The sequence below is a fragment of the Nonomuraea sp. NPDC003727 genome, from assembly GCF_053586935.1.
Genome location: NZ_JBSFNE010000002.1, coordinates 648,136 through 703,466 on the forward strand (window position 1 = coordinate 648,136; position 55,331 = coordinate 703,466).

Consider the following 55,331-nt stretch of genomic DNA (forward strand, 5'->3'; position numbering starts at 1 on the left):
CATATCGGTAGGGCACCGGCGGCCTGCCTGGCTGGACGATCAGCAGGGTACCGGGGTCATTGGTGTAGAAGGCCGCTTCCACGGCGCCCGCGACGTCCTCCGCCGTGAGCAGCGGGAAGCCCGCGCCGACGAACATGTCACGCTGCCCGGCGACGAGCGGGGTGTCGGTGAAGCCGGGACACACCGCGCTGATCCTGATCCCCGTCCTGGCCAGCGGTTCGGCCAGCGCCCTGACCAGGCCGACGACGGCGTGCTTGGTCATCGTGTAGACGGGGTCGCCGTCGTAGCCGACCAGGCCGGCCAGCGAGGCGGTGACGACGATCGCGCCGCCGCCCGAGCCCGCCAGCACGGGCACGGCGGCGTTGACGCCGAAGACGACACCGTCGACGTTGACGCCCATGGCGCGGCGGTAGCGCTCCAGGTCGAAGGCGGCCAGGTCGACGCCGCCGGCGATGCCCGCGTTGAGGTGGACGAGGTCGAGCCTGCCGTACCTCTCGACGGCCAGGTCCACCGCGCGCCGCGAGGTCTCGGGGTCGCTGACGTCGCCGGCCAGCCACGCCCCGCCGACCTCCTTGGCGACGCGTTCGACGCCCGCCTCGTCGAGGTCGACGAGGAGGCATCGCGCCCCTCCCGCCGCCATCCTGCGCGCCACCGCGGCGCCGATGCCGCTGGCGGCTCCGGTGATGAGGACAACGCTGCTCATCGGATCTCCTTCGCTGTCGCTGGTGCGCCCTGCCCGGGCCGGATCACGAGATGCCGTGGTCGAGCGTGCGGTGGTCGAGCGTGCGGTGGGCGCGGGCGAGCAGGAGGGGCACGGCGTCGCCGATGCGGTCGAACCCCTCCCCCACGGTCTTACCCTGCCGGAACCTGGCGTGGATACCCTGCACGATGACCGCGAGCTTGAAGTTGCCGAACGCCACGTAGAAGTCCAGGTCGGCGAGGTCCCTGCCGGACACCTTGGCGTAATGGGCGGCGAACTCGGCGGCGCTGAGGAAGCCGGGGGCGAGCGTGACGTCGCCCGCCACCGGGATCGAGGCGCGCTCGTCGTCCCCGTGGTCGTGCCAGTAGGTGAGCGTGAGACCCAGGTCGGCCAGCGGGTCGCCGAGCGTCGACATCTCCCAGTCGACGACCGCGCGGATCTCCGGTGGGGCGAGCCGTACCAGCGTGTTGTCGAGGCGGTAGTCGCCGTGCACGAGCGTGGCGGCCGAGGTGGCGGGCATGCGCTCGCGCAGGCGGGCCACGAGGCGCTCGTAGACGGGGTCCTCGCGGTCCGCGGAACGGGCCCACTGCTGGCACCAGCGATCGAGCTGCCTGGCCAGGTAGCCGTCGGGGCGGCCGAAGTCGCCGAGGCCCACGGCCGTGTAGTCGACCGCGTGGATCTCGGCCAGCACCTCGGCCAGCCGCTGCGACAGCCGCCTGGTCTCCTCCACCCCCGGGGCTCCCAGCTCGTCCCTGTCGCGGACGGCCGCGCCGTCGACGTGGCCCATGAGGTAGAACGGCGCCCCGATCACGTCCTCGTCGGGGCAGAAGGCGAGCGGCGGGGGGACCGGTACCGGCGTGCCGTCCAGGGCGGAGATGACCCGCCACTCGCGGCGCATGTCGTGCGCGGTCGGCAGGACGTGGCCGAGCGGAGGGCGGCGCAGCACCACCCGCTGTTCGGTCGCCTCGATCAGATAGGTCAGGTTGGACCTGCCGCCGGAGATCAGCGACACCGAGACGGGCGCGCCCGCCGCCGGCACGTGCTCGCCCATCCACGCGGCCAGACGCGGCCAGTCAATGCCAGGTACCGTCATGGAACCACATTAGAACCTGGTTCTGTTCACGCCACCAACATGAGAACTCCCTAAATTTGCCAGCAGTGGCGGCCCACCACTCCCCCTTATCCCTTAACGTTTGCTGTGAACCGCCATGCATGGTCTGCTCAGGAAGTACCCCCGACACCCGACCATGCCGCACGGCGGGCGGGGACCGCACACCCCAGTAGGAGCCCATGCGCATCACTCTTGTTCACCCCCGTGACCTGGGGCGCCCGGAAGTGGACCGATGGAGGGCCTTGCAGGAGGCCGACCCGTCCTTCGACAATCCCTTCCTCTCGCCGGAGTTCACGATCGCGGTAGGCGAGTCGCGCGACCAGACACGCGTCGCCGTCCTCGAGGACGGAACCGACGTGGTCGGATTCTTCCCCTTCGAGCGGCATCCGCTCGGCATCGGCAGGCCGGTGGCCGCCGGCCTGACCGACGCCCAGGGCATGGTCATGCACACCAAGGCGGAGATCGACGCGCAGAAGCTGATCAAGAGCTGCGGGCTGGGCGTCTTCGAGTTCGACCATCTGGTGGCCGGGCAGCCGATGCTGGCCGAACGACACGAGCTGCACCCCTCGCCGGTCATCGACCTGAGCGACGGCTGGGCGCCGTACACCGACTACCTCATGGCCAACTCCGGCAAGACGTACAAGAGCACGCTGGCCAAGTCGCGCAAGCTCCAGCGCGACGTCGGGCCGCTGCGCCACGACTACGCCGTCACCGATCCGGCGCCCCTCCACACGCTGCTGGCCTGGAAGACCGACCAGTACCGCCGCACGGGCCGCACCGACAGGTTCGCCACCCGCTGGATCGTCGAGCTGGTCGAGCGGCTGCTCGCCACGCAGACCGAGGCGTTCGCCGGCGTGCTCGACATGGTCTACGTCGACGGCGTCCCGATGGCGGGCCATTTCGGCCTGCGCACCAGGCACACGCTCGTGGGCTGGTTCCCCGCCTACGACACCGCCTACGCCAAGTCGTCGCCCGGTCTGATCCACCACCTGGCCATGGCCGAGGCGGCGGCGGCCGCCGGGATCAGGCTCATCGACATGGGCCGGGGCCCCAAGGAGTACAAGGAGAAGCTCAAGACCGGCGACCTCCATGTCGCCGAGGGCAGGGTCGCGCGCGCCAGCGCGGGGGCCGGCGTCCACTGGATGATCAGGGTTCCGGTGCGCAAGGCGCGCGGCGCGGTCATGGCCAACCCGCTCCTGCTCAAGACCGCCGACCGCGCGCTGAAGACCTACGGCCGCCTGCGCACGGCCCTGCAGGCGTGAGCGCCGTCCGGGCGCTCGAGGAGCGCACCGGCCGACACTGTCTCGCGCTGCCGTCCAACCGGCTGGGCCTCTACCTCGCGCTGCGCCACTTCTGCGCGCCGGGGCAGCGGCTGCTGATGTCGCCGATCTCCGCCGACGAGATCCTCTTTCTCGTCCTCGCGGCGGGGCTGGTGCCGGTGATCGCGCCGCTGTCGCGCCGTACCGGCAACATCGACCCGGCCCGCGCGGACCTGTCCGGCGTCGACGCCGTGCTCACCACCAACCTGTACGGCCTGCCCGACGATCTGCCCGCCTTCGACGGCAAGCTCCTCATCGAGGACGTCGCCCACGCGATGGAGACCACGGTCGGCGGCCGGCCGCTCGGGACGTTCGGCGCGGCGGGGGTCTACAGCCTCTCCAAGCACGCGGGCGCGGGCTCGGGCGGCGTGCTGGCCGTCGCGGACGCCGCCGACGCCAAGGCGCTGGCGCAGGCGCGCGACCTGCTGCTGCAGCCCGGATCCTGGCGTGCCGAGCTGCTGAGCGTGGCCAGCTCGATGGCCCGCCAGGCGGCCCTCACCTTCGACCTGGTCCGTCCCGCGCTGAGGCTGATGCGCGCCCTCGGCATGGAGGAGGAGCGCGAAGGCTATCGCATCGCGCTGCGCGCCCCCGAGCTGCGGGCGGCCATGGCGGGCGGCCCCGCGCTGCCGCCCTTCGACCCGTGGGTGCGCGCCGACCTCCACTCCTACCGCACCAGGCGCGGCGGGCCGGCCCGGTGGTACCAGGGCCGCAAGGTGGCCAAGGTGGCGCGCGTGCGGCCACGGCGGCTGGCCGGGGTGCGGCGGCTGGCCGAGCTGCCGAGCGTGGCCGAGGGCGTCCTCGACCACCTGGACCAGCCCCTGTTCAGGGTGCCGCTGCTGGTGGAGGAGCGGGATCGGGCCATCGCCGCGCTCGAACGCCGCGGCGTGGCCACCGGCTACCTCTACGCGCCGCCCTACGACGACTACGCTCCCGGGTTCACGACCCCCTCGCCCGCACCCGCCGACGCCCGCTGGTGGGCCGAGCACGTGCTGCCCGTCGATCCGGTCTACGCCGACCGCGCCCTGCCCGTGCTGAGGGAGCTCACTCCAGCCCGCGGATGAGGTCGGCCAGGATCTGGCAGCCGCGCCGCACGTCGGCGAGCGAGGCGGAGCCGTACCCGATGACCAGGCCGTGCACCCGTGGCGCCCCGTGGTGGTGGCGGGCGGTGGTGTCGAGCAGGACGCCCGCCGCGGCCGCCGCCGTCACGACACCGGCCACCGCCGAGGGTCGCAGCTCGGCCAGGACGTGCAGGCCCGCCGTGTCGCCGTGCAGGCGGCAGACCGGGCCGAGGAGCTCCACCACGGCCGCGCGGCGGCGGGCGTACTCCAGGCGCATCCTGCGCAGGTGCCGGTCGAGGTCGCCGCGCTCCAGCAGGGTGGCGACGGCCTGCTGGACCGGGCCGCTGGTGCGATCGGACAGGTCGTTCCTGATGGCGGCGATCCGCCGCAGCAGCTCCGGTTCGCCGACCAGCCAGCCCACCCCCACGTCGGGGGCCAGCGACTTCGACAGCGTGCCGAGCAGCACCACGCGGGCCGGGTCGAGGCCGTACAGGGCGGGCAGCGGGGCCACGTCGTAGCGGAACTCCGCGTCGTAGTCGTCCTCCACGACCGTCGCCCCGGTGCGCCGCGCCCAGGCCAGCAGCCGTTCCCTGCGCGGGATCGGCAGGCGCCCGCCCATCGGGTACTGGTGGGCGGGAGTGGTGTAGAGGACGCGCAGATCGCCGGGCAGGTCGTCGACGATCACGCCGTCCTCGTCCACGGGGCACGGCACGATCGTCGCGCCCCTGGCGGCGAAGACGGCGCGGGCCACCCGGTAGCCGGGCTCCTCGACGCCCGCCCGCGCCCCGTGGCCGAGCAGGGCCATGGCGACCAGGTCGAGGCCGTTGCCGGTGCCCCTGGTGACCAGGACGTTCTCCGGGCCCACCGCGATCGCCCGCGTCCTGCGCAGGTGCTCGGCCAGCAGCTCCCGCAGGAACGGCAGGCCGTAGGGGTCGGGGTCGGCGCCCGGTGGCAGGTCGGCGGCCCTGCGCCAGGCCCGCTTCCACGCCGCCGCGTCGTAGTCCTTGACCCACGGCTCGCCGGGGGTGAGGTCGATCAGCGGGGCGGCCCGCCGTACCGGGGGGACCACGGCGGGGGCGGGCGCGGGTGCGGGGCGGGGCGTCTCCTGCGACAGGTCGGCCACGTAGGTGCCCGAGCCGTGGCGGCCGTCGAGCCAGCCCTCGGCGTAGAGCTGCTGGTAGGCCTCCGTGACCACGGTACGGCTGACGCCGAGCTGCGCGGCCAGCCCCCGCGAGGACGGCAGGCGGATCCCCGCGGTGAGGGCGCCCGCGCGCATGGCGTCGCGCAGCCAGTCGCCGAGCTGCACGGACAGCGGCACCGCCGAATCCCTGGTCAGGACGACGGGCAGGTCGACGAGGGTGCGCACGGAAGTGGTCTCCAAGAAGCGGTTATTAGTGGACATTAACGACAGGTCCACTATCTCAATAGCGTGACGGCATGCTCTCCACCACACCCCGCACGACGCTCGGACGCGAGAAGCACCGCGGCAGCACCGACAGGAACGACCTCTACGAGGTGCTCGACTCCGGCCTCATCTGCCATCTGGGCGTGGTGGTGAACGGTCACCCCATGGTCGTGCCCACCGGCTACGGCCGCATCGGCGACACCCTCTACCTGCACGGCTCCACCGGCGCCCGCTCGCTGCGGGCGGGGTCGGGCGAGCAGGTCTGCGTCACCGTCACCCACCTCGACGGCCTGGTGCTGGCCCGCTCGGTCTTCAACCACTCCGTCAACTACCGATCGGCGATCATCTACGGCGCGGCCAGGCTGGTCACCGACGAGGAGGAGCGCATGGCGGCCCTGCGGGCGCTGACCGAGCAGCTCGCCCCCGGCCAGTGGGACTACGCCAGGCAGCCGACCCGCAAGGAACTGGCTGCCACGGCGGTGCTCGCGCTGTCGCTGGAGGAGGCGTCGGTCAAGGTGCGCGGCGGCGCGCCCGTCGACGAGGACGAGGACTACGCGCTGCCGGTCTGGGCCGGGGTGCTCCCGCTGGTCACCTCGTGGGGGGCGCCCGTGCCGGACCCGGTGCTGCCCGAGGGGATCGACACACCGGGCCATATCAAGGAGCGTTGACCGCCAACCAGAACGGCGGATCGTACGTCTCATCAGGTGGGCCAGACTCCTGATGGGAGAGCGCCATGGTTTGGAGCGCCCCCGGCTACACCGAGATACGACAACTCGGGGCGGGCGGAAGCGGCAGGGTCGTGCTCGCCGTGCACGACGACACGGGCGTCAGCGTCGCCGTCAAGTACCTGTCGGAGCGGGTGCGCCACGAGCCCGGGGCGCTGGCCGCCTTCAGGGCCGAGGCCGAGGTGCTGACCACGCTGGTGGATCCGCACATCGCCAGGATGTGGGAGTACATCCAGGAGCCCGACGGCGCCGCCATCGTCATGGAGCTGGTCAACGGCGTGTCGCTGCGGGCGCTGCTGCGCGAGCACGGCACGACCGGGCCCGAGGCGGCGCTGGTGGTGCTCAAGGGTTCCCTTCTCGGCCTGGAGCGGGCGCACGCGGCCCACCTGGTCCACCGTGACTACAAGCCGGAGAACGTCATCGTCAGGGACGACGGCGTCAGCAAGCTGGTCGACTTCGGCATCGCCGTACGGCACGGCACCGCCACGCGGGCGACAGGCACCCCGCCGTACATGGCCCCCGAGCTGTGGTCGGGCCGGCCCGCCTCTCCCGCGACCGACGTCTACGCGGCCACCGTGGTGTTCTACGAATGCCTGACCGGGCACCGGCCGTACCGCTCGACGGAGTCGCACGTCCTCGGCTACCAGCACCTGCACGCGCCCGTCCCCCTCCACGACGCGCCAGAGGGCGTGCGGGAGCTGATGGCGCGCGGCCTGGCCAAGGACCCCGCCGACCGCCCGCCGAGCGCGGCCGCGTTCGTGGGCGAGGTGGAGCGGGCGGCGCTGGCCGCCTACGGCGAGGAATGGGAGGAGGACGGCAGGCGCCGGCTGGCCGCCCTGGTGGGGCTGCTGGCGCTGCTGCTGCCGCAGCCGGCGACCCCGCCACCAGCCACGAGCTCGTCCTTCTTCCGGACCGTCTTCAGGAACACCGCACGTACGGCCCGGCGGCACGGCAAGCGGCTGCTGATCGGCACCACGGCGGTCGCGGTGGCCGCGGGCGTGACCGGCTACGTGCTGGCCGGCAGGGACCGGCCGCCCGCCGCGACGATCGACGTGGTGGCGTCCGAACCCTCGACCGCGGCCGTGCCGCCGAGCCCGGCGACGCTGGCGACCGGCACGCCGGAGGCCGGCGGCGAGCCGACCGGCGAGCCGGACGTCGGCGCCGGATCGAACACCGGCCAGGAGACGCAGGCCCCGCCCTCTCCCACCGGTTCACCGGCGGGGCCGCCCTCCGCCTCACCGTCGCCGAAGCCGCCCACAACGAGTCCCACGCCGCGGCCGTCCACCCCGACCCCGACCCCGACACCCACGCCGACCCGCACCCCGACGCCCACGCCGTCCCCCACTCCCACTCCCACACCCACACCCACACCGACGCCCGGCACCCCGACGCCGCGGCCGGTGACGAACGTGTCGGCGCTGAACGTCGGCGCCCTGTCGGTCGACGCGGCCGGGCGGGCCGCCGCCACCGTCTCCCTGCGCACCACGGGCACCGGGCCCGTCACGCTCACCACCCGCCTGGCCGTCGACGGCCAGGTCGTGCGCACCGCACGCAACCGGGTCAGCGGCGCGACCACCTACACCCACCCCGTCGGCCACGACCTGGGCGAGCGGCGCTGCGGCAGGATCGTCACGCTCACGGTCACCACCTCACCAGCCGCGCCAGGCGGCGCGAAGACCGTCAGCGCGCCGCTGCCCGCGTGCCCGACGACCGTCACCGGGCTGCGGGTCTCCCTCGCCGTGGCGCAGGCGCCCGAACGGGCCGCGCGCGCCAGGATCACCGTCGAGACCAGCGGCACGGGCGAGGTGCCCGTCACCGCCACGATGGCGCTCAACGGCGACCAGGTCGCCGCCAAGACGCTCTCGCTGTCGGGGGACACCTCCTACACCGGCGCGTTCGACCACACCTTCGGCGAACGGCCCTGCGGCGGGACGGTCACGGTGACCGTACGGGCGGGCGACAGGCAGGACAGCGCCAGCGCCGGCGTCCCGTGCCCCGCGGCGGTGCGGCAGGTCTCGATCGCCAGGGCCGCGCTGAACGCGCGCGGCCGCGCCACCGCGATCGTCACCGTCGCCGCCGCGAACACCCAGCCGGTACGGCTGAGCGTCGCCTTCGGCGTCGCCGGCCAGGTCCGGCACACCGAGTCGGTCGAGCTGTCCGGCCAGACCGCCTACACCGCGACGGTCGGCTTCACCGTCCCCGACCTGCCCTGCGGATCGTCCTGGACGGTGACGGCGGGCACCAGCCCGGCCGCCGCGAACGGCACCGCCTCCGCCGGCGGCAAGACGCCCACGTGCGAACCGCCGGCCGAGACGCCCACTCCACAGCCGGGCGAGAGTGATGATCACTCCTCATGAGAATCGTGGCCACTGGACCGCCGATACGGCGCTGAGCTGCGAAAAGAAATGGCCGGAAGTCCGATAGCCACGTTTCTCCTGAGTAAGCTACGATCCGTTCTGATGTGGGTGGGGGCCCAGAGGATTCAGAGGTGATCTGATGGACCGGTGGGGGGTCCCCGGCTACACCGAGGTGCGCGAGCTCGGCTCCGGCGCCTCGGGACGGGTGATGCTGGCCAGGCGTGACCACGACGGTGTCGAGGTCGCGATCAAGTACCTGTCCGACCGGCTGCGTGACGACGTCGGGTTCGTGGCCAGGTTCCGGCACGAGGCCCGGATGCTCGGCAGCATGCGCAGCCCGTACAACGTCCGCCTGCTCGGCTACGTCGAGGACGGCCAGGGCGCGGCGATCATCATGGAGCTCGTCGACGGCGTCTCGCTGCGGGCACTGCTCGACTCCGAGGGGCCGACGGGGCCTGAGGCGGCCCTGGCCGTGCTCAAGGGGGCGCTGAAGGGTCTGGCCGCGGCGCACGCGATCGGCGTCGTGCACCGCGACTTCAAGCCCGAGAACGTGATGGTGCAGGGCGACGGCAGCAGCAAGCTGGTCGACTTCGGCATCGCCGTCCGGCAGGGCGAGGGCGCCAACTCCGCGGGGACCCCCGCCTACATGGCCCCCGAGCAGTGGTCGGGCGGGCCCGCCACCGCCGCGAGCGACGTCTACGCGGCCACGATCGTCTTCTTCGAGTGCCTGACCGGCATGCGGCCCTTCCGCGCCGCCACGGTCGCCGCGCTGGCCCGGCAGCACCACGCCACCCCGCCACCGGTCGACGAGGTGCCCGAGGCGCTCCAGCCGCTGGTGGAGCGCGGGCTGTCCAAGCACCCGGTCGAGCGTCCGGCCTCGGCCGACGACTTCCTCGACGAGCTGGAGGTCGTGGCCGCCCGCGCCTACGGCCCCGACTGGGAGGAGCGGGGCAGGCGCCGCCTGGCCAGGCTCGCGGGCCTGCTGCTGGTGCTCTTCCCCGGCACCCGCGAGGAGACGCTGGAGACCAGCACGACGCTGGCCGAGAGCGAGTTCGCCGAGCCGCGCGGGATCGTCTCGAGGCTGGGCGTGAAGACGCTGGTGTGCGTCGGCCTCGTCGTCGTGATCGGCACGGTCACCACCATGCTGCTCACCTCGGGCGACGACGACCCGGCGCTGAGGGCGCAGACCTCGCCCGCGACGCCGGCGATGTCGCTGATCGAGGCGCCGTCGCCGACGGAGTCCGCCACGGAGGAGCCCACGACCGAGGAACCGTCCGCCGAGGAGACGGTCGCGCCGGCCACCACCTCGACGCCGACGCCGACACCCTCGCCGACCGTCGCCGCACCCAAGAAGACCACCGCGACGCCGAAGCCGTCGAAGCAGCCGGTGCGCCGGTCCACGCCGCCGCCCCCGCCGCCCACCGCGAGCAAGAAGCCGACGCCCACTCCTGAGCCGGACGTGACACTGCGCGGCAGGTCCGACAACGACCCCGCGCCGTCGCGGACGCCCTCGCAGTCGGCGACCACGTCCGCGCCGCCGCCTCCGCAGAACACCCCGTCGGAGACGCCCAGGGAGACGACCTCCTCCGAGCCGTCCCCGTCCAACTCCGACGACGGCGGGGAGACGCCCAGGGTCACCGAGACCCCGTCGGCGACGGCGGTCCCGGGGCTGCTGGCGATCGGCCTGATGACGTCCGGCGCGGTACCGGTCACACTTGCGGTGAAGCGCCGTGTCGCTGGACGGCACAGGAAGCAGAGGTAGCGGGGGCGAGGCACCGGGGGAACTGATGAGCATGATCGCCGGCTTCCTGCTCACGGACCGGAAACGGATCACCGAGCTCGGTACGTGGATCGAGGCGACGGGCCCCGGCGGCAGCCGCGGCGGGGCCCTGCGGTTCGACTCCCGGCTCGTGTCCGTGCCCGGCGCCCGCGAGCGCCTGGTCGAGGCCGTGCTGGCCGACCGCGGGCTGGCCGCAGGCGGGATGACGGGGCTCGTCCCGGTCGCCGACCTGGTCACCGCCGGGCCCGAGGTGTGGCTGCTGACCGGCCACGGGATCTCGCCCGTCCTGTCGGACCTGCTGACCACGCCCGCGATGGACGCGGCCGGCGCCGCCGCCGTCCTCGTCGAGACGGCGCAGACCCTCGCCGCGCTCCACGCGGCGGGACTGGCCCACGGCTCGCTCCATCCCGGCACCGTGGTGATCGCGGAGGACGGGGCGGCGCTGCTGTCCGAGCGCGGGCTCTCCGACGCCGTCCGGGGCCTGCCGCCCGCCCCCGACCGGGACGTCGCGGCCTGGGCCGCGCTGGCCCGCGGCCTGGCCGCCACGTGGGCCGCGGCCTCCCCCGGCGCGGCGGACCTGCTGGAGAGGGTCGCGACCACCGCCACCACGCACGGGCTGGCCGCGGCCAGAGACACCCTGCTCGCCGGACGGGACGCCCTGCCCGGCGGGCTGATCAGCCGCGACGTGCTCGCCGAGACCGCACGCCGCTGGGCGACCCCGGCGACACCGGGCACGTCCCCGGTCAGGGACGAAGGCGAGATCGTCACCATGCTGCGGGTCCCCGGGCCGACTCACGAGCCGGCCCGTTTCGGCCCCGGTGTCACCTCCTCCGGCACCCACGGCCAGACCACCGCGGAGAAGATCTGGCGGGACGGCAACCGCCCCGGCCCTCCCACGTACGGCGAGCGGGCGCGCAAGGCCGCCCGGGCACGCCGCCGCAGGACAGTGGTGTCAGCGGCGGTGCTCGCGCTGGTCATCGCGGGCGCCGTGCTGGCGTGGTTCTCCGTGCGCTCCCCCGCCGACCTGGTCGTGCAGTCCGCGACGGTGAGCGCGCCCAAGACGCTGGGCTGCCGCAAGACCGCCACCATCACAGGAAACCTGGTCACCAACGGCTCGGGCGGCAGCGTCAGGTTCCAGTGGCTGCGCAGCGACAGGAAGGAGCCGATCGAGCAGACCGAGACCGTCCCGTCGGGCAAGACGACCCACACGGTGTTGCTGAAGTGGACGGTCAAGGGAGAGGCGACGGCCAAGCTGACGGCCCGGCTGCGGGTCCTGTCTCCCGTGCCCCAGGGACAGAAGATCGAGGATAAGGCGACATTCACCTACAAGTGCTGATCTACCCACTGCCAAGCGGTTGTCATTAGTCTGGCGGCCATGACCACGCAGACCCCCGCAGGCTGGTATCCCGACCCCTACGGCTCGCCGCAGCTGCGGTGGTGGGACGGCACCCAGTGGACCGACGCCACACACCCGACCGAGCCCGGCGCGCGTCCTCAGGCGCACGGCGGCGGCCCTACCCAGACGGCCGGGCCGGGTCCCATCGTGGGAAGCACGCCGTACCACGGGGCGGACGGGCCGGGTGCCGGGCAGCCCGACAGCGGCCCCGGACCGGCGTACCAGGCGCCCTCCGGGGGGCCCGAGGCGGGGCAGGGAGCGTGGGATTCGCCCGGCGGTGGTCCTGCTGCCGGCGGGGACCAGGGTTCCGGTCCGTGGGCGCCGCCTCAGGGGCCGGGCGCGGGTCCCGCGGCGCAGCCGTACCAGGGGCCGGGAGCGGGCCCTGACGCGGGGCCTGAGCACGGGCAGGGCTTCGGCCCGCAGTACCAGCCGCCAGGACCGGGCCCGCAGTTCCAGCCGCCGGGATCCGGCCCTCAGTACCAGGCGCCCGGCCCCGGTCCGGGCCCGCAGTACCAGCCGCCGGGATCGGGCCCGCAGTTCCAGGCGCCGGCACCGGGCGCGCAGTACCAGGCGTCCGGATCAGGTCCGGGCCCGCAGTTCCAGGGGCCGGGACCGGGCGCGCAGTACCAGCAGCCGCCGGGTCCCGGTGCGCAGTACCAGGGGCCGGGGCCGGGTGGGCAGTACCAGGGGCCGGGGCAGCAGTACGGGCAGCAGCCCTACGGCGGCGCCACGATGCGGCTGCCCGCGCCCGACTTCGGGCCGCCGCCGAAGTCGGGCGGCGCGATGCCGTGGATCCTCGGCGGCATCGGCGCGGTGCTGGTGATCGCGCTGATCGCGACGGCCGCGATCTTCATCGCCAACCGGGGCGGCCAGACGACGACCATGCCGAGCCCCACCCCCACGAGCGAGCCGCCGACCGCCGAGACACCCACCGAGTCCCCCACTGAGTCCCCTACTGAGTCGCCTACCGAGTCACCCACGGACTCGCCCACCCAGGGGGCCGGCGCCGACCTGCCCACCCCGGCCGACGGGCGCATCACCGACCCCACGACCGGGCTGTCCTACCCGGCGCCGGGCGAGCCGTGGAGCGTGCCCTCGTCCGCCGAGATCAACCCCAACCCGAACGCCCAGCAGTGGTCGGCCGGGATGAGCGCCGTCTCGCAGGAGAAGTACGACGGCGAGAGCGACTGGACGGGCAGCCTCTACTCCGGCGAGCTCGACGAGAGCTACCCCTACCAGGGTGAGGCCGACCTGCGCTCGGCCATGGGCACTGTCTTCATCGACTTCGCCCGCTTCTACCCGATCAAGCACGAGCGGAAGATCCTCCAGGACAAGGCGATCACCGTCGGCGGCCACGCGGGCCGCGTTCTGGAGTTCGAGATGGACTTCAGCGCCGAGTCGGCCAAGAAGAGCTACCAGTGGAAGAAGGAGCGCGCGGCCATCGTCCTCGTCGACAGGGGCGAGGGCAAGCGCCCCGCGCTGCTCTACGTCTCGGTGCCGGACAATCTGGATACCGGTCTCGTCACTCAGACGCTGAACTCTCTCAAGCTCTCCTGACCTGGGCACTACGCTGGAGTCAATGAGCAAGCGGGCGGGTAGCTCCGAGCCGCTGGGCGAGGAGATTGATCGTATGAGTGAGTTGCTGGTCTGGATCGACTGTGAGATGACGGGGCTCGACCTCGGGCGCGATGCGCTCATCGAGGTGGCCTGTGTCGTCACCGACAGCGAGCTCCGGCAGCTGGATGAAGGCGTCGACGTGGTCATCAAGCCGCCGTCCGAAGCGTTGGAGCAGATGTCGGAAGTGGTCCGCGAGATGCACACCGCCTCGGGTCTGCTGCCGGAGCTGGCCGAGGGGGTCACGCTCGCGGAGGCCGAGTCGCTCGTGCTCGACTACATCCGCGGCCACATCCCCGAGCCGAAGAAGGCGCCGTTGTGCGGCAACTCCATCGGCACGGACCGCACGTTCATCTCCCGTGACATGCCGGCCGTGGACGCCTACCTGCACTACCGGATGATCGACGTGTCCTCGATCAAGGAGCTGGTCCGCCGCTGGTACCCGCGTGTCTACTTCGCGGCGCCCGAGAAGCAGGGCGGGCACCGGGCGCTGGCCGACATCACCGAGAGCGTCAGGGAGCTCCGCTACTACCGCGCGGCGGTGTTCGTGGGCCAGCCCGGACCCGACTCGGCGACCGCGAGGACCCTCGCGGACAGTGTGTCACTCGGCTGAGTGGCGCAAAGGGTCCCGAAGACCGCTACACTTTTCCATGTGCTGCCGCGGCAGTGCGCATGGTGGGTGTAGCTCAGTTGGCAGAGCGCCAGGTTGTGGTCCTGGATGTCGGGGGTTCAAGTCCCCTCACTCACCCCACATCAGAAAGGCCGGTCCCGTACGGGATCGGCCTTCTGCTTTTCTCCGATGACTTTGGCCCCAAATCAGGACAATGCGAGTTATGCTCGCTGTCAACCGCTGACGCCGGGAGCACGGGGGCCAATCGGCGATCTGACCGACTTCGCTGTTCCGGAGGCCGGATGAGAGTCGACCACGTCGCACGCTTGAGCAAGCGTGAGGCTGAGGTGATGGACCTGATCGCGACCGGTCAGTCCAACGGGGAGATCGCGCAACGACTGTTTCTCAGTGAGAAGACGGTCAAGAACCACGTCAACAGGATCTACGCCAAGCTCGGCGCCGACTGCCGGGTCACCGCCATAGGTTTATGGCTCAACAGGGACACGTAGGGGCTCCGCCTGTTGCGGGACCGGCGTTTCCCGCTGCAGGGAAGCGCCGGTGATCACGCGGCTCGCCGTACGGTGACGAACATCACAGCAAGCCGCCGAGCCGGATGTCGCCGTGCCGTTCCACACCGCATTCGCAAGGCGTGCCGCCCGTTCCCGGCCTCGCGATGTCGTGCAGGGGCCCGCCGAAGGGCGGGGGTTACTCCGCGGCGATCCGCGCCAGGATCTCGTCCTGATAGGCGAACGCCGCGAAATGCCCGCCGGGCACGAATCGCGCGGTCCCGCCGGGCAGCCGGTCGGCCAGCCGGCGCGCCAGCGTGACCGGCACCTTCGGGTCCTCCAGCCCGTGCCACAGGTGCACGGGCCCCCGCACGCCGGCCGGGTCGAACCCCCACGGCCGCAGGTAGTCCAGCAGGTCGCCGGCCATGGCCGCCCCACCCTGCCCGCAGCTCTCCTTGACGTCCGCGACGAAGGCCGCCTTGGCGGCGTCTCCCCCGTCGGCGAGCAGCCGGCGGAAGACGCGCAGGTCCGCCGGGATCAGCGACCGCTCGACCCGCCCGACGAGCCGGTCGGCGTCGCCGCGGGCGCCTGCCGACATCGTCGTGGCCGCCAGCGAGCACAGCCGGCGCAGCAGCCGCGGAGCCCGCCGTGCCAGCCGCCAGTAGAAGGCGTCGGCCCGGCTGTCGGGGGCCCAGCGGCCCACGCCGTCCACGGGGGTCATCCCGCCCAGGATCGTCGTGCTGGTGACGAGGTCGGGTCGCTTGGCCGCCAGCGCCAGGACGGGCCCCGCCCCCATCGACACGCCGATCGTCGCGACCCGGTCGAGCCCCAGGTGGCCGGCGAGCGCCGCGGCGTCGTCGGCCCACCCGGGGAAGCCCGCCCCCGGAGCGGCCGTGGACCTGCCGTACCCGGGCCGGTCCACGGAGACGACCCGCAGGCCGTGGCGGCGCAGCACGGTGTCGGACAGCGCCCACCCGGCCACCCACCTGGACGAGCCGTATCCGTGGACGAGCAGGCACGACCGCCCCGCCGGGTCGCCGAAGACGGCGTAGCCGATCCGCCTGCCGTCCGCGAGGGTGAGGCTCTCCTCCGCGGTCGTGCCCATCGCCGCCCTCAGCTCCTCGGTCATGAAGCCGCCGCCTCGCCGGTGGCGGGCCAGGTCCCCACGACGTCGATCGCCCATGCGGCCCAGGAGATCATCGCCTCCAGCCGCCGCACGCCCGCCTCGAGGCCGAGCAGCGACGCCCGGTCGGCGGGCCGGCTGAGGTCGAGCCCCTTCATCAGGACCCGCATGCCCCGCAGCCGCGCCCGGTGATACTCCATCTCCTCCCGGAGGAAGGCCTGGGCCTCCTCCGGTTCGACCAGCCACAGCGCGAAGGACCTGAGCACCGTCTCGTTGCGCTGGCTGTGGTCGGCCGACGTGCTCGTCAGCCACTCCCGCAGCAGCCGCTCACCCTCCTCGGTGATCTCGTACGGCCGGCGACCGCGCGCCCCTTCGCCTTGCTCCCTGATGAGCCCCTCGGACGCCAGCCGCTTGAGCTCGGGATAGACCTGGGTGGGTTTGGCGTGCCAGACGAACTTCAGGACGCCGTCGAACTCCTGCCCGATGTCGTAACCGCTGCGCGGCGCCCCCGCGATCAGGGTGAGCAGCGCCATGCGAAGCGACATGCCGATCTCCCTCCTTCACCAGACGAAGGTTACAGTAGCACACTAAAAAATTTTAGTGTCACAAGCCAGGTGAAAGGAGGACACGACGGGCGGTCGGCCGGAGGAGGGTGTCAGAGCGGGCGGGAGAGCGCGTGGCCGATGGCGGCCAGGCCGTGTTCGAGATCCTCGTCGGGGATGTTGAGCGCGGGCCTGAGCCGTACCGACCGCTCGCCGCACGGCAGCACCACGACGCCCTCCTCCTCGCGCAACCGGGTGATCAGCGCGCTCCTGCGCGCGCCGTCCGGCAGGTCGAAGGCGCACATGAAGCCGCGCCCGCGCACGTTCGACACCAGCGCCGGATGCTCGGCCTGGAGCTTGCCCAGCCCTTCGACCAGCCGGGCGCCGGCCTCGGCGGTGCGCGGGATGAGCCCGTCACGCTCGATGATCTCCAGCATGGCGCGCGAGCGGACCATGTCGACGAGCCCGCCGCCCCAGGTGGAGTTGATGCGCCCGCTGACGGTGAAGACGTTGTCGGGGACGAGGTCCACCCGCCGGCCCGCCATGATGCCGCCGACCTGCACCTTCTTGGCGAAGGCGACGATGTCGGGGGCCAGGCCGAGCTGCTGGTAGGCCCAGGGGGTGCCGGTGGTGCCGCCGCCGGTCTGCACCTCGTCGAGGACGAACAGGGCGTCGTGCTCGTGGCAGAGGTCCTGCATCGCCTGGAGGAACTCGGCGCGCATGTGGTTGTCGCCGCCCTCGCCCTGGATGGGCTCGGCGATGAAGCAGGCGATGTCGTGGGGATGGCGTTCGAAGGCGGCGACGGCCTGGGCGAGCGCCCTGGCCTCGAGGTCCTCGACGTCGCCCAGGTGGGTGGCCGGCACCTCGATGCGTGGCCAGTCGAACAGGGGGAAGCGCTCCGTCTTGAGCGGCTCGGTGTTGGTGAGGGACAGGGTGTAGCCGGAGCGGCCGTGGAAGGCCCTGGTCAGGTGCATGACGCGGCTGCCGAGCTCGCGGGGGCGCCCCTCCGCCTCGTTGCGGCGGCTCTTCCAGTCGAAGGCGGTCTTGAGCGCGTTCTCGACGGCGAGGGCGCCGCCTTCGACGAAGAACAGCCGCGGCAGGTCGGGGTCGCCGAGGACGCGGGTGAAGGTCTCGACGAAGTCGGCCAGGTGCTCGCTGTACATGTCGGGGTTGGCCGGCTTGTTGAGCGCGATCCTGCCGAGGAGTTCCTGGTCGAGCGGCGGGTTCACGCCGAGCGGCGCGGAGGCGAAGAAGGTGTAGAAGTCCAGGTAGCGGCGGCCGGTGCGGGCGTCGACGAGCCAGGATCCCTGGCTTCTGTCGAGATCCAGAACCAGCCGGTAGCCGTCGACGAGTAGGTGGCGGGCGAGCCGGTCATGGACGTCCATGTGCCCTCCTCTGTGAGCTGGATCACGACATACATTCCCCATATTTATGTGCCTATGTAAAGACTTTCCGCCCACGAGGCTTGATCACACAAGGTTCTCCGGATCCGCGGCCGAACCGGACGGCGGCCTCACGCGAGGCTCTTCACCTTGACCGACAGGATGATGATCGCGATCCCGTAGATGATCGCGAAGGCGCCGATCAGCCAGGTCAACGCCACCGCGCCGGAGGCCGGCCAGATCAGCAGCAGCACGCCGAACACCACCGACAGCAGACCGCCGATGATCAGCATCCACTCGTTGTCGATGAGCTTGCGCAGCCGGATCCCCGCGATCACCTCCGCGATGCCCGTGAAGATGGCCCAGAACGCGATGATGTACAGCAGGGCGAGCGTCGTGACCCCCGGCCAGACGAAGGTGACGATTCCGGCCAGGATCCCGAGCACGCCGGACAGAATGAGCCATGCCCGGGACTCGACGTTGTGCCGGAAGGCGGAGATCAGCGAGAAGATGCCGTTGACGAGCGCGTAGGCACCGAAGAAGATCACAAGCACGAGGACCGTCATCCCCGGCCAGATGATCGCCAGGATGCCGAAGATCACCGCACAGATGCCCCGAATGAGGATGAGCCACCAGGTGCTTGCCAATTGCTCCATACCTGGTCTGCTATCCCAAAGCCTGGCGAATACAGACCAGGCCGGAGTCAAATATCGGTGATCCGGACACCGACCGTGCCGGTGCGGCCCCTGCGCAGCAGGCTGCCGAGGATCACCAGCCTGCCCTGCAGGCCGTACTTGGCCCGCAGCAATCCCCTGACGCGCTCGGTCTGCCCGGCGGAGAGGATCTCGGCGCGGCCCCGCACCGGCTCGCCGCGCAGCCGGCCGCGCACGTCGCAGGGGGTGACGGTCACCGCCGGGTTGGCCCGCATGCGTTTGACCTTGCCGGAGTCGGCGACGGTCCAGATCACGACGGCGTCGCCGTCCTGCGCCGCCCAGACGGGGGTGGGCACGGGGGTGCCGTCCTTGCGATAGGTCGTCACGGAGACGTACTGCTCATGGCCGAGGTTCACGTCTGCGAGTAGACCACGATCGAGACGGCGATGTACTGCACCAGGTACGCGGCGATCGTGAAGGCGTGGAAGACCTCGTGGAAGCCGAACCACCGAGGGGACGGGTCGGGCCTGCGCAGGCCGTACACGACGGCCCCGGCGCTGTAGAGGACGCCGCCGACGGCCACGAGCGCGACGGCCACCGGGCCGGCGCCCCGCAGGAGCTGGGGCATCACGAAGATCGCGGTCCAGCCCAGCGCCAGGTACAGGACGGTGTAGAGCCAGCGGGGCGCCGACATCCACAGCACCCGGAACAGCACGCCCGCCAGCGCGCCGCCCCAGGTGACGGCCAGCACGAGGATCCTGGGCAGCCCGTCGAGGGCCAGAAGCGCGAAGGGGGTGTAGGTGCCCGCGATGATCAGGTAGATGTTCGCGTGGTCGAACCGGCGCAGGACCTCGGCCAGGCGCGGGCCGAGCGTGCTGCGGTGGTAGGTGGCCGAGATGCCGAACAGCAGGCCCGAGGTGATCGCGTAGACGGCCGAGGCGAGCCTGGCCTGGACGGTCGGACCGAGGGCGACCAGGACGAAACCGGCGATCAGCGCCACGGGCAGGGCGCCGGTGTGCAGCCAGCCGCGGAGCCGAGGCTTGGGGAAGGTGGCGACACTCGTCATGAAACCTACGGTAGCGTAGGTTAGAGCGCCCCGAGGAAGCGGGCGGCTATGGGAACGGCCGCTTTCGCCCCGGATCCGCCGTTCCTGACGAAGACGCAGAAGGCCAGATCGCCCTGGTAGCCGACGAACCAGGCGTGCGGCCTGCCCGAGGGCACTTCGGCCGTGCCGGTCTTGCCCGCGACGTCGGCGGCGAGCCCGGCGTCCTTGGCGGTGCCCTCGCTGACCACCTGCCGCATCATCGAGCGCAGGTCCTGGACGATCCGCTGGTCCAGGGTGACCTCGGCGGGCGGCGTCTCGTCGAGGCTCCTGGCCGCCTTGGCGGTCACCAGGCGCGGCGTCCGCCAGGTGCCGCTGTCGACGGCGGCGGCCAGCGCCGCCATGCACAGCGGCGAGGCCTCGACCGTGCCCTGGCCGATGGAGTTGAGCGCCAGCACGCTCCGGTCGGCCCCCGGCTCCAGCCGTCCGCAACGCCCGCCCACGCCGGTCGCGAGGTTCCTGCCGTCGAACCCCCAGTCGCGCGCCGCCTGCTCCAGCCGCGCGGCGCCCAGCCTGTCCAGCGCCTGCTGGACGAAGGTGGTGTTGCAGGAGACCGCGAACGCGCCGGCGAGGGTGGTGGCCGTCTGGTCGCCCGAGTTGACGATGCCCGCGTGGCTCGGCGGGCAGCTGATCGGGCTGGAGGCCGTCATCCCCGCCTTGAGCAGTCCCGCCGCCGTCACCACCTTGAACGTCGAGCCCGGCGGGAACAGCCGCTCGAAGGCGCCCGCCGCGTCCAGCCGGTCGGCCACGGCCAGGATCTCCCCGGTGCTCGCCTTGACCGCGATGATCGCGGCCTGCTCGGGCACCCCGTCCAGCGCCCTGGCCGCCGCCGCCTGCACCGGGCGCGAGAGCGTGACGTGCACCTGCCGCGCGGGCGGCGGCTGGAAGACGACCAACGGCCTGGGTGCCGCGCCCCGCGCGGTCGCCTTGATCGTCCAGCCGGTGTTCGTCTCGTCGAGCCGTTCCTTGAGCCGGTCGAGGTACGGCTCGGCGGCGCTGTCGCGCGGTAACGCCGCCCCCGACCTGGTGACCAGCTCGACGCCGGACACCTCGGTCTCCTCCAGCGACAGCACGCCGCCGTCGCGCAGCGCGGGGTGCAGGGTCTCGGGCCCCCAGAGCACCTTCCACGCGCCGTTCCGCACGGCCAGCCGCAGCGTCCCGGTGAACGCCCACGGCCCCATCCCCGTCAGCTCCCTGGTGCCGCTGAACGGCAGTTCGGCCGTCTCCTCGCCGGTGACCCTGAGACCGCCGGGCCGGAGGGTGAGCGCGTTGACCTTGAACTGCTCGCTGAAGGCGAGGTGCCGGTCGGCGAAGTCGGCGGGCGGGTCGGCCACCAGTCCTTCCATGGAGGTGACGTCGCTGCGCTGCCAGGCGGCCAGGTAGGCGTCGGCGGTGGCCATGGCGCTGCCGTGCACCCCTGAGGAGGCCACGAACGCGAAGGCGCCCGCGCCCCCCACCGCGCCCAGTGCGACGAGCAGCCCGACCAGCCTTCGCCTACGCATACGGTTCTCCCAGGGACAACTTCCACCTCGATATACCAGACAGGGAGCCGACGTGACACGTGGACCGCGGGAGCCGATGCCCGGCCGCTATCCGGTGACCTTCGGCGAAGTCGAACTGTTGAAAGATCTGGACCGGCCGAACGGATGGATACTGTCCAAGGATGGCGTACCGCAGTCGTATGTGGATCTAGAAGATCCGACATATTTGGATTTTGAGTATGTACGGCTCATGGCGGATGTCATCGACGTCCTGCCGGAAGGGCCGCTGAACTGCGTGCACGTCGGAGGCGGGGCCTGTACGGTCCCCCGCTACGTCAGCGCCACCCGCCCCGGCTCCCGGCACATCGTCATCGAGCCCGACGCGGCGCTGGTCGAGCTCGTGCGTTCCCAGCTCGACCTGCGCTCGGTGCCCAAGCTGAAGGTGCGACCGCAGGGCGGCCGCGAGGGGACGGCGGACATCTGGGACGGTTCCACCGACCTGTTCGTGCTCGACGCCTTCTCCGGCGCCGCGATGCCCGTCGAACTGGCGACGGCCGAGTACATCGCCGACGTCGCCCGCGTGCTGCGCGCGACGGGCACGCTGCTGGTCAACCTGGCCGACGGCAAGGGTCTGGCCTTCGCCAGGCGGGTGGTGGCGACCGTCCGCGACGCGTTCGGGCACGTCGCGCTGCTGGCCGACCCCGGTGTCATGCGCGGCCGCAGGTTCGGCAACCTGATCATCGCCGCCTCTCCCGTCGAGCTGCCCGTCGACCTGCTGACCAGGCGCGCGGCGGGCGGCCTCACCCAGGCACGCTGCGTGTACGGCGAGGCGCTGACCAACTTCGTCGCCGGCGCCTCCCCCATCCACGACGGCGACGCGGTTCTCGCCCCTGCCCCTCCTCCCGCGGTCTTCGGCCTGGAATAGTTGAATCCTAAACTTGGTTAGGGCAGTCGAACACCGCAGGAAAGGAGCGCGACATGCCCGCCGTCACCGTAGAGAACCTGCTCACACTGCCCCGCCTGCCCCAGCCCGACGTGACCGTGCCAGAGCGCAAGGTCCTGACGGTCGCCACCGCGCCCAGCGGGTTCGAGGGCGAGGGCTTCCCGGTACGCAAGGCCCTGGCGACGATCAAGCCGGCTTACCTCGACCCCTTCGTGATGATGGACCAGATGGGCGAGGTGGACTACGCCCCTGGCGAGCCGAAGGGCACGCCGTGGCACCCGCACCGCGGCTTCGAGACCGTCACGTACATGATCGACGGGGTCATGGACCACACCGACTCCCACGGCGGCGGCGGCACCATCACCGACGGCGACACCCAGTGGATGACAGCGGGCAGCGGCATCCTGCACAAGGAGGCCCCGCCCGAGTGGCTGGTCCAGAAGGGCGGCCTGTTCCACGGCATCCAGCTGTGGGTCAACCTGCCCGGCAAGGACAAGATGATGGCGCCGAAGTACCAGGACATCGGACGCTCCAACGTGGTCCTGCTGAGCAGCCACGACGGCGGCGCGCTGGTCCGCCTCATCGCCGGCGACGTGGCGGGGAACGTCGGTCCCGGCAGCACGCACACCCCGATCACGCTCCTGCACGCGACCGTCAGCCCCGGTGCGCAGCTCACGCTGCCGTGGCGCAAGGACTTCAACGCCCTCGCCTACGTCCTGTCCGGACACGGCACGGCAGGCGCCGACCGGCAGCCGATCACCAGCGGCCAGCTGGCGGTGTTCGACGGCTTCGGCGCCAGGCCGGGGCTGACCACCGACGGCGAGTGGCTGCGGATCGCCGCGCGGCCGAAGGACACGCTGGAGGTCATCGTGCTGGGCGGGCAGCCGATCGGCGAGCCGGTGGCGCACTACGGCCCGTTCGTGATGAACACCCGCGCCGAGCTGGTCCAGGCCTTCGAGGACTACCAGTCCGGCAGGTTCGGCAGCATCCCCGCCGGTCACTGACCGCCCCGCCGCACGCGGCCCCCGGGTCGCGTCCGGCGAGCACGGCCCCGCGCCACGCGAAAGCGCGGGGCCGCGGCTTCCGCGGCTCTGCCGATCCTGCGGCTTGCGCCGATTCTGCGGCTACGGCGTGGAACCGTGCCGTCAGTCGGGGAAGTGGCAGGCCACCTCCCTGTCCCGGTGGATCCGCAGCAGCGGGCGTTCGGCCGAGCACACCTCCTGGGCCTTCGGGCAGCGCGGGTGGAACGAGCAGCCCGGGGGCGGCGCGGCCGGGGACGGCGGGTCGCCCCTGAGCACGATCCGCTCCCGCTTGCGCTCCACCCGGGGATCCGGCACCGGCACGGCCGACAGCAACGCCTGGGTGTAGGGGTGGGCCGGGCTCTCGTAGAGGTGCCGCCGGTCGCCGATCTCCACGATCCTGCCGAGGTACATCACCGCGACGCGGTCGCTGACCCTGCGCACCACCGACAGGTCGTGGGCGATGAAGACGTAGGTCAGGCCGAGCTCGCGCTGGAGCTCCTCCAGCAGGTTGACGATCTGCGCCTGCACGGAGACGTCGAGCGCGGACACCGGCTCGTCGGCGATGACCAGCTTGGGCCGGGTGGCCAGGGCGCGGGCGATGCCGATCCGCTGGGCCTGCCCGCCGGAGAACTCGTGCGGGTAGCGGTCGGCGTGCTCGGGGATCAGGCCGACCATGTCGAGCAGCTCGCCCACCTTCGCCTTGACCCCGTCGACGCCCTGGACGACCAGCGGGTTGGCGATGATCTGCCCCACGGTCTGGCGCGGGTTCAGCGACGAGTAGGGGTCCTGGAAGATCATCTGAAGGTCGCGGCGCAGCGGGCGCATCTCACTCTGGCTGATGTGGGTGATGTTCCGGCCGTCGAACGTCATCGATCCCGCGGTCGGTTCGAGCAACCGGACGATCATGCGCCCCGTGGTCGACTTCCCGCAGCCGGACTCGCCCACCAGGCCGAGCGTCTCGCCGCTGCCGACGGTGAACGACACCCCGTCCACGGCACGCACGGCCACGCCGCGCCGTACCTTGAACCGCATCTCCAGATCGGACACCGTCAGCATCAGGAACCTCCCAGGTGGCAGGCGGCGAGGTGGCCGGGAAGCGGCTCGGTCAGGGGCGGCAGGGTCGTCTCGCAGACGTCCATCCGGTGCGGGCACCTCGGGTGGAACGGGCAGCCGGGCGGCGGCGCGAGCAGCGAGGGCGGCGAACCCGGGATCGTCCACATGGGGTCGTCGTCCGCCTCGTCCAGCCGGGGCAGCGAGTCGAGCAGGCCGCGGGTGTAGGGGTGGCGGGAGGCGTCGAAGAGCGCGTCGGCGCCGGCCCGCTCGGCCACCCGCCCGCCGTACATGACCAGCACCTCGTCGGCCACGCGGGCGATCACGCCCAGGTCGTGCGTGACCATGATCACCGCCAGGCCGCGGTCCGCCTGAAGCCGGCTGATCAGCTCGAGGATCTGGGCCTGGACGGTCACGTCGAGCGCGGTCGTCGGCTCGTCGGCGATGAGCAGGTCGGGCTCGCAGGCCAGGGCCATGGCGATCATGACGCGCTGGCGCATGCCGCCGGAGAACCGGTGCGGGTGGTCCCCGGCCCGCTCGCGCGGGGAGGGGATGCCGACCTCGGCCAGCGTCTCGACCGCGCGCGCCGCCGCCACCCTCCTGGAGGCCCCGAAGTGCAGCCGGTACGCCTCGGCGATCTGCTCGCCCACCGTGTAGTACGGGTGCAGCGACGACAGCGGGTCCTGGAAGATCATCGCCATCCGGCGGCCGCGCAGCCGCCGCAGCGTCTCCTCCTGCGCTCCCACCAGTTCCTGCCCGTCGAAGACGACGGACCCGGTCACCTCGGCGCCCAGGTGCAGGCCCATCAGGGCGAGGCTGGTGACCGACTTGCCGGAGCCGGACTCGCCCACGATGCCGAGGGTCCGGCCCCGGTCCAGGCTGAAGCCGACATCCTGGACGGCGCGCAGGCCCCCGAAGGACACGCCGAGTCCTCTGACGTCAAGAAGCATGGCGCACCCTCGGGTCCACGACGCCGTAGAGCAGGTCCACGACCAGGTTGGCGATGACGATGAAGAACGCGGCCAGCAGCGTGGTGCCGAGGATCACCGGGTAGTCCTGGCCTGTGATGCTGGACGCGGTGATCTTGCCGATGCCGGGGAGGCTGAAGATGCTCTCGGTGATGATCGCGCCACCGAGCAGCGCGCCCAGGTCCATCCCGAAGATGGTGACGATCGGCGTCAGCGCGGCGCGCAGGCCGTGCTTGACCACGACGGTACGGCGGCGCAGCCCCTTGGCCCTGGCGGTGCGGATGTACGGCTCCGCCATCGTCTCGATCATCGAGGAACGGCTCTGCCTGGCGTACATGGCGGCCGACAGCATGGCCAGCGCGATCCAGGCGAGCAGCAGGTTCTGCGCCCACAGCAGCGGGTCCTCGCTGAAGGCCACGTAGGTCGGGTAGGGGATGAGCTCGAGCCAGCGCACCGTGACGAACAGCAGCATGGGCCCGACGAAGTAGATCGGCAGGGCGGCGGTGATCACGGTCGAGCCGACCAGCAGCCGGTCCGCGACGGTGTCCTTGCGCAGCGCCGAGATCACGCCGACGGCCAGCCCGCCGACGAGCCAGAGCGCGGCGGCGCCGATCGCCAGCGAGAAGGTGATGGGCAGGCCCTCCAGCAGGATGTCCCAGACGAGCTGGCCGGTCTGCCAGGAGTAGCCCAGGCAGGGGAAGCCGCACTCGATCGCGTACTGCCCGCTGCCCATCGACCGTCCGGCGAAGATGCCGGTGACGTAGTCGGTGAACTGCGCCAGGACCGGCTGGTTCAGGCCCATCTGGTTGCTGATCTCGGCCAGCCGTTCGGCCGTGCAGCTCTTGCCGCAGGCGATGAGCGCCGGGTTGCTGGGCAGCAGGGTGAAGATGACGAAGGTCACCATGCAGATCACCAGCAGGACGGCCGCCGCCGCGGCCAGCCGCCGCAGGATGTAGAGGATCATGTCCGCGCGCCCTTGGGGTCGATGGCGTCCCGCAGCCCGTCACCCAGCAGGCTGAAGCCGAGGATGACGAGGAACAGGCAGAGGCTGGGGATGGCGAAGTAGGTCGGGACGATGTCGTAGTAGAGGACCGCGTCGGACAGGATCTGCCCCCACGACGGGGTGGGCGGGCGGATGCCCACCCCGAGGAACGACAGCGCGGCCTCGGCGCTGATCAGCCCGGGGATCAGCAGCGCGCCGAAGGCGATGATCGGCCCCGACACGTTCGGCAGGATCTCCCGCAGCAGGATGCGGCCGGGACGGGCGCCGCTGGTGCGGGCCGCGTCGACGAACTCCCGGTGCCTGACCGACAGGGTCTCACCCCGGACGATGCGGGCGATGCCCGGCCAGCCGAAGAACCCGATGACCGAGATCAGCATGACGACCCGGTTGACGTCCGGGGTCACCGACATGATCGCGATCATGAAGATCAGGCCGGGGAACGACATCAGCAGGTCCATGAACCGGCTGATCAGCACGTCCACCCAGCCGCCGAAGTAGCCGGCGGCGATCCCGAACAGCACGCCGAGCGTCAGCACCACCGTGGCGCCGGCGAAGGCGATGAACATCGAGACCTGGGTGCCCATCACGACCCGGGAGAACAGGTCCCGGCCGCTGACCGGCTCGACGCCGAACCAGTGCTCGGCGCCGATCCCGCCCCAGGACCCCCGGGGGATCCCCGCCAGGGCGGCGTCGACGGCGGTGGGGTCGCGCTGGGCGGGGTCCCAGCCGTTGAGCAGCACCAGCAGCGGGGCCGTCAGCGCCACCAGGACGAAGAAGATCACCAGGCCGAGGCCGACCATCGCGGACCTGTTGCGGCGGAGCCGGGCGAAGGCCTGCCGCCAGGGGCCGCGTGCCGCCGGGGTGGCCGGATCGGCCGCCCCGGTCTGTCGCGTGATCGTGCTCACCTGGCGATGCTCGGGTCCTTGAGCCCGATCTCGGCGAAGTCGGGGTTGCCCTCCCACACCGGGTGGCCCTTGACGTTGGCCACGTTGGAGCCGAAGAGGTTGTTCTGCTTGTTGAGCTGGAACGGGATGTAGGCACCGGTGGCCATGACCTGGGACTCCAGGGTCAGCCAGCCCTGGTCGGAGGCGATGGGGTCGACGAGCGCCTCGATCTCGTCGATCTTGGCGTCGATCGCGGGGTCCTTGAGCAGCGCCGCGTTGCCGCCGTGGTAGCCCTCGCCGATCAGCCGGCTGTCGGTGATCAGCGGCAGGAACGTGGAGCCGGACGGGTAGTCGGGGCACCAGCCGCCGATCTGCAGTTCGGGCATCTTGGACGGCGTGCCGTTGATGCCGCCCACCGCTGAGGCGTCGATCGTGTCGACCTGGAGCTCGAAGCCGGCCCGCTTGAGGCCGGCCTGCAGGGCCTCGGCCTGCGGCTTGCCGCCGGGCGTGGTGACGAGGCGGATCTTCACGGGGAGCGGGACGCCCGACTCGGCCAGCAGCGCCTTGGCCTTCGCCACGTCGCCGGTCTGCGGGATCTTCAGGATGTCGCGCGGCACGCCGCCGGTGAGGCTGGGCGGCAGGATCGCGCCGACGATCTCGGCCACCTGCGGGCCGCCGCCCGCGGTCTGCATGGCGACCTTGTCCACCGCGTACTGCGCCGCCATGCGGACCTTCTGGTTGTCGAAGGGCGGCTTGGCGGTGTTGAGGTAGACGATGCCGGTGCAGCCGTCGACCATGCTGCTCATCCGCGCCTTGACCTTCGGGTTGGTGAAGATCTTCGGCAGGACGGCGAGCGAGACGTCGATGTACCCGAGGGCGGAGCGGTCGGCGCCCTGGTCGGCGATGAGCCGGGTGTCGGTCGTGGCGCTCCCGGCGGCCATCTTGACGACGATCCTGTCGGGGTAGGCCTTGCGGACGGAGTCGGTGGCCGGGTCCCAGTGCTCGTTGCGGACCAGGACCATCTCGGTCTTGCGCTGGTACTTCTCGATCTTGTAAGGGCCGGAGGAGAACGGCCGGTCGTCGTACCTGACGCCCGCCTCCTTGGCCTCCGGGACCGGGGCGAAGGTCGGCAGCGTCACGGTCTGCGCGAACTCGGCGACCGGCCGCTTGAGGCGGAAGATGATCGTCTTGTCGTCCGGCGTCTCGATCGAGTCCAGGTGCTTGCCGGACAGCGGGCCCTCGTACTTGTCGCTGACGAGGTACTTGCGAGCGTAGTCCGGGCCGCCGGTGAGGTCGGGCGAGAACGAGCGCTCGACGTTGTACTTGATGTCCTGTGCCCTGACGGGGGTGCCGTCCTCGTACTTGAGGCCGACCTTGAGGGTGAACTTCCAGGTCTTGCCGTTGTCGGAGGGCGCGCCCAGATCCGTGGCCAGGTCGGGGACGATCTCCGAGCTGTTGGCCTTGAAGGTGGTGAGCGTCCGGTAGAGGAGCCGGGCGCCGAAGCCCATGTCCCGCATGGTCCAGTTGCGGGCCGGATCGAGGTGGTTGAAGTCGGCGCTGTTGAAGACGGTGAGGGTACCGCCCTTCACCGGCCCGCCGCCGGCCGTGGCCGCGGCGCCGGGCGGGGGCGACGATCCCCCACCGCCGCAGGCGGTCAGCCCTGCCACAAGCGTCGCGCATAACGCGAGCACGCCCTTGTTCCTCTTCATATGGCCCTCCGAGCGCGAATGGTCCAAGTCGCCCCGTAACTTAAATGTGTGACATAGCACTGACAACCCCTCGTTACCGAGCTGTTGTCTACTCGCCGACCGACTGAAGTTGACCGTTCAAATGACTCAAAGGTGCACCTTCCGCTGATGCATGAAATATGACACATTATGCGCCGATCTTTCTCTCGGAAGGAAGGCCACCCATGCGCACGCTGTCCGCCGTGCTCGCGGCCGGGCTGACCCTGGCGTTATCGCCGGGGCTCGCCGCGGCCGATCCCACCCCGTCCCCCACCACGAGCGCCTCCCCCGTGGCCGGCCCCGCACCCGGCCCCGTCAAGAGCGGCCCCGCCGAGGACGGCCGCCGGGAGCAGCCCGTCAACCCCATCGCCGCCGAGCAACGCGCGTTACGCACCAAGGCCATGGAGCAGGTTCTCGCCGCAGGACCGCAGGCGCGCGGCCGCGGCGGCAAGCCCAGGGTCGGCAGGCAGTACGTCGAGCTGGCCTTAGAAAGAAAAGACCGGATATTCACCGTCCTGTCCGAATTCGGCGACCGCATTGACAACACCACGACGCACAACGGCCAGATCAGGTACGGCGGGACGCCCGGCCCGCTGCACAACACCATTCCCCGGCCGGATCCGCGCCACGACAACCACACCCTGTGGCGGAAGGACTTCGACCGGGCCTACTACCAGGACACCTACTTCGGGTCCGGCAACTCCCTGCGCAGCTTCTACCACCTCCAGTCCTCCGGCCGGTACGACATCGACGGCTACGTCTCCGACTGGGTGAAGGTGCCGTACAACGAGGCCCGGTACGGCACGCCGCGCTGCTCGGGCGGGCTGGACTGCGACACCCCGCTCTTCGACTTCGTCCGCGACTCGGTCGGCGCCTGGTACGAGGGCGAGCGGGCCAGGGGCCGCAGCGTCGCCGACATCACCGCCCAGCTCAAGACCTTCGACGTCTGGGACCGTGACGACTTCGACAACGACGGCGACTTCGACGAGCCGGACGGCTACCTCGACCGGTTCCAGGTGATCCACGCCGGCGTCGACGAGACCTGGGGCGGCGGCGCGCAGGGCGCCGACGCGCTGTGGGCGGTCAGCCACGACGCCTACTGGAACCTGCGCGGCCAGGCGGGACCGCCCGGCAACCCGCGCGGCGGCGTGCAGATCGGCGACACGGGGATCTGGGTCGGCAAGTTCCTCACCGCGGGCGAGAACAGCGGCGTCGGCCTCATCGCCCACGAGTACGGCCACGACCTGGGCCTGCCCGACCTCTACGCGTACGGCACGGGCGGCGACAACGGCGTGAAGTTCTGGTCGCTGATGTCGGACGCCTCCTACCTGGGCGACAGGAACGGGCCGACCGCCGAGTACCCCGGTGACCTCGACGCCTGGAGCAAGCTGCGGCTGGGCTGGCTCAGCCACGACCGGGCCAGGGCCGCCACCGACTCCACCCACACCCTGGGCGTCAGCTCGTACAACACCGACGACCCGCAGGCCGTCCTGGTCGACCTGCCGCCGCGCACGGTCAGCACGGAGCTGACCGACCCGGCGCAGGGCGCCTTCCAGTGGTGGAGCGGGAAGGGCGACTATCTCAACGAGACGCTCACCCGGCAGCTCGACCTCACCTCGGTGTCGTCGGCCGTGCTGACCGCCAAGGTCTGGTACCGGATCGAGCAGGACTTCGACTACCTCTACACCGAGGTGTCCGAGGACGGCACGACGTGGACCCGCGTCGGCCCGAGCCTGACCGGCACCTCGGACTGGACCGACCTGCGCGTGGACCTGGGCGCCTACGCCGGGAAGAAGATCTGGTTCCGCTTCCGGTACTCCACCGACACCAACACGGTCGAGAACGGGTTCCTGGTGGACGCCATCGACCTGCCGGGCGTGTTCTCCGATGACGCGGAGAACGGCGACAACGGGTGGACCGCGGTGGGCTTCAGCCGCGTCGGCCGGGTCGGCACCAAGGACCATCCGCGGGCCTACCTCGTGGAGAACCGGCGTTACGTGGGCTACGGGTCGTACCTGAAGACCGGCCCGTACAGCGCGGGCTTCCGCAACGACCCGAAGCGGGCGGAGATCTTCGAGCGGTTCCCCTACCAGGACGGCGTGCTGGTCTGGCTCTGGGACACCTTCTACACCGACAACAACACCCAGCAGCATCTCGGCGAGGGCATGATCCTGCCGATCGACGCCCGCGCCGTCCCCCTCCAGTGGAACGACCACACCCGCGTGGGCGGGCGCACGCAGGTCTTCGACGCCACCTTCGGGCTCACCGCGACCGACCGCCTGCGCCTGCACAAGGACGGCGCCGCCACGGTCTTCCCGTCCGTGCCCGGCGTCCCCGCCTTCGACGACCGCACCGGCGTCTACTGGTACAGCACCTACCCGACCCTCGGCGTCCGCCCGCCGGACACCAACACCAGGATCGAGGTGACCGGGCAGGCCCGGCGCGGCCTGCGGACAACGATCCACGTGGGACCCGCCTCCTGACCGACCCGAGCGGGATGCCGCATCGGTCCTCGGTGCCGGAGATCGATGCGGCATCTCTACCAGCCGCAAAAAATGTGATATGTCACACTGTGTGGCAGACCTAACTCTTCTCTCTCGCACCGGCCGTTTCACCTACGGCTCGCCCCGGGCGCTGACCGCCTTCGCGGACCGGGTCCTCTTCCTGCGGTCGACGGGCCCCGAGGACCCGGTCGAACGCCTGTGGTCCCTCGACCTGCCCAGCGGTCAGGAACGCCTGCTGGCCGACCCCACCGCCCTCACCGGCCGCCCCCTCGACCTCCCGGCGGAGGAGCGCGCGCTGCGTGAACGGCTGCGCCTGTGGGCTCCGGGGATCGGCTCCTACGACTCCGACGGCGTCCACGCGGTCTTCGCCCTCGGCGGCGAGCTGTTCCGCACCGACCTGGCCACCGGCGTCACCGAGGAGCTCGCGACCGCGAGCCCCGCCTTCGACCCGCGGGTCAAGGACGACAAGGTCGCCTACGTCTCCTCCGGCCGCCTCCACGTCCTGGACGGCGCCACGACCAGGGTCCTGGCCACCGAACCCGGCATCTCCTGGGGCACCGCCGAGTTCGTGGCCGCCGAGGAGCTGGGCCGTACCAGGGGGCACTGGTGGTCCCCCGGCGGCGACGCGCTGCTGGTCACCAGGGTCGACGAGCGACTGGTGCCGCGCCGCCGCCTGGCCGACCCCGCCGACCCCGAACGCGAGGCCGAGCCCCTGGCCTACCCCCAGGCGGGCGGCCACAACGCGATCGTCGAGCTGCACCTGCTCGGACTGGACGGCACCCGCAGGCAGATCATGTGGGACGACCGCCGCTTCCCCTACCTGTCCGCCGTGGACTGGGCCGAGCGTGACCGGCCGGTGATCACCGTGCTGGACCGGCTGCAGCAGCACGGCCGGCTGCTCGCGGTCGACCCGGCCACCGGCGCCACCACGGAGCTGCACGCGTTCGCCCACCCCCAGTGGATCGAGAACGCGCCCTTCCTCCACGAGGGCCGGATCCTGGAGATCGTCGAGGTGGACGACACCCAGGCCCTGGCCATCGACGGCGTCGTCGTCACCCCGACGTCGCTGTACGTCCGGCGGGTGGCCGGCTCCCACGGCGACGACCTCCTCCTCGAGGCCGCCGAGGACGAACCGGCCGAGCAGCACGTCTACCGCCTGGCCCGTGACGGCGCCCTGACCAGGATCACCGGCGAGCCCGGCGTGCACAGCGCCCTGACCGGCGGCCCGACGATGGTGCTGACCAGCGGCACCGTGGAGACCATGCGGACCCGCCGGATCGTCGGCGATCTCGAGCTGCGCGACCTGTCGGCGGCCGTGCCGTACCGCCCCCGCCCGGTCCTGGACCGCGTCACCGAGCACCGGCTCCCCTCCTCCGTGCTCTACCCGACCGGCCACGTTCCCGGCGAGAAGCTGCCCGTGCTGCTCGACGTGTACGGCGGGCCCGGGTACCAGGCGGTCGCCCTCGAGCCGGGACGGTGGATCCGCCGCCAGTGGTGGGCCGACCAGGGCTTCGCCGTCGTCACGGTCGACAACAGGGGCACGCCCCACGTGTCGGTCTCCTTCGGCCGGGCGATCTTCCGGCGCTTCTCCCAGGTGGCGCTGGACGACCAGGTGGCGGCCCTGCGCGAGCTGGCGGGCAAGCACCCCGACCTCGACCTGTCCCGGGTGGGCGTGCGCGGCTGGTCCTACGGCGGCTACTTCGCCGCGCTGGCCGTCCTGCGGCGGCCCGACGTCTTCCACGCGGCCTGCGCGGGCGCCCCGCCCACCGACTTCCGCTGGTACGACACCGCCTACACCGAGCGTTACCTGGGCCTGCCGGAGGACAACCCCGACGGCTACGCGGCGGACTCGCTGATCCCTGACGCGCCGGGGCTGGAGCGGCCGCTGCTCCTGCTGCACGGCCTGGCCGACGACAACGTCTACCCCCTGCACACCCTTCGCCTGTCGGCGGCGCTGACCCGTGCCGGGCGGCCGCACGCCACCGTGCTGCTGCCCGGCGTGAGCCACATGACCCCGGACGGCGTCGCCGAGAACCTCATGGCGATGGAGCTGGACTTTCTCCGGCGCGAGCTCCAGAGGGGGTGATCGAGGCGGGCTCCCCGGAAGGGCGCCGGCGGTCGGCGCCCCAGCGATTTGAACGCTCAAATTCGCTCTCCGTTCGCCCGCAACTAACGATCTTGAAAGGTTCGCCCGGCGAAATGGGAACCCCGGGCAGCCCGCCCGGGACCCAAGGGAGGGGAACCATGAGAAAGATCGTCATCGGCGCGGCGCTCGCCGGCGTGTTCGCCGTCGCCGCCCCCGTGGCCGCCTCGGCCTCGACCACCACGACGCTCACCACGTGCAGCGCCTGGAAGCCGGTGGGCAACCGCTACTTCCAGTCCTGCATCGACGTCACCGGCACCCAGGTCACCACGTACGGCCTGGTCAGCTCGGCCGGCGCCACCGCGCCGAGCGACACCGGCGTCGGCCTCACCAGCCGCGACGAGAACGGCGGCGGCGGGCGCCTGGGCCGCAAGGAGGGAACGGTCCACGTCGACAACAACACGGTGCGCTTCGACGGGTACACCACCACGGTCACGGCGGGCGCCCGCGTCCGTTCCACCGTGTACGTCCCCGGCGTGATCGGCACCGGCACCCTGGTCGGCACCGACGGCGCCACGTTCTACGACTCCGACGTCCCGCAGGGCCCCAGCGGCCCGGTGGGACCCGGCGGCTACCCGACCCCGACACACCAGGCCCAGATCACCACCTGGGTCACCGTCGCGGGCTGACGTTCCCTGACCGGATCGCCCGGACCAACCGGTCCGGGCGATCCCGGCTGTCCAGGCGGCCTGGGCTGACCCGGCCGACCCGGCGGTACCGGCGATCCCTGCGGTCCGGGTGGACCCGGCGGTGGGGCCGGCCGGGCGTAGGGCCCTCGTCGGGGCGGCACCCGTGCGGGCGGGTGCGGCAGCCGACGTACCGCGGCCTTCGTCCATGAGGACGGACCGCTCGGCGGCACGGCAGGCGGCCCGCGATGGCCGTGGCCGTGCCGCCGCCGTACGGGTGGATCACTTGAGGGTGAGGCAGGCGACGCGGCCACCCGCGGTGCCGTCGGGCGCGGTGGCCTTCTCGTGAATGACCAGGGAGTGCGGCACCCGGTCGGGCGACAGCGCCCACGGCTGGCGCGCGGTCGACGTGGCCGCCCCCGAGCCGTCGGTCTTGATGTCGAGCCACACCTCGTTGGACGCGTTGACGGTGCCGTGGGTGTGCTGGAAGTGCGGGCCCGAGTCGTCCGGCTTGGACCCGCACGGGTTGGCGTGCAGGTGCACGCCGTAGGCCCGGTTGGGCAGCAGCCCCTCCGCGACGAAGGACGACCGGGTCTGCCCGTCGGCCGACTCGACCGTGACGCTGGCCTTCGCCCCCTCGGGCACCAGCTTGGTGTTGTAGACGATGGCCGAGGGGTCCTTGGCGCCGAACTCGCCGCCGCCGGACAGCCGCACCCCGATCTGGGGCGTCGGCGTCGGCGCGACGGCGGTGGTGGGCGCGGCACAGGCCCCGGCGGTCAGCAGGGCGAGAAGGAGTGCTGGCAGGCGCATGACGAACTCTCCAGAAGCGAGCGGCGGAGGCCCACTCTACTGAGTAGTCATACGCTTACGCGCCGTGTTCGCGAGCGATGTCGTCGATGATGGCCGCCAGAGTATGGTCGAGTTCGGTGAGATGGCCCGCGTCGTGCGTGGTCAGCGCGAGATGCAGGGTCCGCCAGCGGATGTCGATGTCGGGGTGGTGGTTGAGTTCCTCGGCCTTGACCGCGATCGCGTCGACGATGCGGATGGCCGTGGGGAAGTCCGGCGCGACGATGCTGCGCCGGAGCACCTCCCCCTCTTGCTTCCAGTCGCTCATACGGGCCACGTTACTTCAGGGCGCCCGCCCCGAGCCCCGACTGGATCTGGCGCTGGAAGATGATGTAGATCACCAGGACCGGGATGATCGCCAGGTTCAGGGCGGCGAACAGGGCGGGCCAGTCGGCCTCGTAGCCCGCGATGGTGGAGATGTCCGCGATCCCCTGCGTGATGACCCACTTCTCCTTGTCGCCCGGCACCAGCGCCAGCGGCAGCAGGTACTGGTTCCACTGGCCCAGCACGTTGAAGATCGTGATGCTGACGATGCCCGGCCTGGCCATCGGCAGCATGACCTGGAAGAACGTGCGGGTGTGCGAGGCGCCGTCGATCCGCGCGGCCTCGGCGACGGCCTCGGGCAGCGTCCTGAAGAACGCCGCGAGGAAGAAGACCGTGAAGGGCAGCGAGTAGGCGATGTAGACGATGACCAGGCCGACGTGCGAGTCGAGCAGGCCGAACTGCTTGACGATGAAGAACAGCGGGCCGATGGCAAGGAACACGGGGAAGGCCATGCCCGCCACGAACAGCAGGTAGATCAGGCGCCGGCCGGGGAAGGTGTAGCGGGCCAGGACGTAGGCGGCCATGGAGCCGAACAGCATGGTGCCCGCCGTACCGAAGAACACCACGATGGCGGTGTTGATCATGTAGGTGCCGACGCGGGCCTTGTCCCACGCCCGCGCCCAGTTGTCCCAGCGCACCGCGCCGGGGAGCTGGAGCGCGTCGCCGAAGATCTCGGTGTTGTTCTTGAAGGCCGCCAGGAACGTCCACAGCAGCGGCAGGATGATCAGCAGGGCCCAGATGGCGAGCGCGAGGTGCGAAAGCGCGCTGAAGACGTTGCGCCCGCCGCGGACGGCCTGGCGGGCAGACGTCGAGGGGCGGGCCTGCGACGAGCGCATCGGCTCCTGCACGGTCTGGTTCGGCATGTCAGAGCTCGATCTTCTCGCGCCTGGAGACGCGCAGGGTCAGCACCGCGAAGGTGATGGTCAGGAAGAACAGCGCGACGCCCATCGCGGAGGCGTAGCCGACCTTGTTGTAGGAGAAGGCGGTCTTGTAGATCTCCACGGGAAGCACGGTGGTGGCGCCGTCAGGGCCGCCCGCGTCCACCGACAGCACCTGGACGAGCGCGAAGCAGTCGAACGCGGCGATCCCGAGATAGACCCAGCCGACCTGGATGGTGTCGCGCAGCAGCGGCAGCGTGATGGAGAAGAACAGCCGCAGGCGGCCGGCCCCGTCGAGCGCGGCGGCCTCGAAGTAGTCCTTCGGGATGGCCGCCATGCCGGCGGAGAACAGCACCACGTAGAAGCCGACCGCCTGCCAGATCATCACCGCCAGCAGGGACCAGAGGGCCAGGCTGGGCTCGGTGAGCCAGCCGACGGGGTCGACGCCCATCTTGATCAACGCGCCGTTGACGACGCCGCTCTCGTCCGGCCGGTAGATCGCCTTCCAGAGCACGCCGACGACGGCGACCGCGAGGACCTGGGGGGCGAAGAAGACCACCTTGTAGAAGGTCGACCCCCACACCCCCCTCATGCCCGCCCCGCGCGACCCGCCGCCCAGGTTGATCAGGAAGGCGAACAGCAGCGCGAGGGCGATCGTCACGAGCGGCAGCACGAGCAGGATCACCGCGTGGTTGCGTATCGCCTGCCAGAAGATCTCGTCGTCGAACAGCCGGCCGAAGTTGGCCAGGCCGATGTAGGCCGGGTTCCGCTGGTAGCCGTTCCAGTTCGTCAGCGAGAGCTGGAACGCCTGGATGTACGGACTGATCACGAAGACCAGGTAGAGGGCCAGGGGGACGACGAGGAACCCGGCGACGAACCCGTACTTGCGCAACCGCTCCGTGTTCATTGGCCGCCCACCGCTCCTCTCTCGCCACGTCGGGTTCGCTCCGTGCCCATGAGTCCTAGACGTTCCTCGTCTGCTTCGCGATGGAGGAGTCGGCCTTGACCGCGTCGGCCTTCTTCTGGACCCGGTCCAGGTACTCGTCGACGGTCAGCCGACCGGCCATCAGCGTGTTCTGCTGCTGCCAGGCGTAGTCGAACAGCTGCTTGTACCAGCCCTCGAAGCGCGCGTCGGTGATGATGTCCTGGCCCGCGGCGTCCTGCGCCTTCGCCGCGCTGACCAGGCCGGGGGTCAGGTCGAGGCCCTCCGCGGCGCCGTTGACGACGGTGAGGTTCTTGGTCTTCTCGGTGAAGCCCCTCGCGCCTTCCTTGGAGAGCATGAGGCGGAAGTACTCCAGGCCGCCCTGCGGGTTCTTGCCCTTGGCGGCGACGACGAAGTTCTCGCCCACGCCGACCTGGATCGCCCCGTAGGGCATCTTGTCGGAGGCGGTCACGCTCGGGAAGGGCGCGATGGCGTACTCGAAGGTCTTGGGCTTGTCCTTGGCCATCTCGTTCTCGAGCCAGGAGCCGCACGGGTAGAACAGCACCTTGTGCTGCAGGTGCTTGATCTGCGTCTGGGTGTGGTCGAGGCCCAGGTAGGCCTTGTCGCCGTAGGCCGTCTGGATCTCCAGCCACGCGGTGACCGACGCCTTGACCGCCGGGGACTTCCACGCGTTGTCGACGAGGTTGTCTATGTCGATGATGACCTGGTTCCCGCCGATCTTGGCGGCGGTGTAAAGCATGTTCCAGAGCTGGTAGTACGGACCCTTCTGGCCCGGGTAGGCGAACAGGACGATGCCTTCCTTCTTCGCCGTCTCGCCGAGCGCCTTGAACTCCTCCCAGGTGGTCGGCAGCGTCCAGCCCTTCTCGGCGAAGAGCTTGGCGTCGTACCAGAGGGCGCGGTGCGACACCGTGTAGTTCAGCACCAGGTCCTGGCCGTTGAGCTTGGCGTTCTCGATGGCCGCGGGGGTGATGGTGTCGCGGACCTTCTTGTTCGGGTCGTCGACCGACGGGGCGTCCCACAGCGCGGTCAGGTCGGCCAGATGTCCCTCCGCGGCGAGGGCGGCCAGGTCGAGCGCCTCGGGTCCGGAGTTGTTGACCACGTCGGGCACCTCGCCGCTGAGGAAGCGGGGACGCAGCTGGGTGCCGATGTTCTGGGTGCCGACGTGCTTGATCTGGGCGCCGGCGTGCGCCTTGACGTAGAGGCCCTCGTGGATGTCCTTGGCGTAGGAGTCGCCGTAACCGCCGCTGAAGATGACCACTTCGAGAGGCTTCTTGGCGTCCACGCCCAGCGGGTTGGCGGCCGACACCAGGTTGGAGGCGGCCGCGCTCGCACCGGCCGACGCGGCGGGCTCGGCGCCGCCGCCGGTCGCGCAGGCGGACAGGAGGCCCGCGCCGGGGCCTGCGGCGAGAGCGGTGATGCCGATCCGGCGCAGGAGCTGGCGCCTGGTGATCTCTCCCGGGTGGGTCATGAGGTCTCCCGTGGATCAATTAGGAAAGTTTCCTAAACGTTTGCCTGAAGGTACGGACGGCCGGCGACCTGGGTCAAGACCTCGAGACGCAGCTGTGACCTTGAGAGGCCACACCGTGATTTCCGGGGGCGGGGGCAGCATCCGCGATCGAGGGCGTACGGCAGGGCGGCGGGGTTGCCAGCATCCTCGACAACGGCATGGACGGCAAGGGTGTCGGGACGATCTTCGACAGCCGGCCAGGCCTCTTGTGGGCCGGCCCACCGGTCACCGGAGGCGTCCGTCCTGGGACACCGGCCCGACGGGGCAGCCACCATGGCGGACGGCGCGCGCTCAAGAGCGGTGCACGAAGGGGCCCGTGCGGTGGCGACCTGCGGGGTCCTTTCGGGCGCGGCCTGGCGACGCCCCAGAAGCGAAAGGTCGCGCGGGGTGCGGGGGCGGGGGCGGGGGCGGGGGTGCGCGTTACCCGGTGCGGCTTGCGCGGGGGCGGGGGTGCGGCGTGCGGGTTGCATGGGGGGTGCGCGCGGGGCGGCGGTGCGGGTGGCGGGTTGCGCGGGGCGGCCGGGGAGGGCCGCCCCGCGCCGGGTCGTCAGCCGCCGAAGTGGGCGCGGGTCTCGGCGAAGGCCCGGTCGGTGCCCTCCAGGGCGCGGGCCACGTCGGCCTCGGTGTGGGCCGCCGACATGAACCAGTTGTGCCACGGGTGCAGGTAGACGCCGTTGCGCAGGCAGGCGTCGCTCCAGTGCACCGCCACCGACAGGTCGGCGTCGCCCTCGAAGCTCAGCCACGGGATGGTCACGGGCCCGGTCTGGTTGACGGTGAAGCCGTGGGCGCCGGCCTGGGCGTACAGGCCCTCGCGCAGCAGGGTCCCCGACGTGACCATGGTCGCGATGCCGTCGGTGTCGCGCAACGTCTCGATCGTCGCCTTCGCGGCGGCCATCGCGACCGCCGAGAACCAGAACGAGCCGGTGGAGTACAGCGTCTGGGCGGGCCCGCGCAGCGCGTCGGTGCCGGTGACGGCGGCGATCGGGTAGCCGTTGCCCATGGCCTTCGACCAGGCCGTCAGGTCGGGGCGGACGCCGTACTGCTCCCACGAGCCGCGCAGGTCGATGCGGAAGCCGGCCCGCACGTCGTCGATGACCAGGGCGGCGCCGAGGCGGTCGGCGAGGGCGCGGGCGCCGCGGGCGAAGGCGGGCTCGACGAGTTCCTGGTCCTCGAAGGAGTCGTGCTTGAACGGGGTGACGATGATCGCGGCCACGTCACCGTCGACGGTGGCGGCGGCGGCCTCCAGCGACTCCAGCGAGTTGTAGGTGAACTCGACCAGGTCGGCCCGCTCGTTGGGCGTCGTGCCGGCGGGCGAGGGCGTGCACCAGGGGTCGGCGCCGTGGTAGGCGCCGTGCGCCATCAGCACCTTGGTACGGCCGGTCGCCGCGCGGGCCACCATGAGCGCCTGGGTGGTGGCGTCGGTGCCGTTCTTGGAGAACATCGCCCAGTCGGCGCTCGGGATGGTGTCGACGAGCAGTTCGGCCAGCTCGACCATGACGGGGCCGGGGCCGTTGAGGCAGTCGCCGAGGGCGAGCTGGCGGGCGGCGGCCGACTCGACGGCGGGATGCCGGTGGCCCAGCACGACCGGGCCCCACGAGCACATGAGGTCGACGTACTCGCGGCCGTCCACGTCCCACTGCCGGCAGCCTTCGGCGCGGGCGAAGAACTGGGGGTAGCCGGGGGCGAAGATGGCGGCGTTGAGGTGGCCGTACATGCCGCCGGGGATGACCTGCTGGGCGCGCTTGCGCAGCTCGGCGTCCTTCACGACAGTCCTTTCAGGGTCGAGTCGAGGTCGGTGAGCCCGGCGTCGGAGCCGAGGCCGGTGGCGACGCGGGCGGCGGCGGCCGTGCCCCAGCGGGCGGCGGTGGGGACGTCCTGGCCGTGCAGGAGGCCGGTGAGGAACCCGGCGCAGTAGGCGTCGCCGCATCCCGTGGTGTCGCTGACCTCCACGGGCAGGGCAGGGACGCGGGTCGCGCCGTCGGCGGTGACGACCAGGCTGCCCTCCGCCCCGAGCGTCACCAGCACGCCGGTGGCCCCGTCGGCCAGGAGCGCCGCGGCGGCGGCCTCGACGGTGCCGGCGCCGGTCATGGCGAGGGCCTGGGCGGCGTTGGGCAGCACGTAGTCGACGTGCGGCACGAACGCCCGCGCCATGGCCAGCAGGTCGGGCAGCTCGGACAGCAGGTCCATGGTGACGACGGTGCCGCCCTGCCGCAGCTCGTCGAGGAGGGCGAAGAAGGCGGGCTCGCCCAGCGCGAAGGTGACGTCCATGCCGCCCAGGTGGACGGCCCGCGCGCGGCGCAGCACCTCGAGGTCGAGGTCGGCGAGGGTGATGCTCAGGTTGGCGCCCGGCACGTGGAAGCTGGGCCGGCCGCCGTCCGGCCTGATGGGCAGGATGGAGGCGGCGGTCTGCTCCCCCGTACGGCGGGCGAGCCCCGACACGTCCACGCCGTGCCTCGCCATGATCATGAGGAGGAAGTCGCCCAGCTCGTCGTCGCCGATCGCGCCCATGGAGATGACCTCGTTGCCGAGCTTCACCAGGTCGACGGCGGTGCCGGCGGCCGAGCCCGCGGCCGTGAGACGGATCTGGTCGACCAGGACGGTGTCCTGTCCGGTGGGGATGGCCTCGACCGGCCGGGTCAGGACGTCCACGATGTGCACACCGACGGTCACAACGGTCATGGCCGGTAGTAGACAGACGTCCGACTAAAAAGTCAATATGCTGGAGGCATGCCGAAGATCGTTGACCACGACGAGCGCCGCCGCGAGGTGCTGTCCGCCGCGAGCACCGTCATCGTGCGCGACGGGATCGACGCCGCCACCAGCCGCGCCATCGCGAAGGAGGCGGGGCTGTCCAACGGCGTGCTCGGCCACTACTTCACCGACAAGGACGAGATCCTGCTGTCGGCGCTGCGCCACTCGCACCAGCGCATCCGCGAGCGCATCACCCGCCGGGTCGAGGGCCTGACCGGCCTGGCGGCGCTGCGCGAGGTGCTGCTGGACAACCTGCCCCTCGACGACGAGCGCGACCAGGAGACGCGGCTCGAGATCAGCTTCTGGAGCCGGAGCCTGGCGGTGGACCGGCTGGCCGAGGTGCAGCGCGCCGAAGCGGCCGAGCTGCGCGCCGCCGTACGGCTTCTGCTGGAGCAGGCGCGCGAGGCGGGAGAGATCGGCGCGGACGGCGACCTCGACGTGGCCGCGGAGCGGCTGCTGGCCCTGGTCGACGGGCTGAGCCTGCGGGCGCTGCTCTACCCTGATCAACTGGGCCGGGCCGAGATGGAGCGCATCATGATCACGACGCTGGAGGCATTGTGAGCGCCGTCGACCTCCTCAGGCGGGAGATCTGCGAGTACGGCAGGCGAGCCGTCGAGCTCGGCCTGGTGCTCGGCACGTCGGGCAACCTGAGCGCCCGCGACGGCGATCTGGTGGCGGTCACCCCCGCGGGTGCCGCGCTCGACCGGCTGACCCCGGAGATGTGCCCGGTCGTGGACGTCGAGGGTCACCTGGTGGAGGGTGACCTGCAGCCGTCGTCCGAGACGCCCATGCATCTGGCGATCTACGACTCGACCGCGGCGCGGGCCGTCGTGCACACGCACTCGGTGTTCGGGACCGTGGTGGCGACCACGATGACCGAGCTGCCGCCCGTCCACTACAACGCGCTGCTGCTGGGCGGCGCGGTGAAGGTCGCCGAGTACGCCACCTACGGCACGCCCGAGCTGGCCGCCAACATCAGGGCCGCGATGGAGGGCAGGCAGGCGGCGCTGATGGCCAACCACGGAGGGGTGACCATCGGCGCCACGATGGAGCAGGCCTTCGAGGCGGCCCGGCTGCTGGAGTGGCTGTGCGAGGTCTACGTGCGCGGGCTGTCGGTCGGCAAGCCCGTGGTGCTCACCGACGAGCAGCTCGCGGCGGTGGTCGAGCGCTCGCTCAACCCCCCGACGTTCCCGCGCCGCCCTCGCTGACGGACCCTGCGGTCACGGGCCGCGCTCACCGGCACGGACGGCGGTCCCGCGCCGCCCTCGCCGACGGGAGCGGCGGTCACGGGCTCGCCGTGACCGCCGCCGTCGCCTCACGCCCGTCCGAGCGCGGCCTTCTCCGCCAGTCCGAGCGGCAGGCTGCCCGAGCCGGCGATCCGGTCGTGGAACTCCTTCAGCGAGCCGGTGAACGCGCCACTGATCCGGTCGATCTCCAGCGCGCCCGTCAGGTAGGAGGGCGCCTGCGTGGGCCAGGCGCAGTAGCGGTTGACCTCGCCCTTGGCCGTCTCGGGCGAGAGCGAGGAGTTGGCCAGCATGTACGCCTCGGCGTCGGCGATCGACATGTCCTCGCAGTGGAGGGCGGTGTCGACGACCATGCGGGCGGCGCGGAAGATGCGCGCGTCGAGGAAGCCCAGCTCGGTGGCCGGGGTGTCGAAGTACCCCTGCTCATTGATCATCTTCTCGACGTAGAGGCCCCAGCCCTCGTTGAAGTAGGGCGTGCTGAACACCTTGCGGATGGTCCTGGGGTTGCCCGCCTTGTGCGCCAGGTGCCAGTGGTGTCCCGGGTAGGCCTCGTGCACGGAGATCGCGGGCATCTGGAAGCGGCTGTTGGTGCGCAGGCGCTGCCGTACCTGCTCGTCGGTGAAGCCGTCGGGGGTGTAGGGCACGAAGAAGTAGCCGCGCCGCGAGCTGGTCAGCGGCGGCGGCGCGATGTAGTGGGCGACGGACAGGATCGGCCTGTTGTACTCCGCCGACGGCAGGACCAGGCACTCCTCGCCTTCGGGGAAGGTGACGAGATCGCGCTCGCGCACGAACTCCCTGGCCCTCTGGGTCTCCGCCTCGTACTCGGCGCGCATGGCCTCCAGGGTCGGCGGGTGGTCGTCGGCGAGGATCGCCAGCGCGGCGCGCCAGTCGGCGGAACCGTCGAACCTGCGCGCCGCCTCCTGCATCTGGCCGTCCAGCAGCGCGACCTGCTGCCTGCCGCGCTCGTGCAGCCCCGCGGCGCCGTACCCGAGCAGCTCCTTCTCGGTCAGCAGCGTGGAGTAGAGCTTCTCCCCCATGCGCCAGGTGCCGCCCGCGGTGAAGTTCTCCAGGAAGGTGACGAAGGCGTCGAAGGCGTCGGCGGCGGGCTCGGCCGCCGCGAGGAACCTGGCGCGCGCCGCCTCGTCGGCGATCATCGCGGGGATGGTGCGGGTGACCAGCCCCCTGGCCGTGCGCGCCTGGCCGAGGGCGCGCTGCACCTGCAGGTCGGAGGCCAGGTCGGGGTCGAGGTTGGTACGGCAGGCCGCCAGCACGCCCGGCACCTCGCCGAGCTGCGCCACCGCGGCCTCGACCAGCTCGTGCTCGGGCTTGAGCGCGCGCTGGAACGGCACGAACAGCGAGGAGAAGATCCCGCCGAGGTAGGCGGTGGGGTCGCGGCGCCACCACGGCCAGGTGGCCAGCGCCAGCTCGCCGCGCAGGTGGGAGGCGGCCAGGTCGCGGTCGATCTCGTCGTCGAGCGTGGGGGTCTCCCACGTCGCGAGCCGTTCGAGCCACGCCGCCTGCTCGCGCTCGTAGGCGAGCAGGCCCTGCTCGGTGTAGTCGCCGAGCGTCCGGTCGTGGCCCTCGGCGCCGAGAAGGGTGGCGGAGACGGGGTTACGGTTGAAGTACCAGGTCAGAAACTCGTCCACGCTCGCACCATATCCTGGTCAAATGCCGCTACAGATCACCGGCGCCCTCGGCGACCCCGACCTCATCAGACTCCCGTGGGAGCTGCCGCTCGCGGAGTGGCCCGCCCGTCACCTGGTGGACCTGCCGCGCGGCATCTCCCGCCATGTCGTGCGCTTCGCCCGGCTGGGCGGGAAGGTGTACGCGATCAAGGAGATCAGCGAGCGGTACGCCAAGCGGGAGTACAGGCTGCTGTGGGACCTGGCCAGGCTCGACGCTCCGGCCGTCGAGCCCGTGGCGTACGTGACGGGCAGGGATGAGGGGCTCGATTCCGCGCTCATCACCCGGCACCTGCAGTTCTCGCTGCCCTACCGGGCCGTCATGTCGGGGACGCTGCGCCCCGACACGCTCACCAGGCTGCTCGACGCGCTGGCCGTGCTGCTGGTGCGGCTGCACCTCAACGGCTTCTACTGGGGCGACTGCTCGCTGTCGAACACGCTGTTCCGCAGGGACGCGGGCGCCTTCGCCGCCTACCTGGTCGACGCGGAGACCGGCGAGATGCACCCGATGATCAGCGAGGGTCAGCGGCTACAGGACATCGAGGTCGCCTACACCAATCTGTTCGGCGAGATGCTCGACCTGGAGGCGGGTGGGTTGCTGCACCCGTCGATCGACCCGTACGACACCGCCGAGCAGATCACCTCGCGCTACCACCGGCTCTGGGAGGAGATCACCCAGGACGAGATCATCGAGGAGGTCGACTGGCACAAGGTGGAGAACCGCATCCGCCGGCTCAACCTGCTCGGCTTCGACGTGGCCGAGATGATGGTGCGCCGCAAGGTCGGCACCGGGCGGCTGATCGTCCGGCCCAAGGTCGTGGACGCCGGTCACCACCAGCGCAGGCTGCTGCGCCTGACCGGGCTCGACACCGAGGAGAACCAGGCCCGGCGGCTGCTGAACGATCTCGACGGCTTCCGCGTGGCCAAGGGCCTGCGCCACGAGGACGAGGCGATCGTGGCCCACAGGTGGCTGGCCGAGGTCTTCCAGCCGACGATAGAGGCCATTCCCGACGAGTTGCGGCGCAAGCTGGAGCCCGCGCAGCTCTTCCACGAGGTGCTCGACCACCGCTGGTTCCTGTCGGAGAAGGCCGGGAGCGACATGGGGCTCCCGGCCGCCGTCCGTTCGTACGTCGAGACCGTCCTGGTCCACAAGCCCGACGAGAAGGCGTTGCTGCCCGACGAGCCTCAGTACTGATGAGAAACGTGGCCATCAGACTGCCGAGCCGCTCTTTTCGCAGGTCAGCGCCGTATCGGCAGTCCAGCGGCCACGTTTTTCATCAGTAGGCGACGGTGAACCTGCGCCGCACGTGCTCGGCCTTCTCGATCTCGTCGGCGACGGCCACGGCGTAGTCCTCAGCGCTGATGACGCTGTTGCCCTGCTCGTCGGCGAGCAGCCGGTCGCCGCCGAGGCGGAAGGTGCCGGTGCGCTCCCCCGGCTGGATGATCGCGGCGGGGGCGACGTAGGTCCAGTCGAGGTCGGTGACCTCCCGGTAGAGCCCGAGCGCGGCCCGCTGGGACAGCGCCTCCTTCTTGTAGATCTGCGGGAAGTCGGGCGTGTCGACGAGGTCGAGGCCGGGCGCCACCTCGAGGCCGCCGGCGCCGCCCACGGTGATCAGGCGCCGGACGCCGGCCTCGCGGACACCGTCGATCAGGGCCCTGGTGGCGGCGAGGAAGGGCGCCTCGGGCTCGGTGCCGTCGCGCGGCGGGGCGATCGCCGAGATCACCACGTCGTGGCCGGCGGCGAGCTCGGCCGCCTGCGTGACGTCGCCCTTGACCGGGCCCGACCTGCTCACTCCGGTGACGTCGTAGCCGCGGTTGACGAGTTCGGTGACGATGCGCTGACCGATCATGCCGGTGGCGCCGAAAACCAGGATCTTCTTCATGACATCGATAGTATCCATTGGATACTGGTTACTTCATCGTGCTATAGGTACCTTATGGATACTGGCGACGCCTTCGACCCCAACTGCCCGACCCGGCTGGTCCTCGACCGCATCGGCGACAAGTGGTCGGTCCTCGTCCTGCTGAGCCTGTCCCGCGGGCCGATGCGCTTCACCGAGCTGCGCGATCGCATCGGCGGCGTCACCCCGAAGGTGCTGACCCAGACACTGCGGGCCATGGAGTACGACGGGCTGCTGACCAGGAAGGTCTACGCCGAGGTGCCGCCCAGGGTGGAGTACACGCTCACCGACCTGGGCCACTCGCTGCACCAGCCGCTCGCCGAGGTCACCCGCTGGGCGGAGAGGAACGTCCACCTCATCCTCAACAGCAGGGAGGCAGCCGATCACGCGGTGTGATCCTTACTCCCCGGAGAAAACTTTCTCCGCCCGGGATGAAGATATCCACCACCGGTCTCTTCCCGTACGGCCCGCGCCTTCATAGCCTGACTCGGTGCGTCCGCTGGAAAGCCTCCTCACCGGGCTGGCGGGGGTGTGCTCGTCCGGCGCCCTGCGCGTGGGCGGCTCCGGGGTGGTCTACCTGCTCGAGGGCAAGGTGACCTACATGGAGAGCGCCGAGACGCCCGGCATCGAGGAGCTGCTCACCGGCGGCGGGCGGGTGAGCCCGGCCGACGTGGACCGGGCGGTGACCCGGCGCGAGGGCGGCGAGCCGCTGTTCGGCGAAGGTCTGCTGAGCCGCGACGAACTGGCCGAGCAGCTGCGCAGGGCGGTGCTCGACGCCGCGCTCGTGCTCTTCGGCACCGACGCCGCCCGGCCCACCTTCCAGCCGAGCGAGCGCCACTGGCTGGGCCCGCACTGGCACTTCGAGGTCGACGAGCTCATCGCCGAATGCGTCCGCAGGAGCACCCGGCTGGACGAGGTCTGGCCGTCGGACGAGCTCGACGCCGCGCCCGTGGTCCCGGTCTCCCGCCTGCCGGGCGATCGCGTCACGCTGAGCGCCCGGCAGTGGGAGGTGCTGGTCCACGCCGACGGCACCGCGACACCGCTGCAACTGGCCAGGCGGCTGGACACCACGGCCTACACGGTGCTGCTCGCCGTACGGGAACTGGCGGCGGCCGACCTGCTCGTCAAGCCCAGGAGGGCGCCCGCGCTGCCCAAGCGGGTCCCCGCGCCGCCCGGCACCGAGATGCGGCACGAACCGGCGGACCTCAGCCTGCTGCGGCGGCTGCGGAGCGCGCTTGAAGATCTGTGATCGCGTCCATGACCTGCTCCCACAGCGGGCGGGGCAGGTCGTGGCCCATGCCCTCGAAGGTCATCAGCCGCGCGCCGGGGATCGCGGCGGCGGTGGCCCGGCCGCCGGAGACCTGGACCAGCGGGTCGGCCTCGCCGTGGACCACCAGGGTGGGCACCCGCACGCCCGCCAACCCCTCGCTACGGTCGCCTGAGGCGAGGATCGCGGCCAGTTGCCTGGTGGTCCCGGCGGGATCGTGGTCGCGGTCGAAGGCCAGGCCCGCCAGCCGGGCGACGCGCTCGCGGTCGAGGGGGTAGCCGGGCGAGCCGATCACCGACCAGACCTCCAGGGCCCGCTCGATCGCGCCCTGCCGGTCGGCGGCGGGCGGGCCGAACAGCGCGGCCATCGCCTCGGGGGTGGGCGGCCCGGCCTCGGGGCTGGGCGTCGACATGATGGAGGTCAGCGTCAGCACCCTGCCGGGGTGCCCGATGGCGAGCGCCTGGGCGATCATGCCGCCCATCGAGATGCCCACCACGTGCGCGGCGGGCCAGCCGAGCGCGTCCATCAGGCCCGCCGCGTCGCCGGCCATGTCGCTCAGCAGGTACGGCGCCGCCGCGCCGGGGGTGAGGTCGGGCACGCCCGCCTCACGGAAGTGGGTGGAGAGCCCCACGTCGCGGTTGTCGAAGCGGACGACGTGGTGGCCCCTCCTGGAGAGCAGTTCGCAGAACTCGTCGTCCCAGTGGACGAGCTGGGAGCCGAGCCCCATGATCAGCAGAAGGGGCCGGTCTTGGGGGTCGCCGATGGGGTCGTAGGCGATGTCGATGCCGTTGGCGCGCGCCATGAGCGTCATGCGAAGCAGAATCTCATTCTGTTTCGCATGACGACAAGGGGGAGATCAGCGGGAGACGACCTTGCGCAGGTGGCCGCGGCCCAGGTAGCCGACGCCGCCGACGAGCGCGAGACCGCCGATGAGGGCCAGCGCGGTGCCGGTGTGGCTGTCGTCCTCGGTCGCGGTCCGGGCGGCGGTGGTGCGCACCGGACCGTCGAAGGAGGCGGGCCTGACCGACGCGGCGGCGGCCGTCGTCCCCTTGGACTCCTGCTCGTCCGCCTCACGGGCGGCGACCAGCTCGGCCTTCTTGGCGGCCTGCGCCTTCTTGGCGGCCTCGGCCTTCTTCTTCTCGGCCAGGGCCAGGTAGTCGACCGGCGGCTTGGCCGGGTTGTGGTCCATACGACCCCACGCGCCGGTGGAGAAGGCGACGGGGTGGTTCTTCTTGCCCACGCCGTCACCCCACTTGGTGATGACGTACTGGACCTTGATGTGGCCCTGACCGCCGTTGCCGTTCACCATCAGCGTGTCGGAGTTGAACTCGCCGCCGGTGAGGTAGGCGAAGGTCTTGGCGTCGAGGTCGAGCATGACGCCGCTGCTGGAGGGCACGCCAGGACCACGGTCACCCACGAAGAAGGGGGCCTTCTTACCCTTGTAGACGACGTAGCCTTCGGTCATGAGGGGCCAGCTCGGGCTGGCTGCCAGGCCCTTGCGCATCGAGATGCCGCTCGCGGGCAGGCCGGTGTCGCCGGCGCGGCCGGAGGAGTCGTCCCAGAAGTAGGAGGCGGTGGTGCCTCCCTGGAGGAGGGTCCGCTGCTGGGTGGTCCGGGCGAGGTCAGGCTCCGTGGGCTCGGCGAGAGCGGCGGCGGCGCCGGAACCGACGGCGAGGGCGGTGGTGACGAGCAGGGCGGAAGCGCGCATGCCAAAGCGGCGGGTCATGAAAGTCCTTTGTGCGAGGGATAGGAAATCCGCGCTCACATGAAGATCAGGCAAAGGCGTAGCCGGGCATGGGCCTAGCAGTCGCTACGCGAAAAGACAGAGCGCGAAAGGAAGCGGGGGGGAAGCGCCGCTCAGTTCGGGGGGCTGTCGTACAAGGGTGGTGTCCTCTCCATCTCGCCTACCGGGTTAGCTGACGGGTTCGGGCGTGGAGATGCCCTACCGGCACGAGGCCGGATTCACCCCAAAGAGATGGGTCCCCGGTTCCCGCAGTCGCGGGATTCGGCGCCGACCGGCCGACTCTTCCCTGGTGAAGAGCACGGTCACCGCTCGGTAACGCAAAGGACTCTATGGGCAAATCACCCCAAAGGCAAAAGCAAACCCATGAATCGGAAAGAGGATCTACCCTTTATCGTCACGATTCAGCAGGCGCGGAGAGCGCGGAAACCCCTGAAAAACAACGGGTTGCGCGGGCGCGGCAGGAAAGCCGATCAAGGGGATAAAAATCATGAAATCGGCAGCGGCGCCGGGGTAAAGCCGGAGTACACACGGCTGAAGAAGGCGCGGGCCGGTCGTACGGCACGCCCCGTGCCCGCCGCGCCGCGGACACGGGGCGTGGTCCGTCAGACCTCGAGCTTCTCCTCGATGCCGCGCAGCTGGTGGCGCGCCAGCGCCAGGTTCGCCCTGGTGCGGTCCAGCGCCAGGTAAAGGAAGAGTCCCTTGCCGCCCCTGCCGGTCATCGGCCTGATGATGTGGTACTGACCGGTCAGCGTGATGAGGATGTCCTCGATGACCTCCTTGAGGCCGAGCGACTCCATCGTGCGCATCTTCGCCTTGACGACCTCGGTGTTGCCCGCGGCGGCCACCTGCAGGTCCAGGTCCTTGGAGCCGCCGAGGGCGCCGAGCGCCATGCCGCTGCCGTAGTCGACCACGACGGCCCCGAGCGCGCCGTCGATCGCCATCATCTCCTTGAGCGAGACGTCCATGCTGGCCATGCGTTTCCTCCGTGTGAATGCGAGTCACTTTCGCGATGCGATGGCGGCGACGCTCGCCGCCGTCTTGCGACCCTCCAGCCGCAGCAGCCCGAGATTGGTGCCGGGCTCGGCCAGGACTGTGAGGACGATCGTGGGGCCGGCCGTGTAGAAGGCGGCGAAGCCCGCGCTGCCCGAGATGAGGGTCTCCTCCAGGGCACCCTTGCCGGCCATGACGGCCATGCGTCTGCTGAGGGCCAGCAGCGCCGCCGACAGCGCGGCGGTCTGCTCGACGTTGCCGCCCGTCAGGTCGCTGGCGATGGTCAGCCCGTCCACGCTGCAGGCGATGCTTCCGCTGACGTCGGGCGTACGCTCGCGCAACAGGATCATCTCCTTCAGCACCTCGTCCCGCAGCTCCACCGGTGGCCTCCTTCTGAGTGAGGGGAACCTCACGACAGCTCCTCCAGCGCCTTCTTCAGCCGCAACAGCAGGTTCACGTCGGTCGGGTCCGCGGTCACCACGGGCCCCAGGGGCAGAGCAGGAGCGTCGGGGTCGTGGCGGGGCCCGGCCTCGGGAACCCGGTCGACCCGTCGCGGCAGCGGCGGCGCCGTACCCTCCGGACGGGTGAGCAGCCCCGCCGCCGCCAGCCGCCGTACGGCCAGCAGCGTCGCGTAGCCGGGCCGGCCGAGCCTCATGGCCAGCTCCAGGGGGGTGGCCGCGCGGTCGGCGTGGACGAGGATCTCCCACTGCAGGTCGCTCAGCACGACACGGTGGCCCGGCGGCCGCCTGACCGGCGCGACCGGGGCGGTGTCCACGTCCGCCGACGGCCAGACGCGCTCCAGCTGGGCCCGCCTCCTGGCGCACTCGCGGACGATCTCCTCGACCTCGAAGAACCAGTGGGAGCCGAGCCAGTGCCGCTCCCCGGGCCGGAACTTGGGCCTGGTCCCGGTGACCGGCAGGAGGAAGTACGCCGCGTCGAGGACCGCGCCGAGCACGCAGTGCTGCAGCTCGCCCTTGGTGAGCATGCCGTAGTCGACCAGGCGCGCGCCGCCCTCGCGCTGGGCCCTGCGCAGGGCGGGCGCCGAGACCCTGCCGCTGGCCATCAGCACGTCCTCGGCCCTCGGCGTGTCCGCGCACTCCATGTAGGTGACCCGGCCGGCGTCCATGAAGATCGCGCCGGCCCGCCCCACCCGCAGGGCGCCCGTCGAGCGTTCTCTCGCCAGCCCGGCGAGCAGCGTGTCCAGTGCCGGCATGTCACGAGGTCAACTGTCCTGAGATGGCCTGCAGGCGGTAGCGGGCCAAGGCGAGGTTGGCCCGCTCCTTGTCCAGCCGCACGTAGATGACCAGCGGGCCCTCGAACGGCGTCACCACGTGGCGCACGAGATGGTGGCCCTTGTCGGTGGTGACGAGCATCTCGTCGATCCGGATCGTTCCATCGGGGGAGGTCTGGGCGAGCCCGTCCGTGGTGTGGCGCAGTGCCTCGCTCAGCGCCGCCGCGGAGCGCTCGGCGTCCAGGCCCTCGCTCCCGTTCGCGACCACCGCCATGCCGCTCGTGTGCTCGACCACCATCGCGTCGAGCGCTCCGGGTATGGCCATGACCTCGGCCAGGCAGTCATCGAGTCCCAGCACGAGACCTCCCTCACCGTCGCGCTGACCGGGACAGCGTAGGAGGCGGAGGAGCCCCCAAAAAGACGGAGAAGACGGCGGTTATGGATATTTATAGCTAGAGGAGCGAAAAAGCTCTCCAGAGTGGCAAGGCTATTCCGCCAGGCGCTATTGAGAATGTTTCTCACATTCTCCCACCAGCTGCATCACCGCAGCTCAGCGCCACAATGCGGGAAAAAGAAGGGAGGGTACGGCAGGTGCCGTACCCTCCCTTCGACGTCGTGGCGTCAGCCGCCGCTCTTACGACGGAAGGTCCGCTTGTTCGAGGCGGGACCGTGGGCACCGTGAATCTTCGAGGGGCCTTTCCCCTGCCCGCCCGCGACCGAGTCTGCGTGCGCGTTGTTCTTGCGCTCGAGCGCCTCGCGGAACTTCCGCTTCAGCTCATCCTCGGGAGCCTCGATCGGCTCGGGTTCCGCCGGTGTTTCAGCCATCAGGACCTCCTGGTCTTGGGGACACTGACAGCTTCGCACGACCCCGCGCACCACGTGAAACCGGTCTACGCTTTACCCATGAGCAGCCCCCTGCCCGACCGTGGCCCCCAGGACATGCGCGCCGCCGACCTCGACCGCGAACGCACCGCCGAGATCCTCCGCGCCGCCGCGGGAGACGGGCGGCTGGGCATGGAGGAGTTCCACGAGCGCCTCGACCAGGTCTACTCCGCCAAGACCTACGCGGAGCTAGACCTCCTCACCCACGACCTGCCCACCCCCGTCCACTCCCCCGCCGCCTCGACGGCGCCGGGCAAGGAGAGCGGGGTGGCGATCGCCGTCATGGGCGGATACCACCGCAAAGGCATCTGGCGGGCGCCCCGGCTGTTCACCACGGTGGCCTTCTGGGGCGGCGGCAAGATCGACCTGCGCGAGGCCGTGCTGACCGGCGGGGAGATCACGATCAGGGCGTTCGCCGTGATGGGCGGGGTCGAGATCGTCGTGCCCGACGACGCCGACGTCGACGTGACCGGCATCGGCATCATGGGCGGCTTCGACCACGCCGCCAGCGGCGCCGGAGCACCGGGCGCGCCGCGGATCAGGGTCACCGGGTTCGCGTTCTGGGGCGGCGTCGACGTCCGCCGCAAGCGCCGCAAGCAGCGATAGCCACCGCCCTCAACCCGGTCACCGCAAGTCACCGACCAGTGCCGCGAGGAGGCGCTCCTCCATCACAGCCCGCCCGGCAGCCGTCATGCCACAAGCGCGTCACGCCACCTGCTTCTCCGCTCAAGCCACGACCCTCCGTCACCGAAGTCCGCGTCGTTCGATCGGAGGGCTCCCCGTTGCTTCGCGTGGAGCGATCCGGCCCGAGATCCGGGACGCCTGGCGGTCCGCTCAGACTACAGAGACATAGGCCAGAACCTGGGCGGATTCATCGCAGGGTCGATCGTCTGAAGCCGACTCGCCACCGTGGGATCGACTCCTCGCAACGTGATCAAGCGCGGTCCGCCGGCCTCTTCCAGCAACGCCAGCGCACTCGGCAACCCCGCGGTGACCGTCGCGATCGCGACGCCCATCCCGAGCAGCCCCGGGTGCTTGTGCGGGTATTCGATCCGGTGCAGGCCAGAGGCCGCGATCGCGGCCACTTCCCGAGGTCGCTGCATCTGACGGCCGTCATTGGTGACAACAACATGGAACCCCTCGGCCGCGGCGCGCGGATACAAAGTCTCATCCCGCGTACCCGACCAACCTGGAAGATCCAGTAGATGGACAATGTGGTGGTTCAGCACGAAGCTGGTCAGAACCTGTTGCAAGGGACGGGGGACGTTCTCATCCAGCAGCAGCCTCACGCTGCTCCCTGGGGGGTTCGTAACTGTCGACGTAGTCGGCGAAATCGGCCGCATCCAAGGCCGCGGTGGCCGACACGCTCGGGTAGTAGTCCGCGATCCGCTCGGCCAGAACGCCGTCCCGCAACAGCGCCGCGATCTCGTCGTACGGCACGCGGGTTCCTTCGATCACCGGCATACCGCCACGGACTGCGGGGTCGACCGTGACGTGCTCCCGGGGACGCAGTAGATCCGGAATGTGCCGTCCATCACGATAGAACGGCCGCAGCACCTCGACCAGTTCATGGATGACGACGTTGGCCTTGCGATGCACCAGGTCGGTGGCCTGCCCCTGCTCGACCAGAAAGATCGTCGACCCGTCGGTCACCAACTGGTAAGCCGACAGATGCTCGCGCTCCTGCAGATCGTCGCGGAGCGTGTCCAACGCTCGGCGAATCTTCTGCAAGGAAGCGTCATTGCGCAGCTTCACACACGTGCGCAAGGCGACCAGGTCCCGAAACGAGTACAGCACCGGCCGTACCGGTGAGATCTCCGGCACCAGCACGGCGCCACGGCCGGAACTGGCCTTACGCCAGTGCGCGAGCTGGCGAAGCGTGGCACCCGACAGCGCCGCCGCCAACTTCGGACTGTAGGACACCAGCCTCACCTCCCTCGACCTGACCCGGCCCCCTTCATCATCGCAAACATCCCCACGATTCACTCACCGTTACCCCATCTTGATCGGAGAGTCGCCCTGCCCGTCACCGGTCACATCCACGGAACTACACCGCGCACGTCGACAGCTACTCATCCGCGTATCTGGGCGGCATCCCGCTCCGTGACCTGTCCATCCGCGACGTGCAGCGCATGTCCGCCACGATCCCGCCACCCGCGCCCACTTCGGCGACCATGCTCACCCGCCTGCACGCCACCCTGCGCGCCGCGCTCGACGCCGCCGTCTGTCTGCTGCACCATCGCGCTCGATCACGCCACCGTCACCGCACTACGCCGCCACCGCGACCACCAGCAGGCCGAACTCGCCCTCCTCGGTGAAGACGGCGGTGGCTACGTCTTCAACGCCCAACGCGGCCGCCCGATGACTCCCGACGTCCTGACCCGAACCTTCGGCACGTTGATCGGTCAAAAGCGGACTTCCGCCCATTCGTCTGCATGATCTGCGACATGGAGCAGCCAGTCTCGCGCTTCAGGCTGGCGCAAATTGTCCATCCAGGACCAACTCGGTCATTCCAGCATCGTGCTGATGGCCGATATCTACGTGACGGTCGTTCCGCAGGTCGCCCGTCATACCGCGGAGGCCGTGGCCCGTCTCATCCGCGAGGCTGGACGCCGGCCACCTCGGAACAACCAGATCCGTCGCCAGAGTGTCCTCGTCCGGAAACGGAGACAAGTCGCAGGCCGACGGAAGAACGGGAAGCTTCTGCTCGCTGATGCGCTCATTCTGGCCTCAACGCAAATCTGGCCCGGCCTCCGTGTGGAGGCCGGGCCAGATTTTCAGCTGTGCGCCGCCAGGGACTCGAACCCCGGACCCGCTGATTAAGAGTCAGCTGCTCTAACCAACTGAGCTAGCGGCGCCTGCGGGAAGAAACATACCCGACTTCACGGCACAGGTCGAATCAGCGGCGGTCCATCGGTCCGGCCGCCCGCCGCCCGGTGATGAGCTTGGCGAAGACCACCGTGTTGTCGAGGTAGTGCCTCGTGGTCGTGTTGAACGCCCCGGCGCAGGTGATCAACCGGAGGGCCGGATGGCCGGGATCGCCGTACACCTCCCGCGCGGGGAACTCGTCCTTCGGATAGGTGGCGACCTTGGTGACGACGAAGCGCAGCCGGCGCCCGTCCTTGCGGGTCACGAAGACGCGTTTGCCGGGGGTGAGCTCGCTGATCCGGTAGAAGACGGCCGGGCCCGTGGTGTTGTCGTAGTGCCCGACCATCACCGCCGCGCCGGGCGCGCCCGGCCTGGGCCCCATCTTGAACCAGCCGACCTTGTCGGAGACGCTGAGCGGCGGGGCGCCGATCCTGCCGTCCTCGTCGACGCCGACCCGCATGACGGCGGCGGCGATGTCGAGGCTGGGGATCTGGAGGTTCAGGGGAGGCGAGTCGATCCCTTTGGCTCCGGTGGGCCCG

Annotated in this window: 55 protein-coding genes, 2 tRNA genes and 1 riboswitch (2 of these 58 only partly in view); of the genes, 21 read left to right on the forward strand and 36 right to left on the reverse strand. The window is 71.0% G+C overall.

All coding sequences use genetic code 11. The features are described 5' to 3' along the window. Window positions 1–703 carry the 5' portion of an SDR family oxidoreductase gene (locus ACWDLG_RS08305; protein ID WP_449917347.1) on the reverse strand. It extends 50 nt beyond the left edge of the window, so the window shows 703 of its 753 coding nt (coding positions 1–703); the start codon lies at window positions 701–703; its stop codon lies off the left edge, out of view. A 43-nt stretch (window positions 704–746) separates the two neighbouring features. Continuing rightward, the gene (locus ACWDLG_RS08310; RefSeq protein ID WP_449917350.1) at window positions 747–1,793 is read right to left on the reverse strand and encodes a phosphotransferase family protein; all 1,047 of its coding nucleotides are present in this window, start codon (window positions 1,791–1,793) and stop codon (window positions 747–749) included. Between the two features lie 260 nt (window positions 1,794–2,053). On the opposite strand from ACWDLG_RS08310, the gene ACWDLG_RS08315 reads away from it, so the two are divergent. Both ACWDLG_RS08315 and ACWDLG_RS08320 read left to right on the forward strand, forming a co-directional pair. Next, window positions 2,054–3,073 (forward strand): GNAT family N-acetyltransferase, encoded by a 1,020-nt coding sequence (locus ACWDLG_RS08315; protein WP_354913619.1) that lies wholly within the window; start codon window positions 2,054–2,056, stop codon window positions 3,071–3,073. Further along, window positions 3,070–4,191, forward strand: coding sequence for a DegT/DnrJ/EryC1/StrS family aminotransferase (locus ACWDLG_RS08320; protein ID WP_449917353.1), 1,122 nt, complete (start codon window positions 3,070–3,072; stop codon window positions 4,189–4,191). The genes ACWDLG_RS08315 and ACWDLG_RS08320 overlap by 4 nt, the downstream gene beginning before the upstream one ends. Here ACWDLG_RS08320 and pdxR read toward each other — a convergent pair. Continuing rightward, window positions 4,172–5,569 carry a MocR-like pyridoxine biosynthesis transcription factor PdxR gene (pdxR, locus tag ACWDLG_RS08325; protein WP_449917355.1) on the reverse strand — a complete coding sequence of 466 codons (1,398 nt, stop codon included), beginning with the start codon at window positions 5,567–5,569 and terminating at the stop codon, window positions 4,172–4,174. The two genes, ACWDLG_RS08320 and pdxR, sit on opposite strands and share 20 nt — an antisense overlap. Before the next feature lie 56 nt (window positions 5,570–5,625). On the opposite strand from pdxR, the gene ACWDLG_RS08330 reads away from it, so the two are divergent. The 8 genes from ACWDLG_RS08330 to ACWDLG_RS08365 all read left to right on the forward strand — a co-directional run bounded on the left by ACWDLG_RS08330 (window position 5,626) and on the right by ACWDLG_RS08365 (window position 14,584). After that, window positions 5,626–6,261 carry a pyridoxamine 5'-phosphate oxidase family protein gene (locus ACWDLG_RS08330; RefSeq protein ID WP_449917357.1) on the forward strand — a complete coding sequence of 212 codons (636 nt, stop codon included), beginning with the start codon at window positions 5,626–5,628 and terminating at the stop codon, window positions 6,259–6,261. A 65-nt stretch (window positions 6,262–6,326) separates the two neighbouring features. Further along, window positions 6,327–8,675: a serine/threonine-protein kinase gene (locus ACWDLG_RS08335; RefSeq protein ID WP_449917360.1), complete on the forward strand. Its 2,349-nt coding sequence runs from the start codon at window positions 6,327–6,329 to the stop codon at window positions 8,673–8,675. 139 nt (window positions 8,676–8,814) lie between these two features. Then, complete coding sequence (locus ACWDLG_RS08340) at window positions 8,815–10,437, forward strand: protein kinase domain-containing protein (protein ID WP_449917363.1); 1,623 nt, start codon at window positions 8,815–8,817, stop codon at window positions 10,435–10,437. A 25-nt stretch (window positions 10,438–10,462) separates the two neighbouring features. After that, complete coding sequence (locus ACWDLG_RS08345; RefSeq protein WP_449917365.1) at window positions 10,463–11,791, forward strand: hypothetical protein; 1,329 nt, start codon at window positions 10,463–10,465, stop codon at window positions 11,789–11,791. Window positions 11,792–11,830: 39 nt separating this feature from the next. Beyond that, a complete protein-coding gene (locus ACWDLG_RS08350; RefSeq protein ID WP_449917368.1) occupies window positions 11,831–13,408 on the forward strand; it encodes a DUF2510 domain-containing protein in 1,578 nt (525 codons plus the stop codon). A gap of 73 nt (window positions 13,409–13,481) precedes the next feature. Next, complete coding sequence (orn, locus tag ACWDLG_RS08355; protein WP_354913630.1) at window positions 13,482–14,078, forward strand: oligoribonuclease; 597 nt, start codon at window positions 13,482–13,484, stop codon at window positions 14,076–14,078. A 62-nt stretch (window positions 14,079–14,140) separates the two neighbouring features. Next, a tRNA-His gene (locus tag ACWDLG_RS08360) sits at window positions 14,141–14,216 on the forward strand. A 161-nt stretch (window positions 14,217–14,377) separates the two neighbouring features. Further along, a complete protein-coding gene (locus ACWDLG_RS08365; RefSeq protein WP_449917370.1) occupies window positions 14,378–14,584 on the forward strand; it encodes a helix-turn-helix domain-containing protein in 207 nt (68 codons plus the stop codon). A gap of 196 nt (window positions 14,585–14,780) precedes the next feature. Here the strand turns inward: ACWDLG_RS08365 and ACWDLG_RS08370 are convergent, their stop codons facing one another. The 7 genes from ACWDLG_RS08370 to ACWDLG_RS08400 all read right to left on the reverse strand — a co-directional run bounded on the left by ACWDLG_RS08370 (window position 14,781) and on the right by ACWDLG_RS08400 (window position 20,885). Then, window positions 14,781–15,710: an alpha/beta fold hydrolase gene (locus tag ACWDLG_RS08370; protein WP_449917373.1), complete on the reverse strand. Its 930-nt coding sequence runs from the start codon at window positions 15,708–15,710 to the stop codon at window positions 14,781–14,783. Then, entirely contained in the window at window positions 15,707–16,249 is a 543-nt protein-coding gene (locus ACWDLG_RS08375) for a PadR family transcriptional regulator (RefSeq protein WP_449917376.1), read from the reverse strand. Before ACWDLG_RS08375 ends, ACWDLG_RS08370 begins: the two co-directional genes overlap by 4 nt. Before the next feature lie 110 nt (window positions 16,250–16,359). Beyond that, window positions 16,360–17,631, reverse strand: a complete 1,272-nt coding sequence (gene lat, locus ACWDLG_RS08380) for an L-lysine 6-transaminase (protein WP_449917379.1) — start codon at window positions 17,629–17,631, stop codon at window positions 16,360–16,362. A 128-nt stretch (window positions 17,632–17,759) separates the two neighbouring features. Further along, window positions 17,760–18,284, reverse strand: a complete 525-nt coding sequence (locus tag ACWDLG_RS08385; RefSeq protein WP_449917381.1) for an HdeD family acid-resistance protein — start codon at window positions 18,282–18,284, stop codon at window positions 17,760–17,762. A 47-nt stretch (window positions 18,285–18,331) separates the two neighbouring features. Beyond that, window positions 18,332–18,697 carry a PPOX class F420-dependent oxidoreductase gene (locus ACWDLG_RS08390; protein ID WP_449917383.1) on the reverse strand — a complete coding sequence of 122 codons (366 nt, stop codon included), beginning with the start codon at window positions 18,695–18,697 and terminating at the stop codon, window positions 18,332–18,334. Continuing rightward, complete coding sequence (gene trhA, locus ACWDLG_RS08395) at window positions 18,694–19,347, reverse strand: PAQR family membrane homeostasis protein TrhA (RefSeq protein ID WP_354913641.1); 654 nt, start codon at window positions 19,345–19,347, stop codon at window positions 18,694–18,696. Before trhA ends, ACWDLG_RS08390 begins: the two co-directional genes overlap by 4 nt. A 20-nt stretch (window positions 19,348–19,367) precedes the next feature. After that, a complete protein-coding gene (locus tag ACWDLG_RS08400) occupies window positions 19,368–20,885 on the reverse strand; it encodes a penicillin-binding transpeptidase domain-containing protein (RefSeq protein WP_449917386.1) in 1,518 nt (505 codons plus the stop codon). 76 nt (window positions 20,886–20,961) lie between these two features. Between ACWDLG_RS08400 and ACWDLG_RS08405 the strand changes: the two genes are divergently transcribed. Both ACWDLG_RS08405 and ACWDLG_RS08410 read left to right on the forward strand, forming a co-directional pair. Then, on the forward strand, window positions 20,962–21,789 hold the full coding sequence (locus tag ACWDLG_RS08405) for a spermidine synthase (protein ID WP_449917583.1): 828 nt from the start codon (window positions 20,962–20,964) through the stop codon (window positions 21,787–21,789). A gap of 53 nt (window positions 21,790–21,842) precedes the next feature. Next, a complete protein-coding gene (locus ACWDLG_RS08410; RefSeq protein WP_354913645.1) occupies window positions 21,843–22,811 on the forward strand; it encodes a pirin family protein in 969 nt (322 codons plus the stop codon). Between the two features lie 141 nt (window positions 22,812–22,952). Here the strand turns inward: ACWDLG_RS08410 and ACWDLG_RS08415 are convergent, their stop codons facing one another. The 5 genes from ACWDLG_RS08415 to ACWDLG_RS08435 are packed head-to-tail and all read right to left on the reverse strand — an operon-like array spanning window position 22,953 to window position 28,443. Next, window positions 22,953–23,885, reverse strand: a complete 933-nt coding sequence (locus ACWDLG_RS08415) for an ABC transporter ATP-binding protein (protein ID WP_449917389.1) — start codon at window positions 23,883–23,885, stop codon at window positions 22,953–22,955. Beyond that, window positions 23,885–24,829: an ABC transporter ATP-binding protein gene (locus ACWDLG_RS08420; protein WP_354913649.1), complete on the reverse strand. Its 945-nt coding sequence runs from the start codon at window positions 24,827–24,829 to the stop codon at window positions 23,885–23,887. The genes ACWDLG_RS08415 and ACWDLG_RS08420 overlap by 1 nt, the downstream gene beginning before the upstream one ends. After that, the gene (locus ACWDLG_RS08425) at window positions 24,819–25,811 is read right to left on the reverse strand and encodes an ABC transporter permease (RefSeq protein ID WP_449917392.1); all 993 of its coding nucleotides are present in this window, start codon (window positions 25,809–25,811) and stop codon (window positions 24,819–24,821) included. The genes ACWDLG_RS08420 and ACWDLG_RS08425 overlap by 11 nt, the downstream gene beginning before the upstream one ends. Further along, a complete protein-coding gene (locus tag ACWDLG_RS08430; RefSeq protein ID WP_354913651.1) occupies window positions 25,808–26,755 on the reverse strand; it encodes an ABC transporter permease in 948 nt (315 codons plus the stop codon). Before ACWDLG_RS08430 ends, ACWDLG_RS08425 begins: the two co-directional genes overlap by 4 nt. Further along, a complete protein-coding gene (locus tag ACWDLG_RS08435) occupies window positions 26,752–28,443 on the reverse strand; it encodes an ABC transporter substrate-binding protein (protein ID WP_449917394.1) in 1,692 nt (563 codons plus the stop codon). Before ACWDLG_RS08435 ends, ACWDLG_RS08430 begins: the two co-directional genes overlap by 4 nt. 203 nt (window positions 28,444–28,646) lie before the next feature. On the opposite strand from ACWDLG_RS08435, the gene ACWDLG_RS08440 reads away from it, so the two are divergent. From ACWDLG_RS08440 to ACWDLG_RS08450, 3 genes are all read left to right on the forward strand, one after another. Further along, window positions 28,647–30,944, forward strand: coding sequence for an immune inhibitor A domain-containing protein (locus ACWDLG_RS08440; protein ID WP_449917397.1), 2,298 nt, complete (start codon window positions 28,647–28,649; stop codon window positions 30,942–30,944). A gap of 91 nt (window positions 30,945–31,035) precedes the next feature. Beyond that, complete coding sequence (locus tag ACWDLG_RS08445; RefSeq protein ID WP_449917400.1) at window positions 31,036–33,051, forward strand: prolyl oligopeptidase family serine peptidase; 2,016 nt, start codon at window positions 31,036–31,038, stop codon at window positions 33,049–33,051. 158 nt (window positions 33,052–33,209) lie between these two features. Continuing rightward, complete coding sequence (locus tag ACWDLG_RS08450; protein WP_449917402.1) at window positions 33,210–33,737, forward strand: hypothetical protein; 528 nt, start codon at window positions 33,210–33,212, stop codon at window positions 33,735–33,737. 279 nt (window positions 33,738–34,016) lie between these two features. On the opposite strand, the gene ACWDLG_RS08455 is transcribed toward ACWDLG_RS08450, so the two are convergent. The 7 genes from ACWDLG_RS08455 to ACWDLG_RS08485 form a co-directional block, all read right to left on the reverse strand. Then, entirely contained in the window at window positions 34,017–34,544 is a 528-nt protein-coding gene (locus ACWDLG_RS08455; protein ID WP_449917404.1) for a superoxide dismutase family protein, read from the reverse strand. Between the two features lie 55 nt (window positions 34,545–34,599). Then, window positions 34,600–34,848, reverse strand: coding sequence for a 4a-hydroxytetrahydrobiopterin dehydratase (locus ACWDLG_RS08460; protein ID WP_354913662.1), 249 nt, complete (start codon window positions 34,846–34,848; stop codon window positions 34,600–34,602). 10 nt (window positions 34,849–34,858) lie between these two features. Continuing rightward, entirely contained in the window at window positions 34,859–35,767 is a 909-nt protein-coding gene (locus ACWDLG_RS08465) for a carbohydrate ABC transporter permease (RefSeq protein ID WP_449917407.1), read from the reverse strand. Window position 35,768: 1 nt separating this feature from the next. Further along, window positions 35,769–36,689: a carbohydrate ABC transporter permease gene (locus ACWDLG_RS08470; RefSeq protein ID WP_354913666.1), complete on the reverse strand. Its 921-nt coding sequence runs from the start codon at window positions 36,687–36,689 to the stop codon at window positions 35,769–35,771. A 55-nt stretch (window positions 36,690–36,744) separates the two neighbouring features. Then, window positions 36,745–38,193, reverse strand: a complete 1,449-nt coding sequence (gene ngcE, locus ACWDLG_RS08475; RefSeq protein WP_449917411.1) for an N-acetylglucosamine/diacetylchitobiose ABC transporter substrate-binding protein — start codon at window positions 38,191–38,193, stop codon at window positions 36,745–36,747. A 586-nt stretch (window positions 38,194–38,779) separates the two neighbouring features. Further along, on the reverse strand, window positions 38,780–39,997 hold the full coding sequence (locus tag ACWDLG_RS08480) for an aminotransferase class III-fold pyridoxal phosphate-dependent enzyme (RefSeq protein ID WP_354913670.1): 1,218 nt from the start codon (window positions 39,995–39,997) through the stop codon (window positions 38,780–38,782). Continuing rightward, window positions 39,994–40,911 carry a carbohydrate kinase family protein gene (locus tag ACWDLG_RS08485; protein ID WP_449917414.1) on the reverse strand — a complete coding sequence of 306 codons (918 nt, stop codon included), beginning with the start codon at window positions 40,909–40,911 and terminating at the stop codon, window positions 39,994–39,996. Before ACWDLG_RS08485 ends, ACWDLG_RS08480 begins: the two co-directional genes overlap by 4 nt. Before the next feature lie 48 nt (window positions 40,912–40,959). Between ACWDLG_RS08485 and ACWDLG_RS08490 the strand changes: the two genes are divergently transcribed. Further along, window positions 40,960–41,544, forward strand: coding sequence for a TetR/AcrR family transcriptional regulator (locus tag ACWDLG_RS08490; protein WP_449917417.1), 585 nt, complete (start codon window positions 40,960–40,962; stop codon window positions 41,542–41,544). Continuing rightward, complete coding sequence (locus ACWDLG_RS08495; protein ID WP_449917419.1) at window positions 41,541–42,191, forward strand: class II aldolase/adducin family protein; 651 nt, start codon at window positions 41,541–41,543, stop codon at window positions 42,189–42,191. Before ACWDLG_RS08490 ends, ACWDLG_RS08495 begins: the two co-directional genes overlap by 4 nt. Before the next feature lie 107 nt (window positions 42,192–42,298). Here ACWDLG_RS08495 and ACWDLG_RS08500 read toward each other — a convergent pair whose 3' ends face one another. After that, on the reverse strand, window positions 42,299–43,873 hold the full coding sequence (locus ACWDLG_RS08500; protein ID WP_449917420.1) for a DUF885 domain-containing protein: 1,575 nt from the start codon (window positions 43,871–43,873) through the stop codon (window positions 42,299–42,301). Between the two features lie 22 nt (window positions 43,874–43,895). Between ACWDLG_RS08500 and ACWDLG_RS08505 the strand changes: the two genes are divergently transcribed. Then, entirely contained in the window at window positions 43,896–45,104 is a 1,209-nt protein-coding gene (locus ACWDLG_RS08505) for a DUF4032 domain-containing protein (protein WP_449917422.1), read from the forward strand. Between the two features lie 82 nt (window positions 45,105–45,186). On the opposite strand, the gene ACWDLG_RS08510 is transcribed toward ACWDLG_RS08505, so the two are convergent. Further along, entirely contained in the window at window positions 45,187–45,792 is a 606-nt protein-coding gene (locus ACWDLG_RS08510) for an NAD(P)-dependent oxidoreductase (RefSeq protein WP_449917425.1), read from the reverse strand. Between the two features lie 54 nt (window positions 45,793–45,846). On the opposite strand from ACWDLG_RS08510, the gene ACWDLG_RS08515 reads away from it, so the two are divergent. Further along, window positions 45,847–46,206, forward strand: a complete 360-nt coding sequence (locus ACWDLG_RS08515) for a winged helix-turn-helix transcriptional regulator (RefSeq protein ID WP_354913683.1) — start codon at window positions 45,847–45,849, stop codon at window positions 46,204–46,206. A 94-nt stretch (window positions 46,207–46,300) separates the two neighbouring features. Next, entirely contained in the window at window positions 46,301–47,059 is a 759-nt protein-coding gene (locus tag ACWDLG_RS08520) for a hypothetical protein (protein WP_449917426.1), read from the forward strand. Here the strand turns inward: ACWDLG_RS08520 and ACWDLG_RS08525 are convergent. The 7 genes from ACWDLG_RS08525 to ACWDLG_RS08555 all read right to left on the reverse strand — a co-directional run bounded on the left by ACWDLG_RS08525 (window position 47,016) and on the right by ACWDLG_RS08555 (window position 51,867). Then, on the reverse strand, window positions 47,016–47,888 hold the full coding sequence (locus tag ACWDLG_RS08525; RefSeq protein WP_449917429.1) for an alpha/beta hydrolase: 873 nt from the start codon (window positions 47,886–47,888) through the stop codon (window positions 47,016–47,018). The genes ACWDLG_RS08520 and ACWDLG_RS08525 overlap by 44 nt on opposite strands. Window positions 47,889–47,933: 45 nt before the next feature. Next, the gene (locus ACWDLG_RS08530; RefSeq protein ID WP_449917432.1) at window positions 47,934–48,803 is read right to left on the reverse strand and encodes a hypothetical protein; all 870 of its coding nucleotides are present in this window, start codon (window positions 48,801–48,803) and stop codon (window positions 47,934–47,936) included. 160 nt (window positions 48,804–48,963) lie between these two features. Next, window positions 48,964–49,098: riboswitch (cyclic di-AMP (ydaO/yuaA leader) on the reverse strand. Window positions 49,099–49,423: 325 nt separating this feature from the next. Then, on the reverse strand, window positions 49,424–49,795 hold the full coding sequence (locus ACWDLG_RS08535) for a hypothetical protein (protein ID WP_449917434.1): 372 nt from the start codon (window positions 49,793–49,795) through the stop codon (window positions 49,424–49,426). 24 nt (window positions 49,796–49,819) lie between these two features. Beyond that, on the reverse strand, window positions 49,820–50,191 hold the full coding sequence (locus tag ACWDLG_RS08540) for a roadblock/LC7 domain-containing protein (protein ID WP_354913693.1): 372 nt from the start codon (window positions 50,189–50,191) through the stop codon (window positions 49,820–49,822). Between the two features lie 29 nt (window positions 50,192–50,220). Beyond that, window positions 50,221–51,024 carry a DUF4388 domain-containing protein gene (locus ACWDLG_RS08545; protein ID WP_449917437.1) on the reverse strand — a complete coding sequence of 268 codons (804 nt, stop codon included), beginning with the start codon at window positions 51,022–51,024 and terminating at the stop codon, window positions 50,221–50,223. Window position 51,025: 1 nt separating this feature from the next. Continuing rightward, a complete protein-coding gene (locus tag ACWDLG_RS08550) occupies window positions 51,026–51,400 on the reverse strand; it encodes a roadblock/LC7 domain-containing protein (RefSeq protein WP_449917440.1) in 375 nt (124 codons plus the stop codon). 263 nt (window positions 51,401–51,663) lie between these two features. After that, on the reverse strand, window positions 51,664–51,867 hold the full coding sequence (locus ACWDLG_RS08555; RefSeq protein WP_354913699.1) for a DUF5302 domain-containing protein: 204 nt from the start codon (window positions 51,865–51,867) through the stop codon (window positions 51,664–51,666). 78 nt (window positions 51,868–51,945) lie between these two features. Between ACWDLG_RS08555 and ACWDLG_RS08560 the strand changes: the two genes are divergently transcribed. Continuing rightward, window positions 51,946–52,530: a DUF1707 SHOCT-like domain-containing protein gene (locus ACWDLG_RS08560; RefSeq protein ID WP_449917443.1), complete on the forward strand. Its 585-nt coding sequence runs from the start codon at window positions 51,946–51,948 to the stop codon at window positions 52,528–52,530. Between the two features lie 233 nt (window positions 52,531–52,763). Here the strand turns inward: ACWDLG_RS08560 and ACWDLG_RS08565 are convergent, their stop codons facing one another. The 5 genes from ACWDLG_RS08565 to ACWDLG_RS08585 all read right to left on the reverse strand — a co-directional run. Then, window positions 52,764–53,213: a PIN-like domain-containing protein gene (locus ACWDLG_RS08565; RefSeq protein ID WP_449917445.1), complete on the reverse strand. Its 450-nt coding sequence runs from the start codon at window positions 53,211–53,213 to the stop codon at window positions 52,764–52,766. Further along, on the reverse strand, window positions 53,194–53,829 hold the full coding sequence (locus ACWDLG_RS08570; protein WP_354913707.1) for a DUF433 domain-containing protein: 636 nt from the start codon (window positions 53,827–53,829) through the stop codon (window positions 53,194–53,196). The genes ACWDLG_RS08565 and ACWDLG_RS08570 overlap by 20 nt, the downstream gene beginning before the upstream one ends. A 363-nt stretch (window positions 53,830–54,192) precedes the next feature. Further along, entirely contained in the window at window positions 54,193–54,333 is a 141-nt protein-coding gene (locus ACWDLG_RS08575; RefSeq protein ID WP_449917448.1) for a hypothetical protein, read from the reverse strand. Between the two features lie 375 nt (window positions 54,334–54,708). Beyond that, window positions 54,709–54,782: transfer RNA gene (locus ACWDLG_RS08580), tRNA-Lys, on the reverse strand. 41 nt (window positions 54,783–54,823) lie between these two features. Further along, window positions 54,824–55,331, reverse strand: the 3' portion of a protein-coding gene (locus ACWDLG_RS08585; protein ID WP_449917451.1) for a class F sortase. It continues 53 nt past the right edge of the window; only the last 508 of its 561 coding nucleotides appear in the window; the start codon falls outside the window, past its right edge — the gene reads right to left on this strand; its stop codon occupies window positions 54,824–54,826.

What these genes read in the sequence shown, in the direction of transcription:
- ACWDLG_RS08310 (WP_449917350.1), bottom strand. Translation starts at nt 1,793, where the DNA reads ATGACGGTACCTGGCATTGACTGGCCGCGTCTGGCCGCGTGGATGGGC.
- ACWDLG_RS08330 (WP_449917357.1), top strand. Translation starts at nt 5,626, where the DNA reads ATGCTCTCCACCACACCCCGCACGACGCTCGGACGCGAGAAGCACCGC.
- ACWDLG_RS08335 (WP_449917360.1), top strand. Translation starts at nt 6,327, where the DNA reads ATGGTTTGGAGCGCCCCCGGCTACACCGAGATACGACAACTCGGGGCG.
- ACWDLG_RS08340 (WP_449917363.1), top strand. Translation starts at nt 8,815, where the DNA reads ATGGACCGGTGGGGGGTCCCCGGCTACACCGAGGTGCGCGAGCTCGGC.
- ACWDLG_RS08345 (WP_449917365.1), top strand. Translation starts at nt 10,463, where the DNA reads ATGAGCATGATCGCCGGCTTCCTGCTCACGGACCGGAAACGGATCACC.
- ACWDLG_RS08350 (WP_449917368.1), top strand. Translation starts at nt 11,831, where the DNA reads ATGACCACGCAGACCCCCGCAGGCTGGTATCCCGACCCCTACGGCTCG.
- orn (WP_354913630.1), top strand. Translation starts at nt 13,482, where the DNA reads ATGAGTGAGTTGCTGGTCTGGATCGACTGTGAGATGACGGGGCTCGAC.
- ACWDLG_RS08365 (WP_449917370.1), top strand. Translation starts at nt 14,378, where the DNA reads ATGAGAGTCGACCACGTCGCACGCTTGAGCAAGCGTGAGGCTGAGGTG.
- ACWDLG_RS08370 (WP_449917373.1), bottom strand. Translation starts at nt 15,710, where the DNA reads ATGACCGAGGAGCTGAGGGCGGCGATGGGCACGACCGCGGAGGAGAGC.
- ACWDLG_RS08375 (WP_449917376.1), bottom strand. Translation starts at nt 16,249, where the DNA reads ATGTCGCTTCGCATGGCGCTGCTCACCCTGATCGCGGGGGCGCCGCGC.
- lat (WP_449917379.1), bottom strand. Translation starts at nt 17,631, where the DNA reads ATGGACGTCCATGACCGGCTCGCCCGCCACCTACTCGTCGACGGCTAC.
- ACWDLG_RS08385 (WP_449917381.1), bottom strand. Translation starts at nt 18,284, where the DNA reads ATGGAGCAATTGGCAAGCACCTGGTGGCTCATCCTCATTCGGGGCATC.
- trhA (WP_354913641.1), bottom strand. Translation starts at nt 19,347, where the DNA reads ATGACGAGTGTCGCCACCTTCCCCAAGCCTCGGCTCCGCGGCTGGCTG.
- ACWDLG_RS08400 (WP_449917386.1), bottom strand. Translation starts at nt 20,885, where the DNA reads ATGCGTAGGCGAAGGCTGGTCGGGCTGCTCGTCGCACTGGGCGCGGTG.
- ACWDLG_RS08405 (WP_449917583.1), top strand. Translation starts at nt 20,962, where the DNA reads ATGCCCGGCCGCTATCCGGTGACCTTCGGCGAAGTCGAACTGTTGAAA.
- ACWDLG_RS08410 (WP_354913645.1), top strand. Translation starts at nt 21,843, where the DNA reads ATGCCCGCCGTCACCGTAGAGAACCTGCTCACACTGCCCCGCCTGCCC.
- ACWDLG_RS08415 (WP_449917389.1), bottom strand. Translation starts at nt 23,885, where the DNA reads ATGCTGACGGTGTCCGATCTGGAGATGCGGTTCAAGGTACGGCGCGGC.
- ACWDLG_RS08420 (WP_354913649.1), bottom strand. Translation starts at nt 24,829, where the DNA reads ATGCTTCTTGACGTCAGAGGACTCGGCGTGTCCTTCGGGGGCCTGCGC.
- ACWDLG_RS08425 (WP_449917392.1), bottom strand. Translation starts at nt 25,811, where the DNA reads ATGATCCTCTACATCCTGCGGCGGCTGGCCGCGGCGGCGGCCGTCCTG.
- ACWDLG_RS08435 (WP_449917394.1), bottom strand. Translation starts at nt 28,443, where the DNA reads ATGAAGAGGAACAAGGGCGTGCTCGCGTTATGCGCGACGCTTGTGGCA.
- ACWDLG_RS08440 (WP_449917397.1), top strand. Translation starts at nt 28,647, where the DNA reads ATGCGCACGCTGTCCGCCGTGCTCGCGGCCGGGCTGACCCTGGCGTTA.
- ACWDLG_RS08450 (WP_449917402.1), top strand. Translation starts at nt 33,210, where the DNA reads ATGAGAAAGATCGTCATCGGCGCGGCGCTCGCCGGCGTGTTCGCCGTC.
- ACWDLG_RS08455 (WP_449917404.1), bottom strand. Translation starts at nt 34,544, where the DNA reads ATGCGCCTGCCAGCACTCCTTCTCGCCCTGCTGACCGCCGGGGCCTGT.
- ACWDLG_RS08460 (WP_354913662.1), bottom strand. Translation starts at nt 34,848, where the DNA reads ATGAGCGACTGGAAGCAAGAGGGGGAGGTGCTCCGGCGCAGCATCGTC.
- ACWDLG_RS08465 (WP_449917407.1), bottom strand. Translation starts at nt 35,767, where the DNA reads ATGCCGAACCAGACCGTGCAGGAGCCGATGCGCTCGTCGCAGGCCCGC.
- ACWDLG_RS08470 (WP_354913666.1), bottom strand. Translation starts at nt 36,689, where the DNA reads ATGAACACGGAGCGGTTGCGCAAGTACGGGTTCGTCGCCGGGTTCCTC.
- ngcE (WP_449917411.1), bottom strand. Translation starts at nt 38,193, where the DNA reads ATGACCCACCCGGGAGAGATCACCAGGCGCCAGCTCCTGCGCCGGATC.
- ACWDLG_RS08485 (WP_449917414.1), bottom strand. Translation starts at nt 40,911, where the DNA reads ATGACCGTTGTGACCGTCGGTGTGCACATCGTGGACGTCCTGACCCGG.
- ACWDLG_RS08490 (WP_449917417.1), top strand. Translation starts at nt 40,960, where the DNA reads ATGCCGAAGATCGTTGACCACGACGAGCGCCGCCGCGAGGTGCTGTCC.
- ACWDLG_RS08505 (WP_449917422.1), top strand. Translation starts at nt 43,896, where the DNA reads ATGCCGCTACAGATCACCGGCGCCCTCGGCGACCCCGACCTCATCAGA.
- ACWDLG_RS08510 (WP_449917425.1), bottom strand. Translation starts at nt 45,792, where the DNA reads ATGAAGAAGATCCTGGTTTTCGGCGCCACCGGCATGATCGGTCAGCGC.
- ACWDLG_RS08515 (WP_354913683.1), top strand. Translation starts at nt 45,847, where the DNA reads ATGGATACTGGCGACGCCTTCGACCCCAACTGCCCGACCCGGCTGGTC.
- ACWDLG_RS08525 (WP_449917429.1), bottom strand. Translation starts at nt 47,888, where the DNA reads ATGACGCTCATGGCGCGCGCCAACGGCATCGACATCGCCTACGACCCC.
- ACWDLG_RS08530 (WP_449917432.1), bottom strand. Translation starts at nt 48,803, where the DNA reads ATGACCCGCCGCTTTGGCATGCGCGCTTCCGCCCTGCTCGTCACCACC.
- ACWDLG_RS08535 (WP_449917434.1), bottom strand. Translation starts at nt 49,795, where the DNA reads ATGGCCAGCATGGACGTCTCGCTCAAGGAGATGATGGCGATCGACGGC.
- ACWDLG_RS08545 (WP_449917437.1), bottom strand. Translation starts at nt 51,024, where the DNA reads ATGCCGGCACTGGACACGCTGCTCGCCGGGCTGGCGAGAGAACGCTCG.
- ACWDLG_RS08555 (WP_354913699.1), bottom strand. Translation starts at nt 51,867, where the DNA reads ATGGCTGAAACACCGGCGGAACCCGAGCCGATCGAGGCTCCCGAGGAT.
- ACWDLG_RS08560 (WP_449917443.1), top strand. Translation starts at nt 51,946, where the DNA reads ATGAGCAGCCCCCTGCCCGACCGTGGCCCCCAGGACATGCGCGCCGCC.